The 56,286-nt window shown below is 66.2% G+C and carries 50 protein-coding genes and 3 tRNA genes (1 of these 53 only partly in view); 21 read left to right on the top strand and 32 right to left on the bottom strand.

All coding sequences use genetic code 11. The features are described from left to right. Window positions 1–584, bottom strand: partial view of a 23S rRNA (guanosine(2251)-2'-O)-methyltransferase RlmB gene (gene rlmB / locus ACH0CP_RS11940; protein WP_406889140.1) — the 5' portion only. 160 nt of this gene lie to the left of the window's left edge; the window shows 584 of its 744 coding nt (coding positions 1–584); it begins with the start codon at window positions 582–584; its stop codon lies beyond the left edge, outside the window. Further along, window positions 584–2,185, bottom strand: a complete 1,602-nt coding sequence (locus ACH0CP_RS11935; protein WP_406889138.1) for a M20/M25/M40 family metallo-hydrolase — start codon at window positions 2,183–2,185, stop codon at window positions 584–586. Before ACH0CP_RS11935 ends, rlmB begins: the two co-directional genes overlap by 1 nt. A 147-nt stretch (window positions 2,186–2,332) precedes the next feature. Here ACH0CP_RS11935 and ACH0CP_RS11930 point away from each other — a divergent pair. Both ACH0CP_RS11930 and ACH0CP_RS11925 read left to right on the top strand, forming a co-directional pair. Continuing rightward, window positions 2,333–2,418: transfer RNA gene (locus ACH0CP_RS11930), tRNA-Tyr, on the top strand. A gap of 269 nt (window positions 2,419–2,687) precedes the next feature. Beyond that, window positions 2,688–2,761 (top strand) — tRNA-Gly (locus tag ACH0CP_RS11925). Window positions 2,762–2,786: 25 nt separating this feature from the next. On the opposite strand, the gene ACH0CP_RS11920 is transcribed toward ACH0CP_RS11925, so the two are convergent. The 3 genes from ACH0CP_RS11920 to ACH0CP_RS11910 form a co-directional block, all read right to left on the bottom strand. Beyond that, the gene (locus ACH0CP_RS11920) at window positions 2,787–3,452 is read right to left on the bottom strand and encodes an O-methyltransferase (RefSeq protein ID WP_406889136.1); all 666 of its coding nucleotides are present in this window, start codon (window positions 3,450–3,452) and stop codon (window positions 2,787–2,789) included. A gap of 4 nt (window positions 3,453–3,456) precedes the next feature. After that, the gene (locus ACH0CP_RS11915; protein ID WP_406889134.1) at window positions 3,457–4,368 is read right to left on the bottom strand and encodes a fructose bisphosphate aldolase; all 912 of its coding nucleotides are present in this window, start codon (window positions 4,366–4,368) and stop codon (window positions 3,457–3,459) included. Window positions 4,369–4,445: 77 nt separating this feature from the next. Next, window positions 4,446–6,533 carry a glycoside hydrolase family 97 protein gene (locus tag ACH0CP_RS11910; protein ID WP_406889132.1) on the bottom strand — a complete coding sequence of 696 codons (2,088 nt, stop codon included), beginning with the start codon at window positions 6,531–6,533 and terminating at the stop codon, window positions 4,446–4,448. 131 nt (window positions 6,534–6,664) lie between these two features. Between ACH0CP_RS11910 and ACH0CP_RS11905 the strand changes: the two genes are divergently transcribed. The 3 genes from ACH0CP_RS11905 (at window position 6,665) to ACH0CP_RS11895 (ending at window position 11,033) form a co-directional block, all read left to right on the top strand. Further along, window positions 6,665–8,719 (top strand): NAD(+) synthase, encoded by a 2,055-nt coding sequence (locus tag ACH0CP_RS11905; protein WP_406889129.1) that lies wholly within the window; start codon window positions 6,665–6,667, stop codon window positions 8,717–8,719. 50 nt (window positions 8,720–8,769) lie between these two features. Continuing rightward, window positions 8,770–10,533: a sensor domain-containing diguanylate cyclase gene (locus ACH0CP_RS11900; RefSeq protein ID WP_294441604.1), complete on the top strand. Its 1,764-nt coding sequence runs from the start codon at window positions 8,770–8,772 to the stop codon at window positions 10,531–10,533. 68 nt (window positions 10,534–10,601) lie between these two features. Then, a complete protein-coding gene (locus tag ACH0CP_RS11895) occupies window positions 10,602–11,033 on the top strand; it encodes a PaaI family thioesterase (protein ID WP_406889127.1) in 432 nt (143 codons plus the stop codon). Window positions 11,034–11,051: 18 nt separating this feature from the next. On the opposite strand, the gene ACH0CP_RS11890 is transcribed toward ACH0CP_RS11895, so the two are convergent. The 7 genes from ACH0CP_RS11890 to ACH0CP_RS11860 form a co-directional block, all read right to left on the bottom strand. Continuing rightward, window positions 11,052–11,831 carry an SDR family NAD(P)-dependent oxidoreductase gene (locus ACH0CP_RS11890; protein WP_406889125.1) on the bottom strand — a complete coding sequence of 260 codons (780 nt, stop codon included), beginning with the start codon at window positions 11,829–11,831 and terminating at the stop codon, window positions 11,052–11,054. Between the two features lie 15 nt (window positions 11,832–11,846). Continuing rightward, window positions 11,847–13,664, bottom strand: coding sequence for a family 43 glycosylhydrolase (locus ACH0CP_RS11885; RefSeq protein ID WP_406889123.1), 1,818 nt, complete (start codon window positions 13,662–13,664; stop codon window positions 11,847–11,849). Between the two features lie 3 nt (window positions 13,665–13,667). Beyond that, window positions 13,668–14,345: a DUF6445 family protein gene (locus tag ACH0CP_RS11880; protein WP_406889121.1), complete on the bottom strand. Its 678-nt coding sequence runs from the start codon at window positions 14,343–14,345 to the stop codon at window positions 13,668–13,670. A 26-nt stretch (window positions 14,346–14,371) separates the two neighbouring features. Further along, entirely contained in the window at window positions 14,372–17,467 is a 3,096-nt protein-coding gene (locus ACH0CP_RS11875; protein ID WP_406889119.1) for a TonB-dependent receptor domain-containing protein, read from the bottom strand. Between the two features lie 118 nt (window positions 17,468–17,585). Then, entirely contained in the window at window positions 17,586–19,115 is a 1,530-nt protein-coding gene (locus ACH0CP_RS11870; RefSeq protein WP_406889116.1) for a tryptophan halogenase family protein, read from the bottom strand. After that, the gene (locus ACH0CP_RS11865; protein ID WP_406889114.1) at window positions 19,112–20,533 is read right to left on the bottom strand and encodes a glucoamylase family protein; all 1,422 of its coding nucleotides are present in this window, start codon (window positions 20,531–20,533) and stop codon (window positions 19,112–19,114) included. Before ACH0CP_RS11865 ends, ACH0CP_RS11870 begins: the two co-directional genes overlap by 4 nt. Further along, the gene (locus ACH0CP_RS11860; RefSeq protein WP_406889111.1) at window positions 20,530–21,531 is read right to left on the bottom strand and encodes a LacI family DNA-binding transcriptional regulator; all 1,002 of its coding nucleotides are present in this window, start codon (window positions 21,529–21,531) and stop codon (window positions 20,530–20,532) included. Before ACH0CP_RS11860 ends, ACH0CP_RS11865 begins: the two co-directional genes overlap by 4 nt. Window positions 21,532–21,683: 152 nt before the next feature. On the opposite strand from ACH0CP_RS11860, the gene ACH0CP_RS11855 reads away from it, so the two are divergent. Then, window positions 21,684–23,963, top strand: coding sequence for a glycoside hydrolase family 3 N-terminal domain-containing protein (locus tag ACH0CP_RS11855; protein ID WP_406889108.1), 2,280 nt, complete (start codon window positions 21,684–21,686; stop codon window positions 23,961–23,963). Between the two features lie 57 nt (window positions 23,964–24,020). Here the strand turns inward: ACH0CP_RS11855 and ACH0CP_RS11850 are convergent, their stop codons facing one another. Together ACH0CP_RS11850 and serB are read right to left on the bottom strand one after the other, a co-directional pair. Continuing rightward, window positions 24,021–25,349 (bottom strand): MFS transporter, encoded by a 1,329-nt coding sequence (locus ACH0CP_RS11850; RefSeq protein WP_406889106.1) that lies wholly within the window; start codon window positions 25,347–25,349, stop codon window positions 24,021–24,023. Between the two features lie 33 nt (window positions 25,350–25,382). Beyond that, window positions 25,383–26,264, bottom strand: coding sequence for a phosphoserine phosphatase SerB (gene serB, locus ACH0CP_RS11845; protein ID WP_406889104.1), 882 nt, complete (start codon window positions 26,262–26,264; stop codon window positions 25,383–25,385). Between serB and miaA the strand changes: the two genes are divergently transcribed. The 6 genes from miaA to ACH0CP_RS11815 all read left to right on the top strand — a co-directional run bounded on the left by miaA (window position 26,257) and on the right by ACH0CP_RS11815 (window position 32,326). Beyond that, the gene (gene miaA / locus ACH0CP_RS11840; protein WP_294441616.1) at window positions 26,257–27,183 is read left to right on the top strand and encodes a tRNA (adenosine(37)-N6)-dimethylallyltransferase MiaA; all 927 of its coding nucleotides are present in this window, start codon (window positions 26,257–26,259) and stop codon (window positions 27,181–27,183) included. The two genes, serB and miaA, sit on opposite strands and share 8 nt — an antisense overlap. A gap of 78 nt (window positions 27,184–27,261) precedes the next feature. Continuing rightward, a complete protein-coding gene (locus ACH0CP_RS11835) occupies window positions 27,262–29,007 on the top strand; it encodes an acetolactate synthase 3 large subunit (protein ID WP_406889101.1) in 1,746 nt (581 codons plus the stop codon). Window positions 29,008–29,136: 129 nt separating this feature from the next. Beyond that, window positions 29,137–29,652 (top strand): acetolactate synthase small subunit, encoded by a 516-nt coding sequence (gene ilvN, locus ACH0CP_RS11830; RefSeq protein WP_046410393.1) that lies wholly within the window; start codon window positions 29,137–29,139, stop codon window positions 29,650–29,652. Window positions 29,653–29,737: 85 nt separating this feature from the next. Next, window positions 29,738–30,757, top strand: coding sequence for a ketol-acid reductoisomerase (ilvC, locus tag ACH0CP_RS11825; RefSeq protein WP_406889100.1), 1,020 nt, complete (start codon window positions 29,738–29,740; stop codon window positions 30,755–30,757). 129 nt (window positions 30,758–30,886) lie between these two features. Next, window positions 30,887–31,600, top strand: coding sequence for a hypothetical protein (locus ACH0CP_RS11820; protein WP_406889098.1), 714 nt, complete (start codon window positions 30,887–30,889; stop codon window positions 31,598–31,600). A 90-nt stretch (window positions 31,601–31,690) separates the two neighbouring features. Then, window positions 31,691–32,326: a YceI family protein gene (locus tag ACH0CP_RS11815; protein WP_406889096.1), complete on the top strand. Its 636-nt coding sequence runs from the start codon at window positions 31,691–31,693 to the stop codon at window positions 32,324–32,326. Window positions 32,327–32,344: 18 nt separating this feature from the next. Here ACH0CP_RS11815 and ACH0CP_RS11810 read toward each other — a convergent pair whose 3' ends face one another. Then, window positions 32,345–32,740, bottom strand: a complete 396-nt coding sequence (locus ACH0CP_RS11810) for a BLUF domain-containing protein (protein WP_406889094.1) — start codon at window positions 32,738–32,740, stop codon at window positions 32,345–32,347. A 265-nt stretch (window positions 32,741–33,005) separates the two neighbouring features. On the opposite strand from ACH0CP_RS11810, the gene leuA reads away from it, so the two are divergent. Both leuA and ACH0CP_RS11800 read left to right on the top strand, forming a co-directional pair. Then, window positions 33,006–34,664, top strand: coding sequence for a 2-isopropylmalate synthase (gene leuA / locus ACH0CP_RS11805; RefSeq protein WP_294441623.1), 1,659 nt, complete (start codon window positions 33,006–33,008; stop codon window positions 34,662–34,664). A gap of 248 nt (window positions 34,665–34,912) precedes the next feature. Next, window positions 34,913–35,515: a hypothetical protein gene (locus ACH0CP_RS11800; protein WP_406889093.1), complete on the top strand. Its 603-nt coding sequence runs from the start codon at window positions 34,913–34,915 to the stop codon at window positions 35,513–35,515. 4 nt (window positions 35,516–35,519) lie between these two features. Here ACH0CP_RS11800 and ACH0CP_RS11795 read toward each other — a convergent pair whose 3' ends face one another. From ACH0CP_RS11795 to folE, 3 genes are read right to left on the bottom strand one after another with little or no spacing between them, the layout of a single operon-like run. After that, entirely contained in the window at window positions 35,520–35,870 is a 351-nt protein-coding gene (locus tag ACH0CP_RS11795; RefSeq protein ID WP_406889090.1) for a dihydroneopterin aldolase, read from the bottom strand. Continuing rightward, a complete protein-coding gene (locus ACH0CP_RS11790; protein WP_406889298.1) occupies window positions 35,863–36,609 on the bottom strand; it encodes an SDR family oxidoreductase in 747 nt (248 codons plus the stop codon). Before ACH0CP_RS11790 ends, ACH0CP_RS11795 begins: the two co-directional genes overlap by 8 nt. 41 nt (window positions 36,610–36,650) lie before the next feature. Next, window positions 36,651–37,280 (bottom strand): GTP cyclohydrolase I FolE, encoded by a 630-nt coding sequence (gene folE / locus ACH0CP_RS11785; protein ID WP_406889088.1) that lies wholly within the window; start codon window positions 37,278–37,280, stop codon window positions 36,651–36,653. 218 nt (window positions 37,281–37,498) lie between these two features. Here folE and ACH0CP_RS11780 point away from each other — a divergent pair, with 218 nt between their 5' ends. Further along, window positions 37,499–40,486, top strand: a complete 2,988-nt coding sequence (locus ACH0CP_RS11780; protein WP_406889087.1) for a TonB-dependent receptor — start codon at window positions 37,499–37,501, stop codon at window positions 40,484–40,486. A 91-nt stretch (window positions 40,487–40,577) separates the two neighbouring features. Here the strand turns inward: ACH0CP_RS11780 and fghA are convergent, their stop codons facing one another. After that, entirely contained in the window at window positions 40,578–41,411 is an 834-nt protein-coding gene (fghA, locus tag ACH0CP_RS11775; protein ID WP_406889085.1) for an S-formylglutathione hydrolase, read from the bottom strand. 179 nt (window positions 41,412–41,590) lie between these two features. On the opposite strand from fghA, the gene ACH0CP_RS11770 reads away from it, so the two are divergent. Continuing rightward, window positions 41,591–41,911, top strand: coding sequence for an SWIB/MDM2 domain-containing protein (locus ACH0CP_RS11770; RefSeq protein WP_294442708.1), 321 nt, complete (start codon window positions 41,591–41,593; stop codon window positions 41,909–41,911). Between the two features lie 192 nt (window positions 41,912–42,103). Then, entirely contained in the window at window positions 42,104–42,511 is a 408-nt protein-coding gene (locus tag ACH0CP_RS11765; RefSeq protein ID WP_406889083.1) for a PRC-barrel domain-containing protein, read from the top strand. A 157-nt stretch (window positions 42,512–42,668) separates the two neighbouring features. Here the strand turns inward: ACH0CP_RS11765 and ACH0CP_RS11760 are convergent. From ACH0CP_RS11760 to ACH0CP_RS11740, 5 genes are all read right to left on the bottom strand, one after another. Next, window positions 42,669–42,745, bottom strand: a tRNA-Arg gene (locus ACH0CP_RS11760). A 68-nt stretch (window positions 42,746–42,813) separates the two neighbouring features. Further along, entirely contained in the window at window positions 42,814–43,242 is a 429-nt protein-coding gene (locus ACH0CP_RS11755; RefSeq protein WP_406889081.1) for a DUF1178 family protein, read from the bottom strand. Next, window positions 43,239–44,063, bottom strand: coding sequence for a carbon-nitrogen hydrolase family protein (locus tag ACH0CP_RS11750; RefSeq protein WP_406889079.1), 825 nt, complete (start codon window positions 44,061–44,063; stop codon window positions 43,239–43,241). Before ACH0CP_RS11750 ends, ACH0CP_RS11755 begins: the two co-directional genes overlap by 4 nt. Next, window positions 44,060–44,320: a glutaredoxin 3 gene (gene grxC / locus ACH0CP_RS11745; RefSeq protein WP_294442712.1), complete on the bottom strand. Its 261-nt coding sequence runs from the start codon at window positions 44,318–44,320 to the stop codon at window positions 44,060–44,062. The genes ACH0CP_RS11750 and grxC overlap by 4 nt, the downstream gene beginning before the upstream one ends. Before the next feature lie 31 nt (window positions 44,321–44,351). Further along, window positions 44,352–45,080: a ComF family protein gene (locus ACH0CP_RS11740; RefSeq protein WP_406889077.1), complete on the bottom strand. Its 729-nt coding sequence runs from the start codon at window positions 45,078–45,080 to the stop codon at window positions 44,352–44,354. Window positions 45,081–45,124: 44 nt separating this feature from the next. Here ACH0CP_RS11740 and ACH0CP_RS11735 point away from each other — a divergent pair, with 44 nt between their 5' ends. Further along, entirely contained in the window at window positions 45,125–45,970 is an 846-nt protein-coding gene (locus tag ACH0CP_RS11735) for a class I SAM-dependent methyltransferase (RefSeq protein ID WP_406889075.1), read from the top strand. A gap of 3 nt (window positions 45,971–45,973) precedes the next feature. On the opposite strand, the gene ACH0CP_RS11730 is transcribed toward ACH0CP_RS11735, so the two are convergent. Further along, entirely contained in the window at window positions 45,974–46,363 is a 390-nt protein-coding gene (locus tag ACH0CP_RS11730; protein ID WP_406889073.1) for a MerC domain-containing protein, read from the bottom strand. Window positions 46,364–46,470: 107 nt separating this feature from the next. On the opposite strand from ACH0CP_RS11730, the gene ACH0CP_RS11725 reads away from it, so the two are divergent. After that, window positions 46,471–47,514 carry a COX15/CtaA family protein gene (locus ACH0CP_RS11725; protein WP_406889070.1) on the top strand — a complete coding sequence of 348 codons (1,044 nt, stop codon included), beginning with the start codon at window positions 46,471–46,473 and terminating at the stop codon, window positions 47,512–47,514. A gap of 27 nt (window positions 47,515–47,541) precedes the next feature. Here ACH0CP_RS11725 and ACH0CP_RS11720 read toward each other — a convergent pair whose 3' ends face one another. The 5 genes from ACH0CP_RS11720 to ACH0CP_RS11700 form a co-directional block, all read right to left on the bottom strand. Next, window positions 47,542–48,273 carry an HAD family hydrolase gene (locus ACH0CP_RS11720; protein ID WP_294442720.1) on the bottom strand — a complete coding sequence of 244 codons (732 nt, stop codon included), beginning with the start codon at window positions 48,271–48,273 and terminating at the stop codon, window positions 47,542–47,544. Then, window positions 48,270–49,190, bottom strand: a complete 921-nt coding sequence (locus ACH0CP_RS11715) for an aminotransferase class IV (RefSeq protein WP_294442721.1) — start codon at window positions 49,188–49,190, stop codon at window positions 48,270–48,272. The genes ACH0CP_RS11720 and ACH0CP_RS11715 overlap by 4 nt, the downstream gene beginning before the upstream one ends. A 149-nt stretch (window positions 49,191–49,339) precedes the next feature. Further along, on the bottom strand, window positions 49,340–50,740 hold the full coding sequence (gene lpdA / locus ACH0CP_RS11710) for a dihydrolipoyl dehydrogenase (protein WP_406889068.1): 1,401 nt from the start codon (window positions 50,738–50,740) through the stop codon (window positions 49,340–49,342). A gap of 3 nt (window positions 50,741–50,743) precedes the next feature. Further along, a complete protein-coding gene (locus ACH0CP_RS11705) occupies window positions 50,744–50,941 on the bottom strand; it encodes a hypothetical protein (RefSeq protein WP_294442723.1) in 198 nt (65 codons plus the stop codon). A 1-nt stretch (window position 50,942) separates the two neighbouring features. Then, on the bottom strand, window positions 50,943–52,304 hold the full coding sequence (locus ACH0CP_RS11700; protein ID WP_406889066.1) for a pyruvate dehydrogenase complex dihydrolipoamide acetyltransferase: 1,362 nt from the start codon (window positions 52,302–52,304) through the stop codon (window positions 50,943–50,945). 109 nt (window positions 52,305–52,413) lie between these two features. Between ACH0CP_RS11700 and ACH0CP_RS11695 the strand changes: the two genes are divergently transcribed. Further along, window positions 52,414–52,866 (top strand): universal stress protein, encoded by a 453-nt coding sequence (locus tag ACH0CP_RS11695; protein ID WP_294442725.1) that lies wholly within the window; start codon window positions 52,414–52,416, stop codon window positions 52,864–52,866. A gap of 54 nt (window positions 52,867–52,920) precedes the next feature. On the opposite strand, the gene ACH0CP_RS11690 is transcribed toward ACH0CP_RS11695, so the two are convergent. Then, a complete protein-coding gene (locus ACH0CP_RS11690; RefSeq protein ID WP_406889064.1) occupies window positions 52,921–53,718 on the bottom strand; it encodes a hypothetical protein in 798 nt (265 codons plus the stop codon). A gap of 130 nt (window positions 53,719–53,848) precedes the next feature. Between ACH0CP_RS11690 and ACH0CP_RS11685 the strand changes: the two genes are divergently transcribed. Continuing rightward, on the top strand, window positions 53,849–55,156 hold the full coding sequence (locus ACH0CP_RS11685) for a M20/M25/M40 family metallo-hydrolase (RefSeq protein ID WP_406889062.1): 1,308 nt from the start codon (window positions 53,849–53,851) through the stop codon (window positions 55,154–55,156). A 121-nt stretch (window positions 55,157–55,277) separates the two neighbouring features. Here the strand turns inward: ACH0CP_RS11685 and ACH0CP_RS11680 are convergent. After that, window positions 55,278–56,286 (bottom strand): RcnB family protein (locus tag ACH0CP_RS11680; protein WP_406893916.1); only part of this gene is annotated, 1,009 nt, incomplete at its 5' end.

Below are 56,286 nucleotides of genomic sequence, written 5' to 3'. Positions count from 1 at the left end.
GCGTCGCCGATCACCTCGCCCAACGTCTGGTTCGCATGGCCCGTGAGGCCGACGCGCCAGAAATCGGCTTCGGAAATCTCGTCGAGCGCGCGGGCAAGGTTCACCACGCGCACCCACGGCACGGTCTCCAGCGCGCCGGAGGCGGAGCGGGCGAGTGCCCCCGATTCGGGCGGGGCATGCCGATCCTGCGTGACGATGCCGAGCGCGTCGAACGCCGCCGCCGAGCGAAGCACGGCGCCGACATTATGCGGATCGGTGACCTGATCGAGGATCACCAGCGGGCGCCGGTCGTCACGACCTTGCTCGAGCAAGTCGCCGAGCCAAATCTCCTCCAGCGGATCGACCTCGATCACCAGACCCTGGTGCGGGGCATCCGCTGGCACCATGCGGCCGAGATCGGCGACATCGGCATAAACCACCGGGAGCAGCGACGGCAGCGACAGGCTGGCAAGCGCCTCCCGCGTGCCCCACAGCTTGCGCACGGTGCGCTCCGGATTGGCGAGCGCGGCGGTGACGGCGTGGCGCCCCCAGAAACGGGGGCGGCCGGCCGGGGCCTGGCTCGGGCGGTGACCACGGCGTGCCATCAATTATCGTCCTCGGGATCGGGATAAGCAAAGGGATCGGTGACTGCCGGCCTCGTCGGCATCGGCGGGCGCGGCAACGCCTTCTCGGCATTGGCGGCGTTGAGCAGGAACGCAGCGAGGATCGTCGATCCCTGACGAAGATCCTCTTCCTTCAGGTGATCGAAAGTGTCGGCCGAGGAATGGTGCACCCGGCTGTTATAATCGAGCGGATCCTGAATGAACTGGAAGCCCGGCGCGCCGACCGACTGCATGAACACGTGGTCCGTGCCGCCTGTGCGGCCAATCGCGACGGTCGTCATGCCGAGGCCGCTGAACGGTGCCATCCAGTCACGGAAGATCTCCGCGGCGGCGGGGTTGTTCTCGGCATAGATGCCGCGGAATCGGCCCGAGCCATTGTCGACGTTGAAATATGCCGCGAGATCGTTGAACCCGGGGCGCGGGTTGATCGGCCAGCGCTTGGACCATTCGAAGTACCGCCGCTCGCCGACCAGTGGCGGGTCGTTTGGGCCGCCGCGCGTCGCAAGGTTCTTCTCGACCCATGCCAGGCTGCCGAGCAATGCCTGCTCCTCGCCGTTCCACAGTGCAAAGCGGATGGTGCGCTTCGGCCGCACGCCCAGCTTCGAGAGGATGCGCGCCGCCTCCATGATGACGGCCGTCCCCGCCGCATTGTCACTCGCGCCATCCCCGGCGACCCAGCTGTCGAAATGCGCCCCGGCCATCACATAGCCGGCCTTGGGATCGGTGCCGGGGATCTCGGCGAAGATGTTGTACGCCTGAGTATCGCTATCGTCGTAGCGGACGTTGCTGACGATCTCGAGCGTTGGCGCAGCGCCGGTCTTGGCGAGGCGTGCGAGGCGGCGGTAATCCTCCGCCGCGATCTCGACGCCCGGCAGCGACGGGGACTTGCCGGCTTCGAACATATAGCCTTCGCCGTGGACGAGCTTGCCGTCGCGATACGAGATGGTGGCATAAGCAAGCGCCCCTTCCGCCTTCAGGAAGGCGTCGCGCTGCTTCTCGAAATCGGCCTCGCGCAGTTCCTTCGCGTCGGCGGCAGGATCATGGCGCGGGAACTTGTACTCGCCGAGCTTGCCCAGTTCCTCGTCGGTGTAACGGCGGAACGGCGGGCGGCTGCTTTCCGACCCGGTTCCCGGCGGCGATACGAGCACGATCTTGCCAGCCAGCTGCCCACGATACCGCGCGAAATCGCGGGCCGTCTTCATCGGTGCAACCACGATCGGCGCCGACAATGTTCCCTGCGTCGGCGGAGTCCAGGCGATCGGAATGGCGGTGAGCTGGATCGGGCGCGGCGTGACCATCCGCACGCTGGAGCCCTCGATCCACCAGCCGCGGCCGAAATCGAAACCTTCCTTGCGGACGTTCTTCAGCCCCCATTCGGCGAACTTCGCCTGCGTCCACGCTTCCGCGGCACGCATCTGCGGCGAATTCGTGAGGCGCGGGCCGATCACGTCGGTCAGGTGCTGGGCGGTGGTCATCACTTGCGAGTGCGCCAGCCCCTCATCCATGATTCGCGCGGTCGCGGCACGATCCTGCGCGACGGCAGGCGCCGCGATCATGGCCGTGGCGAGAAGAAGGTGGCGCATCAACGACGTAATCCCCTTAGGTTTCAGGGCGCCGTTGCTATTGCGTGCCCCTGCCAGGCGCAACCGTGATGAGAAGATGCGACAGGTGCGTTGACAGGGCGCATCGGCTTCGGCATTGGGCGCCCTCGCTTTGACGAGCGGCCCGGTGGAAGGGTGGCCGAGTGGTTAAAGGCAGCAGACTGTAAATCTGCCCACGCAAGTGTACACTGGTTCGAATCCAGTCCCTTCCACCAACTTACCGCGGCGCCGGTGACGAGGTGCCTGCCGGTCTCCGACAGCGATGATGACGAGGGCAAGATCGAACGCACGTGGCCGATCAGACGGCTGCTCTCGCGACGATCAGCCCCATCGGAATGCCCCGCAATAAGCGGGCGTCTCCTCCCCTCACCATACGATCGGCACGGATCCGATCGGATCGGCTCCACCGGCGACAATTCCCCTTCGATGGGCAGTTGACCGCCACCGATCGGTCGTGGCAGTGCGCACACGCTCGATGCGGCGCGCGGGTATAGCACAATGGTAGTGCAGCAGCCTTCCAAGCTGAATACACGGGTTCGATTCCCGTTACCCGCTCCAGCCGCCTCGAGCGGCTAGGCCCTGATCAGTCGACCAGCGCGATCAGGAAGCCGTCCCACTTCTTTCCGCCCACCGTCTGTATCGCCGTGGCGCTGAGCCGCGGTTCGGCAGCGACGGCATCGAAAAGGGCGCGCGTGCCGATGACGCGCGGATCGTCGCTGGCGGCGTCCAGCACGTCACCTTCGCGCACGACGTTGTCGACGATGATCACCGTGCCGGGGCGGGAGAGGCGAAGCGCAGCGGTCAGATAGGCGGCGTTCGACGGCTTGTCGGCATCGATGAAGACGAGGTCGAACGGGCCTTCCAGCCCTTGCAGGGTCTCCACGGCATCGCCGACGAGCACCGACACGCGCTCTGCGACGCCTGCGCGCTGCAGGTTCCCGACGGCGACCGCGGCGTGATGCGGATCGATCTCCAGGGAGATGACGCCGCCGCCCTCACCCGCCGCACGAGCCAGCCAGATGGTGGAATACCCGCCGAGCGTGCCCACTTCGAGTACGCGACGAGCGCCGATCGCGCGGGCGAGCAGATGGAGGAATTTCCCCTGTGGCACCGACACGTCGATGTCCGGCAGGCCTGCCGCGGCATTCGCCGCGCGCGTGGCAGGATGATCGTCGGGGATCAGGCGGTCGACGATGTATTCATCGACCGCCGTCAAGAGCGCATCGGGGTCTCCCTTGCGCTCGACCATCGGATCAGGCCGCGGCTACGGCCGGTGTCTTGCGGGCCGACGCTGCCCAGATCTCGTCGATTGCCGACCCGAGCGATTCGTTGAACTCCGCGTCGGTCATGCCGTAACGCAGGTCTTCGAGCAGCGCGCGGCTGAAGCTTGCGATCACGCCATGGTTCTTCGCGAGCTCGACGCAGGCCTCTGGGCGCTTGAACCCGCCCGACAAAGCGACGACGCGAAGTACGCGCGGATGCTCGACCAGCGGGAGGAACAGATCCGGCTTTGTCGGCAGCGAAAGCTTCAGCATCACCTTGTCGGTGCCCGGCATCGAATCGAGCGCCTTGGTAAGCTCGTCGAGCAGGATCGCATCTGCTTCAGCGCGCTCCGGGCTCTTGATGTTCACCTCGGGCTCGATGATCGGCACGAGGCCGTGGCTGAGCACCTGCTGCGCCACTTCGAACTGTTGTGCCACTACGGCAGCGATGCCCTCGCGGTTGGCGAGGTTGATGACCGAGCGCTCCTTGGTGCCGAAGATGCCGAGCTTGGCAGCACGATCGAGCAAAGCGTCGAGGCCGGGCATCGGCTTCATCAGCTGCACGCCGTTCGCCTCGTCCTCCAGGCCCTTGTCGATCTTCAGGAACGGCACGACGCCGCGGTCCTGCAGCGCCTGCGGAACGGGCTTGCCACCGGCCTCACCATCCATGGTGCGCTCGAACAGGATCGCGCCGATCACCTTGTCGCCGGTGAAGGCGGGCGAGGTAATGATGCGGCTGCGCATCTGGTGGATGAGGCCGAACATCTCTTCATCGTTCGACCACGCGCCTTCCTCGATCCCATAGCCCTTCAGTGCCTTGGGGGTGGATCCGCCCGACTGGTCGAGCGCAGCGATGAACCCTTCGCCGTCGGCGATCTTGGCGGTCATCTCGGCAGGCGTCATGTGTTCCCCTCTTCGTGCTTGACTATTCCCCGGCGTCGTAGGCGGCATCGTGCGATTCGGCTAGGCGCGGTGCACCATCACCGGCGGCGCTTCGCCGGATCGGATGCGATGAAGTGGATCGCCTGTCCGCCGCCCGGCGCAAGTTCGATCCTCAAGCGGTCACCCTTGCGTACCTCGCGGCGTTCGACGGTCATCGAGTGGCGCGATTTGGTGCGGAAGTCCGCGCCCGGACCATCGCGGAAGATCGCCGCGGTATAGGTGCGGCCCTGATCGAGGAAATCGAGCGTGACGGTTGTGCTGCGCGCCTGCTCGTCCCCCACGGCGCCGAGGAACCAGTCGTCCGATGCCTTCGCCTTGCGCGCGACGGTGACATAATCACCGACCTCACCGTTCAGGATGCGCGTATCGCTCCAGTCGGTCGGCACGGCGCGGATGAAGGGCAGCGTTTCGGGGTAGCGGGCGTACGCCTCCGGCGTGTCGGCGACCATCACGACGGGCGAATAGATCACCACGTAATTGGCAAGCTGCTTGGCGAGCGTCGAGGGAATGTCGCTGTCGTTCGACCCCTTCAGGCTGACGATGCCGGGGGTGAAATCCATCGGCCCGCCTAGCAGCTGGGTGAAAACCAGGTTCGCCTCATGCTCCGGCGGGTTCTTCACCTCCCAGCTCATATATTCCATGCCGCGGCCACCTTCGCGCGAGATCCAGTTCGGATAGGTGCGGCGAAGCCCGGTGTCCTTCACCGGCTCATGCGTGTCGATCGACACCTTGTACTTGGCCGCGGTGGTGACGACGCGCAGGTAGTGGTTCACCATCCACTGACCTTCGTGCCACTCGCGATGCTGCGAGCCATCGGGATCGATCCGCTCCGCCTCGCCGGCATCGGTGACATAGCCAGTCTTCACCGCCGGAATGCCGTGCGCTTGAGCATAAGCGAAGGCGCGTTCGAGCTGGCCGTCGTAATGGCTGGCCGAGCCGCCGGTCTCGTTATGGCCGATCAGGTACACGCCTTTGGCGGCGGCGTAGCGCTGCAGCTCGGCAGCATCGAAGTCCTCGGTCGGCTGGTCGAACTGCATGTCCTTGCCGTTGCCGAACCAGTCACCGTCCCAGCCGACGTTCCAGCCCTCCACCAGCACGCCCGGGATATTGTTGGCCGCCGCGAAATTGATGTAGCGCTTCACGTTCGCTGTCGTGGCGCCGTGCTTGGGCCCGCGTGCCCAGGTCCAATGGCCGGTGATCATGTTCCACCAGACGCCCGCGAACTTGCCCGGTTTGACCCAGGATACGTCGCCCAGCTTGTTCGGCTCGTTGAGGTTGAGGCCGATGCGGCTGGCATAATAGAGGCCGGGCGCGTCATCGGCGATGGCGATCGTCCGCCACGGCGTCGAGAAGCCGGCATCGCGCGAGACGGATGGTGCGCCCGAGCCAGGTGTCAGATCAGCGATGAAGGCATTTGGCCGGTCGCTGCGCCGCAGATTCATGCCGGCATAATCGATCAGGGCCGCCTCGTGGATCGCGACATGCGTGCCGCTGTCGAGCTTCACCGTCATCACCGTCTGCGCGGTGCCGACACCATCCAGCGGCGTTTTCTTGTAGAGATATTCCTCGCGGTTCCAGAGATACGCCGGCTTCCACCAGGCCGTCCCGCCCTCCGCAAAGGCGAACTCGGTCAGCTCGCCCGCGATGTTGACGCGGCGCATGTTCGGTTGCTGCGGCAGGGTGTAGCGGAAGCCGACCCCGTCATCGAACAGGCGGAAGGTGACGCCGATCTCGCGGCGCAGGTTCTTCGCCTCGCGCAGCCGGACGGTGAGTTCGTTGTGATGATCGCGGATCGTCGCCCATTCGCCCCACGGCTGGCGCCATGTGGTGTCGACCGTATCCGTCGCGGTGCCCGCAAGCGTCATCGCCCGGTCGATTTTTGGCGCGTCGGTGAAGAGGAAGCCGAGGCGGCTGTCGTTCAGCAGCGGCTTGCCGTCCCGCTGGACGGCGTAGCTTGCCCGGCCTTCCCCATCCAGGCTGACCGTCACGGTAATCCGGCCGTTGGGGGACGCGGCCTTGGCGACGACATTGGCGGTCGCCTTGTTCGACAGATCGTCCTGCGCCGCTGCGGGAGCCGCGATCGTCAATCCGCTCAACGTCAATGCGAGCGGCGCCAGCAATCTCATCTTTCTCTCCGACACTTAAGCGCCGCCCGTTCGTTGGCGTCTCGGCGGCACCACCTGCCTACCGCGATCATTCGACGTGGCAAGGCGGGAGCGGTGGCACAGCACGGGCAAGATAAGGTAACGACCGCAGAATGAACGCACGTTTCGGCTCGATCCACCATCACCGCATGCTTCGCGTCGCCGCGGCCACCCCAATGGCGAGCGTTGGCGACACGATCGCCAATGCCGAGGCGACGATTGCGCTTGCCCGCCGCGCCCACGAGGAAGCGGTCGACCTGGTGGTCTTCCCCGAACTCAACATCACGTCGTACGCGATCGACGATCTGCACCTGCAATCGGCGCAACAAAGCGCGACGATGGATGCTCTTCGCGCGGTAGCCGCCGCGACCAGCGACCTTCGTCCGGTGCTGCTGGTCGGCGCGGCGCTGCTGCGCAACGGGCGGCTGTACAATTGCGCGGTCGCGGTCGGACACGGCCGGATCCTGGGCGTCGTACCGAAGACCTTCCTACCCAATTACCGCGAATATTATGAGAAGCGCTGGTTCTCGAGCGGTGCTGGCCTCACCGGGCTCAGCATCGAGATCGGCGAGGAAACGGTTCCGTTTGGGACCGACCTGGTCTTTGCCGCGCGGGACCTGCCGCACTTCATCTTCCACGCCGAGATCTGCGAAGATTACTGGTCCCCCACCCCCCCGTCGACCATGGGAGCGCTGGCCGGGGCGCTGGTCTGTTGCAACCTATCCGCCTCAAACGTGGTGATCGGCAAGTCGCGCGAGCGGACGATGCTGTCGAGCGCGCAGTCGGCACGCGCGGTGTGCGCCTACGTCTATTCCGCAGCTGGCCCGGGCGAGAGCACGACCGACCTGGCCTGGGACGGCCAGGGAACGGTGCATGAGCTGGGCGAGCTGCTGGCGGAATCGACCCGCTTCGCGCTGGACCCTGAGTTGGTGATCGCTGACGTAGATTGCGAGCGGCTGACGCAGGAGCGGCTCCGTGTCGGCACCTTCGGCGATGCGGCGACCTTCGCCGGGCACCCCGAGACCAGGTTCCGTCGCGTGCATTTCGAGCATCAGCCCGACTTCGCGGATGTCGGGCTGAAACGCGCGATCCGACGCTTCCCCTTCGTGCCGGACACGCCTGAGCGGCTTGACGAGGATTGCTACGAAGCGTTCAACATCCAGGTCGAAGGCCTGCTGAAGCGCGTGCAATCGACCGGCGTCGAGAAGCTAGTGATCGGCGTGTCGGGCGGGCTTGATTCGACCCACGCGTTGATCGTCGCGGCCAAGGCGCTCGACCGCCTCGGCCGGCCGCGATCCGACATCCTCGGCATCACGATGCCCGGCTTCGCGACGAGCGAAGGGACAAAGGGCAACGCCTGGAAGCTGATGCGCGCGCTTGGCGTCACGGCGGAGGAAATCGACATCCGCCCGGCGGCGCGCACCCTTCTGGAAGGACTTGGCCACCCGTTCGCCAAGGGCGAGCCGGTGTACGACATCACGTTCGAGAACGTGCAGGCAGGCCTGCGCACCGACTATCTGTTCCGCATCGCCAACCAGCGAAACGGCTTCGTCGTCGGCACGGGTGATCTCAGCGAGCTCGCGCTCGGCTGGTGCACCTTCGGCGTCGGCGATCACATGAGCCACTACGGCGTCAATGCCGGCGTACCAAAGACGCTGATCCAGTTCCTGATCCGCTGGTGCATTGCGGCGGATCAATATGACCGCGAGACGGACGCCGTGCTGGACGCGATCCTCTCCACCGAGATTTCGCCCGAACTGGTGCCGGCGGATGCAAGCGGCGCGCTGCAAAGCACCGAGAGCAAGATTGGGCCCTATCCGCTGAATGACTTCTTCGCGCACTACGTGCTTCGCCACGGCCTTGCGCCGTCGAAGATCGCTTTCCTCGCCTGGCATGCGTGGCGCGATGCCGAGGCCGGTCGCTGGCCGATCGGCTATCCGGAGGAAGGTCGAACCGCCTACGAGCTTACCACGATCAAGCACTGGTTGGAGAAGTTCCTCTTCCGCTTCTTCCAGTTGAGCCAGTTCAAGCGCTCGACCTTGCCTAACTCGCCAAAGGTGTCGGCGGGCGGTGCGGTCTCCCCACGCGGAGACTGGCGTGCGCCGTCGGACGGCACCGCGAAGATCTGGCTTCAGGAGCTCGACGCGAACGGGCCCGGAAACATGTAAGTTTTTCTCTTGGAAACGTGATATTTACTCCCGCGCGCTAGCACGGGGGGATGGTGAAGGGACGTGAACGGAGGGCAGCCGCTACGGCTGGACTTGGCATCGCGTACTTTATTGCCGTCGCGGGAACGGTTGGACTTACCCGTTTCGACGGCGGCGTCGCGTTCCTCTGGATCGCCAATGCGATCCTGACGGCGCGATTGATCACGCTGTCACGACGTAACTGGCCACTTCCGATCGCAGTCTGCTTCGTCGCCAATGCGGTCGTGACCGCCACGATCGGGCTTGGCCCGGCGATGGCAGTGCCGCTCGGCATCGCGAACATGGGCGAGAGCATCATCGGGGCATTGCTGATGCATCGTTTTGCGGCGCGCCGCTCCTCTCTGGGCGCGCACCGCAATCTCGTCGTCTTCGTCCTGTCCGGCGGCCTTGCGGCCCCTCTCGCAGGAGCGATCATGGCTGGCACGTCGAGCGCGCTGATCCTCGGCAGCTCGTTCTCCACCCCCGCGCTGCACTGGTTCACGGGCCATGCACTCGGCACGTTGGCCTTCATGCCGATGGCAATGATGGTGATGCGCGGCGAAGCACGGCGGCTGATCGCCCGCATGGGCAGCGCAAAGGTGATCGAGCTGTGCGGCCTGCTGGTGTTTGTCACCGTCGTGACGCTCGCGACCTTCACCCAGGACGAGTTCCCGCTGCTCTACCTCCCGATGCTCCCGATCATCCTCGCGACGTTTCGGGGTGGGCCGGTCTCCACGGCGCTGTCGATCCTCATTCTCGCCATCATCGGCGGGTGGCTGACGATGCAGGGCCATGGCCCGATCGCGCTGATGAACGCGCCGGTTGGTACCCGAGTGCTGTTCCTCCAGCTCTATGTCGCCTGTGCGATGCTGACGGTGCTGCCGGCCAACGCTGAACTGGAACGGCGGGCCGATCTGTTCCGCCGCCTTCGCGAAAGCGAGGCGCGATATCGCCTGATCACCGAGCATTCGACTGATATCGTGCTGAACGCCGATTCCGAAGGGCGCCTTCGCTTCGTATCCTCCTCGATCCGCCAGATCTTCGGCCAGGAACCGGCTGATCTCATCGGACGGCCATTCACCATCCTCCTCCACCCTGACGACGCCGTGCGGGCGATGGCGTCGTTCCGTCGTACGATCGAGGAGCAGGAAGGAACCACGATCAGCGAATACCGTGCTCTCTCGCCGGACGGGGAGGTCCGCTGGTTCGAAACGCACAGCCGCGCCGTGATCGATGACGAGGGCGGCGTCGCGGGGGTGGTCAGCGCAATCCGGGACGTCACTCACCGGCGCGCCCACGAGGAACGGCTGGCCCGTGCCGCGCTCACCGATCCACTGACAGGCATCATGAACCGCCGTGGCCTGGACGAGGAGCTTGGCGCGCGGCTCGCCTCGGGTGCTGGCGGATGCGTCGCCTTGTTCGACCTCGATCATTTCAAGCAGGTCAACGACACGTTCGGGCACGCGGTTGGCGACGATGTGCTTCGCCGGTTTGCGTCGATTGCCCGGTCCAGCGTGCGTGATCAGGATATCGTCGCGCGATTGGGCGGTGAGGAATTCGCCGTGGTGTTGCCGGAGGCAACGATTGAGCAGGCGCGCCTCGTCTGCGATCGCCTGCGGCGTGCGATCGGCGAGGCACGGCTGCGCATCGACGACCAGATCGTCGCGGTTACCGTGAGCGGCGGCGTCACCCGCTATGCCGAGGGCAATTCGGTGAGCGAAGTGCTGCGAGCCGCAGACCGTGCCCTCTATCAAGCCAAAAGGTCGGGCCGCGACCAGCTGACGCTCGCGGCCTGATCCGGACTGCGCGCTTGCAGCCGCCTACGGCGCGCGACACTGTCGCCTTTCAGAACAAGGAGAGGCGAATGAGTGACCGCGATCCGGCAGCCCACGAACTGAGCCGAACCCTAGGGCTTGAACGCATCGTCGAAATGGATTCCGCCGGCCGCGCCGTGCTGGAGTATCGCGCCGGCACGCACATGTGCCATTCCGGCGGCGTTGTTCAGGGCGGGTTCGTCACTGGCTGGATCGATGCGGCGATGGCCCATGCGGCGATCGCGATGAGCGGGCCCGACGTGGTGCCGATGTCGCTTGAACTGAAGGTCAGCTTCTTCGCGCCCGCGCGCCCCGGGCTTGTCGTAGCCGAAGGCTGGGTCGAGCGGCGCGGACGAAGCACCTGCTTCTTCGAGGGCCGCCTGCTCGATACGAACGGCAAGGTACTGGCCAAGGCAAGCTCGACGCTGATGCTCGCCGCGCGCGACCGGGTGGAACAGGCATCGAAGGCCGCCGCTCAGTAAGCCGGTGCCCCGCTCCCGTCAGGCATTGCGGGCCATCAGCCCGCCGTCGACCGGGATGATCGCACCAGTGACGAAGCTCGCGGCAGGTGCGCACAGGCTGACCGTCATGAAGGCCACTTCCTCCGGCAGGCCGTAGCGGCGGAGCGCCGTGCGGCGGGCGGCATAGGTCTGCTTCGCCTCATCCGGGATGCCCTGCGTCATCCCCGTCTCGATTGGACCGGGGCAGATGCAATTGACCGTGATGCTCGACTTGCCGAGCTCCACCGCCAGGCTGCGGGTGAGGCCGATCACCCCCGCCTTGGCCGCCGCATAGGCGCTGAAGCCAGCTGTCGCGCCCAGCCCCTCGGTCGAGGCGATGTTGACGATGCGCGGAGCCTTCGAACGGCGCAGGTGCGGCAACGCCGCACGGATCAGCCGCTGGTGCGAGGTGAGCAGGATCGCAAGATGCCGGTCCCATTGCGCGTCGTAACCAGCATCGTCGATCGGCAGATTGGCGGAGATGCCGGCGTTGTTGACGATCACCGACAGATCACCGAACGCTTGGGCGACCTCTTGCGCGACCCGGTTGATCGCCACGTGATCGGCGACGTCGAGCGCCCAGGCACGGGCGGACAGCCCCTCGCCGGCGATCTCATCCGCCACCGCTTGCGCCGCCTCCTGGCTGACGTCGGTGACGGCGACCTGCGCGCCGGCGCGTGCGAGCAGGATGGCGGTTGCGCGCCCCATGCCGCTCGCCGCACCGGTTACGATCGCTCCTGAACCATCGAGACGCGACTCTATCTTGGGGATCGGCCGCATCTCTCACTCTCCTGTTCAGCGAATCATTGTTACAGGAGCGATAGGCGAAACCCCGCTTTCGTTGAAAGCCTCGACGGTCGCCCAATAGGGCTGGCCGACGTTCAGCGAACGGATCTCCTTGGCGCCCGCGCCCGGCTCGTCGGCGAAAACCTGATAGGTGAAGGTCAGGCGATCCCGTTTGACGCCCCAGCGCACGTTGTAGCCGGTCGCCCCCTTGGCGGGGCGCCAGCTGATATGCGCGTTGCGCTGATCGGCATCGCGGCGCGCAGTGAGACCTGCCGGTGCGGCCGGCGGCTTCCCGTTCGCGCTGCCGAAGACGCGGATGTCGGCAATGGCGAGGTTAGCCGCACCGACATGGCCGTGCACGTAGCGGATGAACCGGGTCGTGACCGGGCGGGCGAGCTCGAAATAGGCATTCGGTCGATCGCGCCGCGGTGCTTCTGTTTCGGCGATCTTCTGCCAGTTCCGGCCGTCGGGCGATGCCTCGATGGTGAACTCGGTGTAGATATCCGGTGCGTCCCCGAACCGGCCGGACTTGTAATCCGCGAAATTCACCTGCACCGCCCGCACCGTCTTTGCGGCGCCAAGATCCAGCGTCAGCGTCTCACCCGCGCGGTTTGCCGCGGCCACCCAAAAGGTGCGCGGGTTCTCGTCTGTCACCGTCGCCGCGCCGAAGCCGGGCAGGGTCGAGGAAGCAGTGACGGGCTTGCGATACGAAAGGAGCATCCAGCCGGTGAACAGGCTGGTCGGATCATTGACCTTCGCGTTTGGCACCCAGTGCGGGAAATCGCCGAAGCGAGTGGACGACCACATTTGGCCGTCCGCTTCGAACTTGGTCGGGAAGATCGCAATGCGCCGCTCGAAGGTCCAATTGTAGCCGAGCCATGGCGTTCCCGAGTTCCACCAATTGCCATGCGCATCGTCGAAGGTGGAGCCGTGCCCGGCCCCCTCGACGAATCCACTGGGCTTGTAGGCTACCGGGTTCCAGTTTGGATAGGTGAAGGGGCCGAGCGGCTTGTCCGACACGTATGTGCCGTTGGCGTAGACATTATATTCGGTGCCCGGCGCGCCATATTGCAGGTAGTAGCGGCCGTTCACCTTCGTCATCCACGCACCCTCCATGAAGGGCTTGATCGGGGTGCCATCGGGCAGACCGCCGGAATGATCCTGGCCGAACCGCTCCCAGCCGTGGCGCGCCGGATCGAGCTTGAAGAGCTCGGTTGCCTTGCCGACGTAAGACAGGCGGTTCCTGGGATCGAGTTCGATACCGTAGAGCGGGAAGACGTTGGATGACCCCCAGTAAAGATACCAGCGGCCGTCATCGTCCTTGAACAGGCCGGGATCCCACGGACCCGGCGCGATCTGACCCGGCTTCATGTAATCCTCGACACCCGGCCGCACTGCGTTGGGCAGTTCGGGTGACCGGCGGGTGAGATAGTCGAGCTTCCCCGTCTCCGGCGTGTCGCTGACCAGGATCACCCCGCCTTCCATGCGGGAGGGCATGATGTACAGCCGCTCACCATCGGAAAGCACGGCGGGCGCGACGATAGAGCGCATCGGCCACATGCTGGGCTTGATGAAGGTCCACTTCACCAGATCGGTCGAGCGCCAGTACCCGTCGGCCAGCGTCTGGACCATGTAATAGGCGCCCTTGTGGCGCACGATCGCCGGGTCGGCACCGGTGCGATACGATATGCCTTCGCTCGTCTGCTCCCAATTGTAGCGATAATCGAGGTCGATCGGGTTGATGTACGTTCGCTTGGCGGGCTCGGCACCTGCAGTGGCGGCCGGGGCAATAGCGAACAGGGCCGCGGCGGCGGCAGCGATGCGCATGAACTAGCGAGTCCTGACGAAGATGTTGGTGGTCAGCCGGCCCCGTCGTGGATCGGGATCGAGGGGCATGGTGGCGGGAATGATCCCCGAATGGAGCAGCGCACCCTGGTAGATGACGACACGGTCGCGGTTTCCGTCCACCCGGCCGATCTCCTCGAAGGCCGCATTGCTTCCGGAGACATAGCCTTCGAAAGCGGCCGCATGACGTTGCGCATCCGCAAGGAAGGCGGCTGCATTGTCGTCAGTAACAACCTCGATCGCGGTCGATCTCTGATGGTAGAAAGCCGTGCCGCTGCCGGCGACATCGCCGAGATAGTGCATCACGGCGAGGTAGCGCGGATCGGTGGAATCGAAATGCGGCATGCGCTGGCCGGGCCGAAGCACCGCGGGCGGCGTGGTCACAATCGAGAAGCTGGCTTCCAGGAGATCGAAGCCACCGCAGTCGAACCCGCCGGCAATGAACGGCGTCAGTGCCTCGAGCAGCCCGGTGACATAGCCAAAGGCTGCTGCGTCGGCCTCCTCGATCACTCGCCGAACGCCCGGGTAGTTGGGGTTCGGCCCTCGTGGAAAGGGCGCAAGCGCGGCAGCGATCGCCACCGCCGCGTCAGGCGCGCCAGTCGCAGTGTCGACCACGACGACCGGGTGCGCGCCCGCACCGATGCGGAGCAGGTGCGGGGTCATCCTCCGTTCCTGCCCCGCCCCATGCATCAGAACCGGTACTTGACGCCGGCCTGGAAGCTGCGCGCGTTGCCCACGGTGCCATTCTCCTCCAGCGTCGGGTTCTGGCCCGAGCCGGCACCCCAGGCGGTGTAGTTGCGGTTCACCGTGTCGAACACGTTGAACGCGGCAAAGCTCACCTCGAAGTCATGACCCCACGGCAGTTCGAAGTTCTTCGCCAGGCGAAGATCGAGGTTGGCGTAAGCGAACGTCTCCTTAGGGAAGAAGCGGCCACCCAGATTGCCGTAGCAGCACGCCTCCTGCGGCTGGTTCGGCAGGCCGAAGATGATGTTGCCGAACGCCGGGCCCGAGCCGAGCGTCAGCGTGCCGGAGAACCTCACGTCCAGCGGCAGGCGAACGATGCCGGTGCCGACGAAGCGATACTTCTCCGTCCCCGGCACATATTGCCAGCCATAGGCGGTCTGGTCAGGCCCGTTGAAGAACTCGTCCGAACCAAGCTCCTGCGCCACATTGGTGCGCGGGCGCTGCAGCGTCAGCGAGGTGGTGAAGCCCCAGCCGGAGCTTTCCGAATAGGGCTTCTCGGCCGTGATATAGACGGCGTTGTACACCGACTTGCCGTTGTTCTGGCCGATGTTCAACTTGCCGTTGAAGCCCGGCAGATCGCCCTGCGTCGCCGGGCAGGCGGCGAAGTCGACGTCCGGCATCTGATCCTGGATCCAGGTGTTGCCGCCGTTGGTGCAGCCGATCACGTTGCCCGCCGCATCCCGCTGCAGCAGGCGCGTGTACCAGCCGTTCGAATAGCGGTTGCCGCGCACGAACTGGAACACGTTGTGGCCGCGGATGTGGCTGAACGAGAGCGACGTCTGCACCTGGCCAAAGCGCTTGCGGATGCCGACGTTGAACTGGTCCGAGAACGGCAGCTTCGTCTTGTTGTTGAGCAGCCAGACGTCACCGCCCTGCCCCTGCGCGATCGCAGCAGCGCGCAGGTTGTCGACATCGCGCAGCGCCGGGTTCCAGGTGGTAAAGGTCCGCGGCAGCTGGCCGTTGTTCTGCGCGCGCACGTCCGCGCAGCTGGCGATGCCGGGGCCGTCACAGAAGTTGAGCGTCGAGACCGACTGGTAAAGTGCCTTCAGCGTCTCGATGCCCGAGGTGATGAACAGCGGCCGATCGTAGTAACGGCCGGCACCAGCAAACAGGATCAGATCACGGTCACCGTTGACGTCATAGGAAACACCGACGCGCGGCTGGAACGCCTTCCAGTACGGGCGGCGGCGATCGCCGTTGTTGATATAGTCCTCAGGATTGATCCCGGCCGCCTTCCAGCCGGCATAATTGCGCAGTGCGTTGGCGATATTGTCCGGCGTGACGAAGTCTTCGTTCTTCGCGTCGGTTTCGAAATCCCAGCGGATGCCGGCATTGATCGTCCAATGCTCGTCGGGCGTCCAATCGTCCTGGATGAACACCCCGACCTGCGTATTGTTGGTGCGCGCCGGCTGCACCGGGATGGTCGAGATCGAGGCACCGTAGGGCGTCGAAGCGTCGAACGACGTGAAGGTCGGCCCGTTAAAGAAGTACGTGCCGTTGGTACGATTGTCCTCTTCGCGCGACAGCTTGTTGAACGCGAGGCGCACGCCGCCCTTGATGACGTGCGTGTCGCCAGTGACGGTGATGTTGTTCTTGATCGTCAGCGTGCGCTGGCGGTCATATTGTTCGAACGCGTTGGCACCGAGCGCCGCGATCGTATCGAAGTTGGGCGACAGCGCGGGCGGCGCGACGGGGGCGCTGAGGATGATCTCCGGCCCCTGGCTCACGCGCGGCGTGCCGTTGAACACCTTCTGATAGGCAACGGTGAATTCGTTCAGGACGTTATCGCCGCGGCGCGTCCACTCGAACTGGTAGAGATCGTTGTTGCTCTCCAGGAAGTGGCCGTGCTCGGGCACGGAAGTGCCACCGAAATCGCTGAGGTTGCTCTCGCGGCGCAGGAACGCGCTGAGGTTTACGGTATCGACGTCGGTTGCGAAGAAGGTCAGCTTGCCGAAATACAGCCGCTGGCTGAACTCCTTGGGCGCGCTGCCGTTGTAGCGGCTCGCGATGGCCTCCGGCACGCCCTGCGAGGTCTGCAGGTTGATCGTGTCGGACGCGAGCCGCTGATCGGTCGCCTCGAAGGCGGCGAAGAAGTGAAGCACGTCCTTGATGATCGGGCCGCCGAGGTCCGCGCCATATTGCCAGCGATTGTAATCGGGCTTCGGAATGGTGCCGTTCGGGTTGTTCGCCTTGCCCGGGCGATCGAAATAGGGGCGGCCGATGAATGCCTTGGGCTGCCACTCGCCGAAGGCGCCGCCGTGGAATTCGGTACCGCCGGTCTTGGTCACCGCGGTGATGATGGCGGAGCCAGCCTGTTCGTATTCCGCCTTGAAGTTCTGGGTGTCGACCTTGAACTCCTGGATGGCCGACTGCGGGAAGGGATTGCCCAGCGAGAAGTTCTGGCCCGCGACGCCGCCGTGATTGACCGGGTTCTTGAGGCTGAGGCCGTCGATGAACACGTTGATGTTGTCGGCGCTCGTTGCACCCGCCTGCACGCGGCGCGCGCCGGCGGAGGGCGACACGTTCACGCCCGGCGCCAGCGCGGCGAAGTTCAGGAAGTTGCGGTCGTTCTGCGGCAGGTTCTCGATCTGAGTCTGGCTGACGCTGGTGGAAATCGTGGCGCTGCGGACTTCCTGCTGGCGCGTGCCGGTGACGACGATGTCCGCCCCCGAGACCGCCTCGCCGGAAGGCGCGCCATTCTCCGGTTGCGCTGCCGTGAAGGCCGGCACGTCATAGGTGATGGTGAGGCCGACCGGCAGCACCACGTTCTGCGTCTGGCGGCCTTCCACTTCGACCCGGTACGTGCCCGGACGCAGCCCGCTGATGACGTAGACGCCGTTCGCCCCCGTACGGCCGGCAACACGCTGGCCGGTGTTGGTGTCAGTCACCGTCACGACCGTGCCGGCCGGCGCACCCGCGACCGTGCCGCGGATCGACGCCGCCGCCTGCGCAAGCGCCGGCGGTGCAACAAGCAATGCGGCGACAGCGATCGGCGAGATGCCGAGCGTCAGCCCCAGGCGCGAGTGCAGATGAGAACGCATTTCCGAAATCCTCCCCAACCGATCCCTGTAACCGGTTACACACCGCGCGAAACAAGAACTGCACGCGGGGCGGCTCTCAAGCGCCAGTACTTACGGGCTGTCAAGCGAGTCGCGACATTCAGTTTAGCGGTGTTGCCGGCGCGCGACAGTGCTTTGCGATGAACGCGGCATGATCTGGCATCGCCTGCGCAACATCTGCGATCACCTCCTCGATATCACGCAAGAAACCGAGTGCCTGCTCATCGGGGATGAGATCAACCATCGGATCATGCTGCGCCTGCAGCCCCTGCCCCAGCAGCACCTGAACCCAGCTTTCCTCCCGGAACAGCTCCGCCTTCTGCTGGCCAAAGAAGCGGGCGGAGGTGCGGAACAGCTCAAGCCGCGCGCTGAGCGAATCCGGGATGTCCATGTTGCGGACATAGGCCCAGAACGGTGTGTCCTCGCGCTCCGTCACCTTATAGTGCGCGATGATGAAGTCGCGCACATCCTCGAATTCGAATGAAGTCTGGCGATTATATTCGGCGACGTCGGCCGCATTGATGCCCGCACCCGGAAACAGCGCGACGAGGCGCAGAATGGCGGTCTGGATCAGGTGGATGCTGGTTGATTCCAGCGGCTCGAGAAAGCCGCTCGACAGGCCGATCGCGACGACATTGCGTTCCCACGATTTGTCGCGCCGGCCGGGCGTGAAACGCACCGGTCGCGGATCGGCGAGCGCTGGCCCGTCAAGGTTCGCGAGCAGGACGTCGGCTGCCTCATCGTCGCTGATATGCGCGCTGGAATAGACATGGCCGTTGCCGATCCGGTGCTGCAACGGGATCCGCCACTGCCAGCCTGCGGCACGTGCGGTCGAACGCGTATACGGCGTCAGCGGTGCGACGCTTTCGCACGGCACCGCGAGCGCGCGGTCGCAAGGCAGCCAGTGCGACCATTCCTCATAGCCGACGCCAAGCGTCTGCCCGAGCAGCAGCGCGCGCATGCCGGAGCAGTCGATGAAGAGCTCCCCGTCCACGCGGCGCCCGTCGCTGAGCAGCACGTGATCGACATGCCCATCCTCAGGCCGCAACTCGGCCGAGACGATCCGCCCCTCGATTCGGGTGACACCGCGCTGCTCGGCATGGGCGCGCAGGAACCGCGCGAACAGCGAGGCGTCGAAGTGATAGGCGTAATCAAGATCGGCGAGCGGCGATCCGGGGTTGCGCGGATCGGGCAGGCAGAAGCGGTTCTGGCGCGCGGCGAGGCAATTCAGCGCATAATGATCGAAATGCTTGGCCTGGCCGCGCGCAGCATATTTCAGCCAGAACTGATGCGGGTGCAGCCAGAGCAGATCCTGGCCGATCTTGCCGAAGCCATGGATGTAGCTGTGCCCCAGCGCGCGCCAGTCAACGAACTCGATGCCCAGCTTGAACGTGGCCTGTGTCGCCCGGATCATCGCCACCTGATCCAGTCCGGCCAGCGCGTGATAGTTGCGGATCGCGGGGATGGTCGCCTCGCCCACCCCGATCGTGCCGATCTCGTCCGACTCGATCAGCTTGATGTCGAATCCGCCGTCATTGAACAGTTGCGATAGCAGCGCCGCGGTCATCCACCCCGCGGTGCCACCGCCGACGATGGTGATCTTGCGGATCTTCGTCTCGGGCGCGTTCATCCCAGCCATCCTCCCGTGAACCCGGCGCGCTCCAGCCCGCGCCGGATCACCGGCGACTGGCGCATCACCTTCCACACCGTATCATGGCGATAGTTCGCCGCCATGATCACGATCGGCCCCTGATCGATGCCCAGATGGTCCCGCGCGACCCAGCCGGTCTTGGGATCGACGCTGCCCGTCTCGATCTTCGCGTCGATGTAGCGGAAGCTTGGGTTGAACGAATCGGCAAAGCCATATTCGCGGTAGAGCCCCGGCACCTTCAGCAGCGCGCGAGCGGCGGGCACCACGATCTCGGGCGCAAACGGCAGGCTGCCAAGCGCGGCGGTTGGCGCCATCGTGCCGTCGTCCCGCTCGTCCGGCTGCCCCAGCGGCCCACGCGCGGCATAGCCGTAGAACGTCGCGGTTCGCCCCTTGAACGGCAGCTCGAAATTGCCGGGGCCGTCGCATGCCGTGAGCCCCCACAGGTCGCTCGAGTAGCCGTCCCATTGCTGCGGGTTGGTGATGCAATAGGCGCGGTTGGCATAGGTCGCGCGGCGGCTGTTCTCGAAGTAATCGAACCCCGCCTCGCGCATCGCTGCGTCGCGGATGCCGCGAAAGTCGATCCACATCTGGCTGTACTGGTGGCCGAACAGCGGCGCGAAGGCGAGGTGCCGCGTCTCGCCCTCGCCCCGCCAGCAACTGGGATAGGGCGCGCACCACGCTTCCCACGCGCCGTCCTTCACCGGGTGCCGGCCGGAACCGAGCGCCAGGATGACGGTCATCATCCCCTCATTGTACCCCTGCCACACCGCATCGAGGAAACCGCGTCCCGGATGCCAGCCCATCGACACGACGGGGCGGCCGTTCTGGAACCATGCCCAGTCCGCACGATCGACGATATTGGTGGCGAGCCGCCGGATTTCCGCCTCCGCGGGATCATTCCCGGTCCACCAGCCGGCAGCGAAGAGCATGCCGAGGAACAATAGCGTGGAGTCCACGCTCGACAGCTCATTATCGCGGTACCGGAGCCCGGTTTCCATATCGAGGAAGTGGTAGAAGAAGCCCCGATGGCCCGCGGTGTCGGTCGGGGCATCACCTTGGGGCGCCTTGTCGAAGAAGCGCAGCGCAGCAAGCGTCAGGTCCCGCGCCTCTGGCCGCGAGATCCAGCCGCGCTCGACACCGATCGGCCAGACGGTGAGCGCGGAGCCGACCGCTGCGATGCTGGAGAAGCTGGGCGTCGGCCAGCGATCAGGCACGAGGCCGTTGGCGGGGTTCACCGTCTTGCGGAACCAGTTGAAGGTGCGCCGCTCGATATCTTCGTAAAAGGCCGGCAGCGTTGGCCGGGAAGCGGCGCGCGCCTGGGCCGCAGGGGCAGCAGCCATGGTCGCCGCGCCAGCCGCCGCGCCTTGCGCCAGGAAAGTTCGACGTCCGATCTTCATGGATTGTTCCGTATATCTTGAGGTGCCGCCGTGGTGGCGCGGACGACCAGTTCGGGCTGAATCAATTCGGTGGAGGGGTCTGACGGACGCCCGTCGAGTGCGTCGATCAGCCGCGCCGCTGCGCGGGCACCGATCTCCGCCATGTGAACGCGGATCGTGGTGAGTGAGAGGTAGCGGGCGAGCGGTACGTCATCGAAGCCGGCGACCGCCACTGCTTGCGGCACCACGACGCCGGCAGCCCGCAGCGCCTGCAGTGCGCCGAGCGCCATCATGTCGTTGCCGGCGAAGATCGCGTCGAAAGTGGCGCCTTCCTCGATCAGCCCGGCGATGGCCCGCTCACCCGACGCTTCGGTAAAGTCACCGGTCTCCACGCGCACCGTCACGTCGCCCGATACCGCCGCAAGGAACCCCTCCCGCCGCTCGTGCGCGTCGGTATTGCCCTCCGGCCCAGCGATATGGACGATGTTGCGCCGGCCAAGCGCCACCAGATGATTCGCCATCGCCTGCGCGCCGGTGCGATTATCGATGCGCAGCGAATGACGACCAGAGCCGCCAGCGCTGTTGATCATTACCGTCGGCAGGCTCTGCGGCAGCATCGCGGCGAGCGCGGCGTCATCGATGTGCGGCGCCATCACGACAAGGCCGTCGACCCGCCCGCGCATCGCGCGCAGGGCCTGGCCGGCATGCCCCGCATCGTCGTGCATGTTCGACAAGAGCAGGTGATAGCCATGGGCGCTGGCCTCACGATCCAGGCCGCGCACGACTTCGGAGAAGAACTCGCCGTGCAGATCGGGAAGCACGACGCCGATTGCGTGGGTGCGCGCCAGGCTGAGGCTGCGGGCGCCGGCGTGCGGCACGTAACCAAGGTCCTGAGCCGCGGAGAGAACGCGTGCGCGGGTATCGGGATGAACGTTGGCCAGCCCATTCAGCGCGCGAGACACCGACGCAACCGACACGGCCGCACGGCGCGCGACATCGCGGATCGTTGCTTCCCCCATCGCTCTCCCCCCTTCTTTATCGATTGCAATTCACTCGCCCCGCCGTCTACGTAACCGGTTACAGGGGCGTCAACGGCAATTCCGCGACGCAAGTTATTGAGAACGTTATCATGGTCGCGGACGCCTGGTTCGACGGCTGAAGAAGGAGGGTTATGTCTGATCTTCGCATCTCGCGGCGTGCCGCACTGGCTGGCGCAAGCGCGATCATGGCCTGGGCGGCAAGCCCGGCGCGAGCACTGCTGCAGGCAGCCGAGCTGGACGTGCCGGCATCGGTCGATGCGCTGATTGCGAAGATGACGCTGGAGGAAAAGGCGGGCCAGCTCAATCTGATGGCCGCTGCGTGGAGTGGCGGTGTCGCGACCACCCTGAATCCCCCGTCCTCCGGCCCCAGCTTCGATGGCCAATTGGCAGACGCGGTCGCCGGCAAGCTGACGGGCGTGTTCAACGGCAATGGCGCCGCCATGGCGCGCCGGATGCAAAGCGCCGTGATGCGCGAATCGCGCCTCAAGATCCCGCTGATCTTCGCGGCCGACGTGATTCACGGCCATCGCACGATCTTCCCTGTGCCGGTGGGCGAAGCGGCGAGCTTTGAGCCTGACCTGGCCGAGCGGACGGCGCGCGTCGCCGCATCCGAAGCTGCGGGCGCCGGCATCGACTGGACGTTCTTCCCGATGGTGGACGTCGCTCGCGACCAGCGCTGGGGCCGGACGATGGAGGGCGCTGGCGAGGACGTGCGCCTGGGTGAACTCTTCGCCGCCGCGCGCGTCCGCGGCTTCCAGGGGCGGGACCTGAAGGCGAACAACGCGATGATGGCCTGCGTCAAGCATTTCGCTGCTTATGGCGCGGCGGAAGGCGGCCTCGACTACAACACGGTCGACGTTTCAGAGCGCACGCTGCGCGAGGTATATCTGCCGCCGTACAAGGCCGGGTTCGATGCTGGCGCGCTTTCCGCGATGGCATCGTTCAACGAGATTTCGGGGGTGCCGGCGCACGGCAATCCGTGGCTGCTCGACACGCTGCTGCGCGGCGAGTGGGGCTTCAAGGGCTTCGTCGTGGGCGACTACACCGGCGATGAGGAAATGATCGCGCACGGCTTTGCCAAGGATTCGCGTGACGCGACGCGTATCGCCTTCCTCGCCGGCGTCGACATGTCGATGCAGAGCAACAATTACTTCCTGCATCTCCCCGCGCTCGTTCGTGATGGCGACGTGCCGGAGGAGCGGCTCGACCGTTCCGTCCGCCGCGTGCTCGCCGTGAAGCACGCGCTCGGCCTGTTCGATGACCCGTTCCGCCGCATCGATCCGAAGCGCGAAAAGGCGCGCACCCGCACCAAAGCGAATCTCGCCGTTTCGCGAGAAGCTGCGCGCAAGTCGATCGTGCTGTTGAAGAACGACGGCGATCTGCTGCCCCTGCCCCGCACCGGCCGCAAGATCGCGATCATCGGCCCGTTCGCGGAAGGCAAGCATGACCTGAACGGTCCGTGGGTGGTCTATGGCGACAATGCCCAGGCAGTCGACCTCGCCGAGGGTGTGCGCGCGGCCGCTGGTACGAGCAACGTGACGGTAACGCTCGGCTCCAAGGTGGAAGAGCCGCTGCCCGGCGGGATCGAGGCCGCCGTCGCCGCCGCGAATGCCGCTGACGTCGTGCTGCTCGCGATCGGCGAATCCGAGAACATGTCGGGCGAGGCACAGTCACGCACCGAGATCGTCGTGCCGGCACCGCAACAGGCGCTGGCCGAGGCCGTGGCGAAGACCGGCAAGCCGATGGTCGTGGTGCTGAAAAACGGCCGTGGGCTTGCACTGGAGGGTGCCGTCAAGGACGCGCCGGCGATCCTCGTCACCTGGTTCCTCGGTTCGGAATCGGGCAACGGCATCGCCGACGTCCTGTTCGGGGCATACAGCCCGTCGGGCCGCCTGCCGGTCAGCTTCCCGCATGATTCGGGGCAGTCGCCTTATTACTACGACCACAAGGCGACCGGGCGGCCGGCGCCGAATCTGACCGAGCCGTATCGCGCGCGGTATCGCACGACCACCAACACCGCGCTTTACCCCTTCGGCCACGGCCTCACCTATGGCGTGATCGAGTATCGCGGGCTCGAGCTGCCGCAGTCGATGGGCTGGGACGGCACGCTCACCGTCTCCGCCACCGTTGCCAACACGGGCAAGCGTGCGGCGGAAGAGGTGGTGCAGCTCTACATCCGCGACCGGGTGGGCAGCGTCACGCGACCGGTGCGTGAGCTGAAGGCGTTCCGCAAGATCGCACTGGCACCGGGTGCGAGTAAAAAGGTTACGTTCACGCTGCGCCGCGCGGACCTCGAGTTTATCGGGCTGGACCTGAAGCCGACCGTGGAGCCGGGCACCTTTGATCTGTGGATCGCACCTTCCGCCCAGGCCGACGGGGTCCATGGCACGTTCGATCTGGTGAAGGCCTGATCTGATCCCCTGACCTGAACATCGTCACCCCGGGCGCGTTCCCGGGGTGACAAGAAGCTAATTCGCCAGCTCGCGTACGATCCGGTCATGCGCCCCACGCGACAGCGGGTTCAGCCACATCAGCCACGCCGACAGGCAGAAGAAGGCGAGCGGGATCAGCGCGATCGACAGGCGCATGCCCGCCAGCGTGGCTTCGCTCTGCGCCACATTGGGGATGTAGCCCGCCCCCTCGAAGCTCCAGCCCAGGATCGCGGTCGCCATGCCGATCGCGATCCGCTGGAGCAGCGCAGCGACGCCAAACACCGTCCCCTCGACGCGGACGCCAGTGACGCGCTGGCCATATTCCACCGTGTCCGGCAGCAGCGCCCAAAAAGCGAAATGCAGTCCGACGATCGACGCCTGCAGCGCCACGAGCAACGCCTGCGTCAGCCCGGCGCGCGCCACGTCAGTCGCGGCGAAAAGCGCCAACAGCACCGCGCACAGGCCGGTGGCGACAAACCATAAGGCGCGCGAGCCCGTGTGCCGGGCGACGAGCATCCACACCGGCACCGCCGCCCCGCTCACCGTCATCATCGCGGCTAGCGTCAATTGCCCGGCGGCTTCGTCCCCGCCGACATATTTGAAGTAATACAGCACCGATTTGTTGAGGATCGTCGCGGCGACGATCATCGCCATCATCGCCGCGCTTAGCGTGACGAAGGCGCGGTTGCGCACGAGGCTGGCGACACAGGCGGAAACCGAAAGCCGCTCCACCGGCGCGGGCGGCGCCGCGTCGCGGAAGGTGGCGCCCACCGCGATCAGGATCACGGTGGCGATGAACGCGAACAGCAGCGCCGCGTCGAGGAACGCGCGCGGCCCCTCAGCGCCGTTCAGCCAGCCACCGATCGGCACCGTGCCCATTGCGACCACCACTGCCGCCGCCGTGCCCGCCAGCATTCGCAAACCGGCGACGAGCGAGCGGTCCGCGCTGTCGGCGCTCACCCGCGCTGACATGGCAAGATAGGGCACGTTGACCAGCGCGTAAGCGGTACGGAACAGGATGTGGCCGACGAGTATGAAGGCGAACCCGGTAACGCCCGCCACCGGCGGCGGCATGTACGCGATGGCAAACGCCAGCCCCAGCGGCACGGCCCCGATCGTCAGCGCCAGTCGAAAGCGCCGCGCGGAGCCGCGCCGGTCGGCCGCGATCCCGACCAGGAAGCTCACCACCCCGTCCCACACCGACGCCGCCAGATAGACGGTCGCGGCCAGCCCGATGTCGAGCTGAAGCGCGTCGGTATAATAGAACAGCAGGTAGAGCATGACGCTCTGCCAGTAGAGATTGAACGCGAAGTCCCCGCCGGCGAAGGCGGCGAGGCGGAGGAAAGAAGGGCGAGGCGCGCTCATCGCTGATCGCGACCGGATGCGCTCGGTGCCTGATCAGGCGCCGAGCCAGTCCTTGCGCGCAATGCCCTGCGCCCAGAGCAATGCGGTGAGATCATTATGATCGATCCGCGCCGCTGCGGCCTGCGCCACGATCGGCTTCGCGCGATATGCCACGCCAAGGCCGGCGATGTTGATCATGGCGAGGTCGTTCGCCCCGTCGCCCACCGCCAGTGTCGCATCGTCCGCCAACAGCAGTTCGGCGCGCGCTTCGCGCAAGGTGCGCTCCTTGGTCGAGGAATCGACGATCGGCTTGCCAACGGTGCCGGTCAGCCGGCCGTCGGCGAGTTCCAGCCGGTTGGCGATGGCGCGGTGGAAGCCGATCTCCTGGGCCACCGGCTCGGCAAAGGCCGTGAACCCGCCCGACACCAGGATCGCGGTGGCGCCGCGACCGCGCATGGTGCGCACCAGCGTCACCGCGCCCGGCATCAGCCGCACCCGCTCGTTCCGGCATCGATCGATCGCTCCGGCATCGAGATCCTTCAGCAGCGCCACGCGCGCGTCCAGAGCGGCCGCGAAATCCAGCTCGCCGCGCATCGCCGCTTCGGTGATCGCTGCGATCTGCGGCTTGATCCCGGCATAGTCCGCCAGTTCGTCGATACACTCGACGGTGATCATGGTGGAGTCCATGTCGGCCACCAGCAGGCGCTTCTCGCGCCCCGCCATCGGCTGCACCACGACATCGACGCCGTCGTAGGTGCATTCCAGCGTCTGCCGCGCGACATCCGGGGCGAAGCCGAACACGATGTCGGCCGCGTCCCCCTCGTCGAGCCAGCCCGTCGTGGTGGGCGCACACCCAGTTGCGGCGAGCCGATCGCGCGCGTCCGACAAGGTCTGGGGCGACAAGCGCCCGGCTGCTATCAGCGTTGCGGTGAACAAGACTGGTCCCTTTCCGAAGCTGGCGCTCATCGCAGGGCCGACCGCCAGCGGCAAGTCGTCGCTGGCGCTCGAACTGGCGGAGCGGACGAATGGCGTGATCGTCAACGCCGACGCGAGCCAGGTCTACCGTGATCTTCGGGTGATCAGCGCGCGGCCGAGCGCGGCGGACGAGGCCCGCGCCGAACACCGGCTCTACGGCTATGTCGATGGCGCGGTCGCCTGTTCCGCCGCCAGCTGGGCAGCCGATGCGCGCGCCGCAATCTGCGCCATCATCACGGAAGGCCGACTGCCGATCCTCACCGGCGGCACGGGGCTCTACATCCGTACCCTCATCGAAGGGATCGCGCCTGTGCCCCCGATCGATCCCGCGATCCGGGAAGACGTGCGCGCCATGCCGGTTGCCGAGGCGCATGCCGCGCTGGCGCTCGCCGATCCGCCCGCGGCACAGCGATTGGCGCCGGCCGACACCAGCCGCGTCGCGCGCGCGCTTGAGGTGATCCGGTCGACCGGGCGCCCGCTCAGCGCATGGCAGGATGCGCGCGCCGGCGGGATCGGCGACCAGGTCGACCTGTCACCGCTCATCGTGCTGCCGGAGCGCGAGACGCTGAACGAGCGGGTCGATGCGCGGCTTGCGGAGATGTTCGATGGCGGCGCGGTCGAGGAAGTCGAGGCGCTGCTCGCGCGCGGTGACGTGCCGGCCGACGCGCCGATCCGGCGCGCGATCGGGGTGCCGGAGATCGCCGCCATGCTCGAGGGGGCGATCGATCGCGCCACCGCGTTGGAGCAGGCGCGCGCCGCCACGCGGCGCTACGCCAAGCGCCAATATACCTGGTTTCGGCACCAGCCGCCGCGTGGTTGGCCACGTATTACAGAGTTGCCGATGCAAAGATTGGAATATTATTTCAAACTTTGGCGTTGACACGTAATTTTTGGTGCCGTAGCCGGCCCTGCCGCGGACGGCTAAACACCGTCCTGTAACGACAGAAGGGAATTGGACGTGACTGAGAAGAGCGGAGCAGACATCCTGGTCGAGGCGCTGTGCGATCTCGGCGTGGACGTCATCTTCGGCTATCCTGGCGGTGCCGTCCTTCCGATTTACGACGCCCTCTTCCGTTCGAAGCGTATTCGCCACATCCTGGTACGGCACGAGCAGGCAGCGACCCATGCGGCGGAAGGCTATGCCCGCTCCACCGGCAAGCCGGGCGTGGTGCTCGTCACCTCCGGCCCCGGGGCGACGAACGCCGTCACGGGCATCACCGATGCGCTGCTCGATTCGATCCCGATGGTCGTCATCACCGGTCAGGTGCCGACGACGCTGATCGGCTCTGACGCTTTCCAAGAGGCCGATACCGTCGGCATCACGCGCCACTGTACGAAGCACAATTATCTGGTGAAGGATCCCGCGCGCCTAGGCGACGTGATCCATGAGGCGTTCCATATCGCCACCTCTGGCCGCCCGGGCCCGGTCGTCGTCGATATCCCGAAGGACGTCCAGGTCGCGACCGCGCGCTACACCAGGCCCGGTCCGATCCAGCACAAGACGTACCGTCCGGCGGTGAAGGCAGAGCGCAGCGAGATCGAGCAGGTCGTCGACATGCTCGCCGCGGCCGAGCGCCCGATCCTCTATACCGGCGGCGGCGTCATCAACTCCGGGCCCGGCGCGTCGCAGCTGCTCAAGGAGCTCGCGCGGATCACCGGCGCGCCCGTCACCTCGACGCTGATGGGCCTCGGCGCCTACCCCGCCACCTCGCCGCAGTTCCTGGGCATGCTGGGCATGCACGGCACCTATGAGGCGAACATGGCGATGAACCAGGCGGACCTGATCGTCGCGATCGGGGCGCGGTTTGACGACCGCGTCACCGGGCGTCTCGATGCCTTCTCGCCCAACAGCCGCAAGGTGCACATCGACGTCGACCGGTCGAGCATCAACAAGACGGTACGGATCGATCTCGGCATCGTCGCGGATGCTGGCCACGCGATGGAGGACATGGTCCGCATCTGGAAGGCGCGGCAGCACCCGAAGCCCGACACGGGCGAATGGTGGCGCCGCATCGAGGGCTGGCGCGCGGTTCAGTGCCTCAACTTCCCGAAGGACGATGAGGTCATCATGCCGCAGCGCGCGATCCGCGCATTGTGGGAGGCAACCCATGCGCGCGATCCGATCGTCACCACCGAGGTCGGCCAGCATCAGATGTGGGCTGCGCAGCATTTCGGGTTCGAAAAGCCGAACAAGTGGCTGACGTCCGGCGGCCTCGGCACGATGGGCTATGGCCTGCCGGCCGCGATCGGTGCGCAGCTCGGCAATCCCAACGCGCTCGTCATTGACATCGCCGGCGAGGCCTCGATCCAGATGAACATCCAGGAACTGGCGACAGCGACGCAATACCGTTTGCCGGTGAAGATCTTCATCCTCAACAACGAATATATGGGGATGGTCCGCCAGTGGCAGGAACTCACCTATGAGAGCCGCTACGCCGAAAGCTATTCGGATTCGCTGCCCGATTTCGTGAAGCTTGCCGAGGCTTATGGCTGGAAGGGGATCCGCATCGAGCATCCAGACCAACTCGATCGGGGCATTGCAGACATGCTCGCACATGACGGCCCGGTGATGGTGGATTGCATGGTGGCGAAGCTCGCCAACTGCTTCCCCATGATCCCGAGCGGCGCCGCCCATACGGACATGATCCTGCAGGCGAACGAAGTGTCGGGCACCATGGACGACGAGGCCAAGGCGCTGGTCTGAGCCACAGGAAGGTCCTCCCCGCGGGCACCTTCACCACCCGAAGACATCCCTCCCCCGCCCCCTCCCATCGGGCTCCCATCAAAGTAGTGCTTTGATGGGACCCAAGCGGGAGGGGAGAAGGAAGAAGCAGTGCACATCAAATCCGAAACTGCGGAGCGCCATACGCTCGCCGTCATCGTCGACAACGAACCGGGCATCCTGGCGCGGATCGCCGGCCTCTTCACCGCACGCGGCTATAATATCGAAAGCCTGACGGTGAGCGAGATCACCGCCGACAAGGCGGTCAGTCGCATCACCATCGTCACCTCGGCCAGCAAGCCGATGCTGGAGCAGATCGTGGCGCAGCTCGACCGGCTGGTGCCGGTCCACAAGGTGCGCGATCTCACCGCCGAGGGCGCGCATGTCGAACGCGAGCTGGCGCTGGTGAAGGTACGCGGCGTGGGCGACCACCGGATCGAGGCGCTTCGCCTCGCCGACGTCTATCGCGCGCGCGTGGTCGATGCGACCACCTCCAGCTTCGTGTTCGAAGTGACCGGCGGGATCGAGAAGATCGACAAGTTCGTCGAGCTGATGAGCGAGGTCGGCCTGATCGAGGTCGCCCGCACCGGCATCGTCGCGATCGGCCGCGGCAACGAGGCCGCCTGACTTTTCACCAACCAACCGTTTCGCCCGGCCGCCCGCCGGGCCCCGGACCTGACGCCGGGACGCACGAGCAAAGGAGTATCTATAAATGCGTGTCTATTACGATCGCGACGCTGACCTGAACCTGATCTCTTCCAAGAAGATCGCCATCGTCGGCTATGGCTCGCAGGGCCATGCCCATGCGCAGAACCTGCGCGACAGCGGGGTCAAGGACGTGGCGATCGCGCTCCGTGAAGGCTCCGCGACCGCGAAGAAGGTCGAGGCCGCCGGTTTCAAGGTGCTGTCGAACAAGGAAGCCGCCGGCTGGGCCGACATCCTCATGATCCTGGCGCCGGACGAGCATCAGGCGGCGATCTGGGAGAATGACCTGAAGGGCAATATGAAGCCCGGCAGCGCGCTCGCCTTCGCGCACGGCCTCAACATCCACTTCGGCCTGATCGAGGCACCCGCCGACATCGACGTCATCATGATCGCGCCCAAGGGCCCGGGCCACACGGTGCGCAGCGAATACGTCAAGGGCGGCGGCGTCCCCTGCCTCATCGCGATCCATCAGGACGCGAGCGGCAACGCGCACGACATCGCGCTCGCTTATGCCAGCGGCGTCGGCGGCGGCCGCTCGGGCATCATCGAGACGAACTTCAAGGAAGAGTGCGAGACCGACCTGTTCGGCGAGCAGGCCGTGCTGTGCGGCGGCATCACCCACCTGATCCAGGCCGGGTTCGAAACGCTGGTCGAGGCCGGCTACGCCCCCGAAATGGCCTATTTCGAGTGCCTCCACGAGACCAAGCTGATCGTCGACCTGCTGTACGAGGGCGGCATCGCCAACATGCGCTATTCGATCAGCAACACGGCCGAATATGGCGACATCACCACCGGCCCGCGGATCATCACGGACGAGACGAAGAAGGAAATGAAGCGCGTCCTCGCCGACATCCAGTCGGGCCGCTTCGTGAAGAACTTCGTGCTCGACAACCGCGCCGGCCAGCCGGAACTGAAGGCGGCGCGCAAGGCGGCCGCCGCGCATCCGATCGAACAGGTCGGCAGCAACCTGCGCGCGATGATGCCTTGGATCGGCGCGAACAAGCTGGTCGACAAGGAAAAGAACTAATCCTTTCGGCGCCCGGGAGGCTCGGTCGCTTCCCGGGCGCGTTGCATTACCTTCGGCAATTGTCGGCGCGCCACTGAACGGCTAGGCGCGCCTTCGATGCGGCCGGCGTCTCACACTCATGCGACGTATTTGGCCCGCCCGTCCTGGCGCAGCCGGCTCGCGTCCTCGGCCATCGCGCTCGGCCTCGCCGCATTGCTCATCCTCGTCCTGCTGCGGATGGGCGCGATGAGCTTCCCCCCGCCAGGCGGCGGGCGCGCGCTATCCACCTTTGATGTCGCCCCGCCCGGGCCAAAGGCCCCTCCCGCCCAGCGCCAAGAAGCGCGGGCTGCAACCACGCCGCGCCGCTCGGAACCGCAGCGCACCGCGCCGCCTCCCCCGCCCCTGCCGCCACCCCCGATCGAACTGCCCGGCGTGATCAACCTCTCCCGCGCAGACTTCGCCGCGTCCAATATCGGCCGCTTCCCCAAGGCAAGTGCGGAGCCGGGCGCTGGGACGGAGACCGCGCGCGCCGAACCAGGGGGCGGCGGAGGCGGTGGCGGCGGGCCGAACGGCGAGACGCTCTACAACGCGGAATGGGTGCGCGAACCGACCCGCGCGGAGCTCGTCACCTATCTGCCGCAGCGCGCGCAGACCGGCTGGGGCATGATTGCCTGCCGCACAATTGAGCGCAATCACGTGGAGGATTGCCGCGAGATCGGCGAGAGCCCCGGTTCCGGCATCGCGCGCGGCTTGCGCCAGGCCTCGTGGCAGTTCCTGGTCCGCCCGCCGCGCGTCAACGGCCGCCCGATGATCGGCGCCTGGGTGCGCATCAAGTTCGATCTTGTGGTCGGCGTCACAGAATAGATGAAATCGATCGTTTCGGACGCGGACCTTTCTGCGTTCGAAGCGTTGTGGTTGATTGTCGCGTAACGATCACCTCGGGGAGTCCTTCACATGCGCATCGCCCATGCTTTCCTTCTGTCCGCCCTGTTCACCGGCGCCGTCGTCGCGCAGCAGGCGCCGATGTCGGCACCCGGCTCCAAGAACGTTGCCGCGGTCACCGGGGGCACCTACACCGCCGACGCTGGACACACTCTGGTGGAATGGACCGTCGATCACCTCGGCTTCACGCCGTACTTCGGGCTGTTCGGCAACATCACCGGCGCGCTGACGCTCGATCCGAAGAACCTCGGCGCGTCCAAGGTCGAAGTCTCGATTCCGGTGGCGGAAGTCACGACTGCCAGCGCCGGGCTCACCAAGCATCTGCTGAAGCCTGCTGACGCCGGCAAGTCGGCGGACTTCTTCGGCGCCTCGCCCGCCCCGGCGCGCTTCGTGTCGACTCGCGTCACGCCCAGCGGCCAGAACGCGAAGATCGACGGCAATCTGACGCTGAACGGCGTCACCAAGCCGGTGACGCTCGACGCGCAATTCTATGGCGCGGGAAAGATGCCGGCGCAGATGGGCGGCAAGGAAACCGTCGGCTTCACCGCCAACACCACGATCCGCCGCAGCGAGTTCAACATCGGCTACGGCATCCCGATGGTATCGGACGAGGTGAAGCTGAAGATCACCGCCGCGTTCGAGAAGTAAGCGGCGGCGCTCCCTCCGTTACGTGGCACTTCGGGCGGCGATCAGCCCTTCGAACGTGCCGCGGACGGAGGCGGAGGCCGATTCCAGGTGCCGGTTCATCCGCGCATCGAAATCGTCGGCCGTGTCGGTCGGCCCACGGCGCGCCATCTCCCACGCGCCGAACTCGCGCGCCTCGATCGGCCGGTCGTGCAGCACCACGATGGCGCGGTGACGCGGATCAGCGCGGATCCGGTCGAACACGCCCTGAACCGCCCCATCACCGCCTTCCAGAACCTGGAGGAAGCGGTAACCGTCGGTCCACAACAGCCCGGTGACCCCGTCGCGGCGATTGTTGCGCTGCGACGTTGCGAGGATCGTTCCGACCTCGATCGACGCGCCGGTGGAGGCAGTGCTGATATAGAGAAGCTGGCGCAACTTGGGTCCCTTGGCTGAACACGCCCCCCGGCGCGGACCAGCGCTAACCGCCAACTTCTTACGTAAACGTCAAAATTCCTGAAGGCTGGACATGCGCTCGATTATGCGGCAACCGCCGTGTCGATGATCCGCACGGGCGCCGTTCTTCTCCTTCGACTTACGCGCCCTTAGGCGCGACCAGCGACGTGCGCCCAGCGGGCGGCACGCGATCCGCCTAAGGGCCAGACGAGACGAAAAGACGCCCCTCCAGCGAAGCGGACCAACCATGCTGCGCGATCCATCGACCAAGTACCGCCCCTTCCCGACCATCAACATGCCGGACCGGACCTGGCCGTCCAAGGTGATCACCCGCGCCCCGCGCTGGCTGTCGACCGACCTTCGCGACGGCAACCAGGCGCTGATCGACCCGATGGACGCCGAGAAGAAGACCCGCTTCTTCGATCTGCTGGTGAAGGTCGGCCTGAAGGAGATCGAGGTCGGCTTCCCGTCTGCCGGCGCGACCGAATTCGATTTCATCTCCGGCCTGATCAAGCAGGATCGCATCCCCGAGGACGTGAAGATCCAGGTGCTGACACAGTCGCGCCGCGACCTGATCGAAACGAGCTTCCAGAGCCTGCAGGGCGCGCATTCCGCGATCGTCCACCTCTACAATGCGGTCAGCCCCGCATGGCGCCGCATCGTGTTCGGCATGAGCCGCGAAGAAGTGAAGGCGATCGCGATCGAGGGCGCGAAGGTGCTGCGGGACGAGGCGGCCAAGCAGCCTAACGTCGACTGGCATTTCGAATACAGCCCCGAGACGTTCTCCACCGCCGAGGTGGATTTCAGCATCGAAGTGTGCGCCGCGGTGATGGACGTGCTTCAGCCGACCGCCGAGCGCCCGATCATCCTCAACCTGCCGGCGACGGTCGAATGCGCGACGCCCAACGTCTACGCCGATCAGATCGAATATTTCGGCCGCCACATCCCGAACCGCGAGGCGGTGGTGATCAGCCTCCACACCCACAATGATCGCGGCACCGGCGTCGCCGCGGCGGAGCTGGGCCTGATGGCCGGCGCCGACCGCGTCGAGGGCTGTCTGCTCGGCAATGGCGAGCGCACCGGCAATTGCGATCTCGTGACAGTGGCGCTCAACATGTACACCCAGGGCGTCGATCCGCGGCTGGATCTCAGCGATATCGACGGGATCGTGAAGACGGTGGAATATGCCACCAACATCCCGGTTCACCCGCGTACGCCTTACGCCGGCGATCTCGTGTTCACCGCCTTTTCCGGCAGCCACCAGGACGCGATCAAGAAAGGCTTTGCGGCACAACAGGCGCGCAACGACGATTTCTGGGAAGTCCCTTATCTGCCGATCGACCCGGCCGACCTCGGCCGCAGCTATGAGGCAGTGATCCGCGTCAACTCGCAGTCGGGCAAGGGCGGCGTCGCCTGGGTGATCGAGCAGGACAAGGGACTGAAACTGCCCAAGCGCCTGCAGGCCGATTTCAGCCGCCACGTCCAGGCGCTGGCCGACGAGACGAGCCGCGAATTGAATGCCGCCGACATTTGGGGCGCATTCGAGCGCACGTACCTGCCGGGCGACAAGGATCGCTTCGTGTTGCGCGATTATGACGAGACGGGCAGCGTCGGCGATCGCCGCTTCGTCGGTCGGGTCGCGATCGACGGCGAAGAACGCTCGCTCTCCGGCCGCGGCAACGGCCTCATCTCGGGCGTGATCGCTGCGCTCGCCGAATCGACCGGGCCGACGCTCGACGTGGTCGATTATGCCGAGCACGCGATCGGCCACGGCGCTGGCGCACAGGCGGCCGCTTACGTCGAATGCCGCACTGCGGACGGCCGCACCGTCTGGGGCGTCGGCATCGATACCGATGTCGCCACCGCCAGCGTGCGCGCCGTGCTCAGCGCCGCCAATCGCGCGTAACCTTCGGAGGCAGCGTCATCATGGCGCTGCCCTCCAGTCACTGGAGCCTAATTCTCGCAGCCCGACTCCGAAACGCCTCACATCGGCACAATATCGAGCTACGCCGGGCTGACTCAGGCGTTCGCTATATTGATCCTGATCCCTGCCCTTCAAATAATCGCGGCCTGACATCGCGATAATCTTAGCGGCCCAGCGCTGAGCATTACGCGTGACCCTCAGCCATCCGGCGCCGCGAAAGATCACCGACGATGAGCCCATTCGAGCTGGTCTTTGCGGTTTACGGCCTGCTGCTCGGCCTCGCCATTTCCGAAGTGCTCGGCGGCTTCTCCCGCGCGCTGAAGTTGAAGCGCGGCACGGCGGCCGTCCGCATCGGCTGGCTTTCACCATTGCTCGGCTGCGTTGCGATGCTTGACCTGTCGAGCTTCTGGCTTCTCGCCTGGTACTCACGTGAGCAGATCGACGCCAATTACATCACGTTGGTCTCGGTGCTGGTGATGGTCGGCATCTATTATCTCGCCGCCACGCTCATATTCCCAGACACCCCGGAAGAATGGCCCGACTTCGACGATTGGTACGACCGGCAGAAGCGGATGGTGGTCGGCGGCCTCCTCACCGCGAATGTCTGCAGCTGGATCGGTATCATCGCGCTGAGCGAACTTCATCCAGCGCCCGCATCCGAAGCGGAGGCCACCAGCAGCCTGGCCGAGATGGTCTACGATCTAGGCGGGATCTTCGCGCTCATTCTGTTCGCGCTTCTGATGATCGTCCGTTCGCGCCGCTGGAACGTGCTGTTCCTCGCATTGCTCTGCGTAACGCTCGTCACCGTCGGCGCGGCGGAGCAATATGTCTGATGGCTCAGCGGCTGCGCACGATCTCGCAACCAACTCGCGCGTCTGGATAAACGTCGAGCTTCATCGATCGCACCCGAACCTGGCGCACCCGCGCGTCGGAGAGGCAAAGCGCGGCCACCGCTTCGACCAGCGTCTCCTGCAACGCAAAGCCGGGCCCACGCGCCAGATCGTGGATACCCGTGCGGACAAAATCATAGTCCAGCACTTCCTCGATCGCATCGGCAGTGGGCGAGCTCGCGTAGCTGACCGCCATCTCCACCGACAGGCGAACACGCTGCGGTTTCGCCTCGTGCGGATGGATGCCGAGCCGCATCGGCACGTCCAGGCGATCAAGGATGATGGTATAATCAGCCATCGCGCCGCTCCGGCCGCCGCGTCTCGAACATCACGTCGCCGGTCCGCTTCAGGAAGCGCTGGCCGCTATCAACATGGATCGTCTGGCCGGTGACGCTCGACGCCCCGAGGAGGTAGACGACCGCCGCCGCCACCTGATCGGGCCCTACAGGCCGCCGCAACAGGTTCTCGCGCGCGACCCGATCGAATTCGTCTTCGGTCTGGTCGCCGCTCGGCAGCGTCAGGCCGGGCGCAACGGCATTCACCCGTACCCGCGGCGCAAAGGCCATCGCCATCATCTCGGTCGCGCCGGCAAGTGCGTACTTGGTCAGGCTGTAAGAGAAAAAATCGGGATTGGGATTGGCAAGCTTCTGATCGAGCAGGTTGACGATCGCACCCTGCTCCAGCCCCGGTTGGGCCGCGAGCGCGGCACCCAGCATCGCGGGCGCCGTGCAATTGATCGCATAGAGGCGCGCGGCAAGCTGCGGATCGATCGCCTCGGGCCGATCCTCCTCGAACAGCGAGGCGCTATTGACCAGCCCGTTGATCGGGCCTTCCGCTGCGGCAATGGCGCGGTCGAACAGCGCACCGATCTCGTCGGTCCGCGACAGGTCTCCTCCAACGGCGACGCCGCCGATCTCAGCCGCCAGCGCTTCCGCCTCCGCCGCTGACGTGCCGTAGTGCACCACGACCAGCGCACCGGCCGCCGCGCAGGCCCGCGCGATCGCCGCGCCGAGCCGCTTGGCGCCGCCGGTAACCATCACAGTGTCCAGCCCAGCCGTCCCGTCGCTGCCGGCCCGCGTCACGCGCGGCCCTGCATATCCATCAGCGCCAGCACTTCCCTGCGGCTGCGCTCGTCATCGCGGAACACGCCCATCATCCGGCTGGTGACCATCGAGACACCCGGCGTGCGCACGCCGCGCGCCGTCATGCACGCATGGCTCGCCTCGATCACCACCGCGACACCCTGCGGCTTCAGGCCGTTCCAGATGCAGTCGGCGACCTCCGCAGTAAGCCGCTCCTGCACCTGCAGCCGCCGCGCATAGGCGTGCAGCACGCGCGCCAGCTTCGAAATGCCCACGACATGGTCCTTCGGCAGATAGGCGATGTGTGCCCGGCCGATGATCGGCGCCATGTGATGCTCGCAGTGCGACTGGAACGGAATGTCCCTCAACAGGACGATCTCGTCGTAACCGCCCACTTCCTCGAAGACTCTCGACAGGTGGTGCGACGGATCATCGGCGTAGCCCGCACAATATTCCTTCCACGCCCGCGCCACGCGCCTCGGCGTGTCGATCAGGCCCTCCCGCTCGGGATCGTCGCCAGCCCATTTGATCAGCGTCTTTATTGCATCGGCAACGTGATCGGGCACGACGATCTTTCCGTCGCTGCCTATAAGGTCCCCATCCTCGGGCGATCCGTTTGCAGTCATTTCCGAGACAAACCCTCTATTCTACAAAGCGATCCCGCGCGCCGACAGGATCGGTTCGGTTTCGCTACTGTTTCATTTCAGTCACTGCTCTGTGCACCCCGAACGCTTCTCGCGCAAATTCATTTGACGGGCGAAAATTTCGCGCGCTACGTTCCATACCGCACAGTGGAACTACCGCAGACCGGCAGAAGCCGGCGCGGCTCTAGGAGGGGATGCCAATGCGCAAGATGGATCTGTTTGCCGCGACCGCGCTCGCGCTGATCGCAACGTTGCCGAGCTATGCTGCCGCTCAGGCGGCGACCGGAACGCAGGATACCGCACCTACGAATACCGCGCCGACAGGTGCCTCGGCGAGCCCACAGGATGCCGGTGGCTATGGCGCGGACATCGTGGTTACCGCGCAGCGCCAGGCGCAGACGCTGCAGGAAGTGCCGATCGCGGTCACTGCATTCTCGGCCGCGGCCCTCGAAGCGCAGCAGATCGACAATGCGTCGGATCTGCAGCTGACGCTTCCCAACGTCACCTTCTCCAAGGGCAATTTCACCGGGTCCAGCTTCACCATCCGCGGCGTTGGTGACTTGTGCGTCGGCATCTCGTGCGACGCGGCGACCGCGATCCACCTCAATGGCTCCCCGCTGCTCGGCACCCGCATCTTCGAAACCGAGTATTTCGATCTCGAGCGCGTCGAAGTGCTGCGTGGCCCGCAAGGCACGCTCTTCGGCCGCAGCGCCTCGTCGGGCGTGGTGAACTTCATCACCGCCAAGCCGCGCACGGATCGCTTCGCTGCCGCGGCCGAGGCAGAATACGGCAACTACGATTCGATCCGCGCCAAGGCGATGATCAACGTGCCGCTCGGCGAAACGCTGGCCGTTCGCCTAGCCGGCTTCTACCTCAACCGCGACGGCTATACGAAGAACCTGTACAACGACACGCGGATCGACGGCCGAGACATGTACTCGGTCCGCGGCTCGATCCGGTGGGAGCCATCGGTCGATACGACCGTCGACATCCTCGCGTCGTACTTCAAGGAAGACGATAACCGCCTGCGCATCCAGAAGCAGCTGTGCCAGACGGATCCGACCGGCGTTCTGGGCTGTCTCAACAACCGCCGCGATTTCGGCCGCACCAATACCAACTCGGGCTTCACAGGTACGCTGGGCAGCCGCGAATTCCTGACGATCGCGTTCGGCAGCCCGGTGCTCGGCCAGGCGCTCGGCCTCGGCAGCGTGTACGGGCCGGACGCCTATGCCGGCAACCCGATCCTGCCCGATCCGCGCGAAGTCTACACCGCTTTCAATCCCACCTATAAGACGGACGAGACGACGTTCCAGGCGCGGATCGATCACAATTTCGGTCCGGTCCGCCTCCAGTTGACCGGCCTCTATCATGAGACGTCGGTCGATTCCTCGCAGGACTATAACCTTGGCGTTGCCAATCGCTCGCTGATCCAGCCGTCGCTCAACAACGTGGCGTTTGCGGCGGCGAATGGCCTCGGCCCGATCCCGGCGGCTTACTTTGCGCCGATCGCGCGCGCGCTGTTCCCGAACGGCCCGACCGGTGATCTGTGCACCTCGGCACCGCGCGGCACCGGCCTCGGCGTGTACGGCGGGTTCAGCAACTGCGGCCCCGTTCCGAACGCCTATGATCGCTCGACCCAGAAGACGAAGGACTGGTCGGTCGAAGGTATCATCACCTCCGATTTCGACGGCATGTTCAACTTCCTGCTCGGCGGCATCTATGTCGACGGCAAGGTCCGCAACGGCGACTATTACGTCAACGCCTTCGCCATTGACTACGTGACGGGCATTCTCGGCACCGTGCAGGCCGCGGGCGCGGGCCGCGCGCCGTCCTTCTCCGCCACGCCATACTTCTGGAACGCGACGCCTGAGTTCCGCTTGAAGTCCTACGGCATCTTCGGTGAGACCTATTTCGACTTCACCGACAAGCTGAAGCTAACGCTCGGCCTGCGCTACAACAACGACCGCAAGTTCGTCCGCTCGCGCTCAACGCTGGCAAGCTTCCCGGTTCCCTTCACGCAGACGGGCAGCGCCTTCGATGCGCCGGGCGCAGCAGGTTATGATGCCGACCCCGTCACGCCGGGGATTCAGCAGTTCGCGATCCGTCGCCGTACGTTCGACGAATTCACCGGCCGCGCCGTCGTCGATTACAAGATCACCGACGACAATCTGATCTATGCGTCCTACTCGCGCGGCTACAAGTCGGGCGGCTTCAACCCGCCGGTCCAGGTGCCGAACCTGGTGATCCCGGACTCCTTCCGTCCGGAAATCATCAACGCCTTCGAAATCGGCTCGAAGAACACCTTCGACAACGGCCGCTTCACCCTGAACCTCACGGGCTTCTATTATAAGTACAAGGGCCTGCAGCTCAGCCGCATCGTGGCCCGCTCGTCGATCAACGACAATATCGATGCCGACATCTACGGCGTCGAGGCGGACGCCTTCTTCCGGCCAGCGCCGGACTGGGCGATCAACATCGGTGCCAGCTACCTGAAGACGAAGGTCACGACGGACGATCCGTTCATTAACCAGCGAGACGTGTCGGGCGGAAACCCCAACACCGTCATCATCAAGGACCTTCAGGCCGCCTTCAACTGCGTCGTCCGTGGCAACAACGCGGCGGTCGCCCAGGCCTTCGTGACCGCGGTGAACACGGGGCTGGGCCTGCGTGGGCCCACGCCGTTCCCGGCTGATGCGAACGTCGGCGCGGCGACCGGCGCCTTCAGCCTCTGCGACGTGCTGGCCGCCCAGTCGGCGAACCCGGCCGTGCTCGGCCTGCTGCCCGCCGGCTCCACAATCAGCGTCTCGGAAGGCGTCGGCGTCAGCATCAAGGGCAATTCGCTGCCGCAGGCGCCGGTCGTGAAGTTCTCGGCCGGCGTGCAGAAGACGTTCGACTTCTCGAACGGCATGTCGCTCGTCCCGCGCTTCGACCTTACCTACACGGGCGAGAGCTACGGCAACATCTTCAACGGGCGCATCAATCGTATCGAAGGCTATGAGCAGGCGAACGCCCAGATCCAGCTGAACGGCGTGGACGATCGCTGGTTCGTTCGCGGGTTCATCCAGAACATCTTCGATAACAACGCCACCACGGGCCTCTACCTGACCGACCAGTCGTCGGGCCTGTTCACCAACATCTTCACCCTCGAACCGCGCCGCTACGGCGTGGCCGCGGGCTTCAAGTTCTAAGATGGAGCCTGCCCCGCACTCCCGGGGCAGTGTTTCCGAACGGCAAACTGGGGCGGCGCCTTCGCGGGGCCGCCCATCTTTGTTGCGCGCGTCAGCGCAGGCGCGCCGCCGCCCAGGCGACGTGATCGGCCATGAAGGTCGAAATGAAATGGTAGCTGTGGTCGTAGCCCGGCTGTCGCCGCAGCGTCAGACCAATGCCCGCCGCCGCGCATGCCGCTTCCAGCAATTCAGGCTTCAATTGCTCGGCCAGGAACCCATCAGCCTCGCCCTGGTCGACCAGGATCTCCGGCACCCGCGCGCCGTCCTCGATCAGCGCGCAGGCGTCATAGGGCCGCCACAGCGCGCGGTCCGGCCCCAGATATCCACCCAGCGCCTTCTCGCCCCACGGGCAATGCAGCGGCGACGTGATCGGCGCGAAGGCGGATATGCTGCGGAAGCGGCCGGGATTACGCAGCGCGATGGTCAGCGCCCCATGCCCGCCCATCGAATGGCCGGTGATCGACTGGCGCGCCAGGTCAGCCATCGAGAATTCGGTCGCGATCAGGCCGGGCAGTTCGTCCTCGATGTAGCTGCGCATGCGGAAGTTCGCCGCCCACGGCTCCTCGATGGCATCGACATAGAAGCCCGCGCCCTGGCCGAAGTCCCAGCTGTCGTCGTCCGGCACGCCCCCGCCACGCGGGCTGGTGTCGGGCGCGATGAAGATGATGCCGTGCTCGGCGCAGGCGCGGCGATACTCGCCCTTGTCGGTAACATTGGCGTGCGTGCACGTGAGGCCGGAGAGGTACCACAGCACGGGGAGCCGCTCGCCTTCCTCATGCGCCGGCACATAGACCGAGAACGTCATGTCCGTCCCCGTCGTCGCGGCGCGATGGCGGTACACACCTTGGGTGCCGCCAATCGCCTTGCTCTCGCTGACCGTTTCCATTTGCGTCTCCATCTACTAGCGCGCGACCTAGCGCGGTGTTCGTGCGTTAGCGAGACGATCAACGCTGGACGGTGCTGCAAGGGCGTGACAAGCGCGCCCGACCGGCGCAGAACAACGATCGCGCTTCGCAAGCGTGATTCCGCGGATGCCGAATAACCGGCGCAACAGGAAGGAATGCAATGGCTACCAAGACCAAGACCGGAGAGGCGACCAAGGCGAAGGCCGGCGCTGCGAAGAGTGGAGACGCCAAGCCGAAGACTGGTGGCATCCACGCCCCGGTTCAGCCCTCGCCCGAACTCGGCGCCGTTGTCGGCAATGATCGCCTGCCGCGCAGCGAAGTGATCAGCAAGGTCTGGGAATACATCAAGTCCAAGAACTTGCAGAACCCGGAAAACAAGCGCGAAATCCTCGCCGACGACAACCTCAAGAAGGTTTTCGGCAAGGACAAGGTGACGATGTTCGAGATGAACAAGTACATCTCCGCGCACGTAAAGGCCTGATCGAGACGACATCGTCTCCCCGGGGGCGCGGCCGCGGCAGCGCCCCCGGTCGGCTGCGCGTTCGATCCACTGCACCCACGGCGGTATGGCTCGCCACGCGCGCCGGCGTACCTACTCCAGCCGGTTGGCTTCCCCACCGGAACGTCTCGCTCCACCACGGCGTTTCCCCACCTCTGGTGAGAGGAACGACCGATGAAAAAACCGCTGCTTACCGCCGCCTTTGCCACCGTTCTGCTTGCTGGATGTAACAGCGAGAGCCGTGCGGCCGAAGAGAAGAGGGAGCGCGACGCCCAGCAAGCCGCTGCCATCGCCGGCGCAGAGGCCGTCGCCCTCGGCCTCACCGAGGCTCAGCTGCTCGACGCTGATCTGATCGGCCCGGATGGAGCGGAAATCGGCGAAGTCGAAGAGGTCGTTCGCGGCCCCTCGGGCAAAGTCGAACGCCTGCTGGTCGAGGTCGAAGACACGACCCCCGATCGCTACGTTCATGTGCCGATCGAAAGCCTGACCCCGGTCAAGCGGGGCGATGACACCGATCTGTCCACCACCATGACGAAGCAGCAGCTCCAAGCTCTGCCCGAGGTGAAACGGCAGCCACGCTGAACCGCCGGCCCCGCCGCCTCAGCGCATCGGGGTGGATTAAGCAACCCGACTGTCGCGACGGGTCGCGTCGCGGCGCGCACGACGCGATCGCTCTATTCGCATTAGCTCCGGGTCGTCACCGGACCACTGTACCTGCCAGCTGCCGGCAGCGGCAGCATGGTGCCCCCGGCGAGATTCGAACTCACGACCTGCGGTTTAGGAAACCGTCGCTCTATCCTGCTGAGCTACGGGGGCACGGGCGCCTAGCTACGGTGTGCGCGGGGGGCGGTCAATCGGCCGCGCCGCACGCCACATCGCGCGGCTCAGTTCGCCTTTTCCGGCGGCACGATCGGAAGCGGCAACGGCGCAACGGGCACGCCTTCGTCGACCAGCGCCTTCGCCTCGGCGAGCGTGGCCTGGCCGTGGATCGTCTCGTGCGGCTGGTCACCGGCATGCATCGCGCGCGCCTGTGTTGCGAACTCTCCGCCGACCCAGCGCGACCCCTCAAGCACCTTGCGTTGTGCGGCCGCCAGTGCCTGCAGCGCCGCCTTCACCTCGGCCGGCGGGCTGGGCGACCGCGCATTGCCTTTCGGCGCGACGTTCGGCGCCATCACTGCCTTCTCGACCGCCGTGTCGCCGCACATCGGGCAGGCGACCAGCGCGCGCTCGCGCTGCTCTTCAAAGGCACTGGAGGAGCCGAACCACGCTTCGAACACGTGGCCGCTGGCGCATCGCAGATCGAAGACGATCATTCCGCCACCGTCGCCGGCGGAACCGGGCGGCGATGCGCGATCACCGGGATACGCGCACGCACGTCCGCCACGCGATCCGGAGCGATCTCGACGAACTCGAGCCCGGGCGCATCATCCATGTCGCACAGCACCTCACCCCAGGGGTCGATCGCGAGCGAATGGCCGTAGGTCGCTCGGCCGTCCTCATGCTCGCCCGTCTGCGCCGCCGCGATCACGAAGGCGGCCGACTCGATGGCACGTGCGCGAAGCAGCACGTGCCAATGTGCCGCACCGGTCGGTCGCGTGAAGGCCGCAGGCACCGCGATGATCGTTGCGCCCGCGTCGCTCAACACCTGGAACAGGGCCGGAAAGCGCAGATCGTAGCAGATCGTCAGCCCAAGTCGGCCGAGCGGCGTTTCGACCACCACGGCCCCCTCGCCTGGCGCATAGGCAGCCGATTCGCGCCAGCTTTCCCCGGTCGGCAAATCGACGTCGAACAGGTGGATCTTGTCGTAGCGCGCCCGGATCGCCCCGGCGCCGTCGATCACGAAGCCGCGATTGGCCAGCCGGCCGTCGTCGCGCCGCAACGCCAGGCTGCCGAGATGTACCCAGATCCCGGCGCGCGCCGCCGCCTCGCGCACCGCCGCCAGAACGCGATCGTCGTCCTCTGCTACGATCGACGCAGCCGCGCGCTGCCGATCACGATCCAGCAGGCCCGACATTTCAGGCGTGAAGAGCATCGCTGCACCCTCATCGGCGGCGGCGCGGATCGCATTGGTGATCGTAACGGCATTGGCTGCGGGATCGATCCCGCTCGTCATCTGGAGGATCCCTGCCCTCATGGCGGGCTGAGCATCGCATCAAGCTGCCCGGCACGCTCCAGCGCGGCCAGATCGTCCGATCCGCCGACATGCTTACCGTCGATGAAGATCTGCGGCACGGTGGTGCGCCCGCCGGCACGATCGATCATCTCGACGCGCTTCGGCCCGCCAAGCGTGATGTCATATTCGGTCGGCTCGACGCCCTTCGACGCCAAGAGCTGCATCGCACGGGTGCAATAAGGGCACCACGCCTTCGTGTAGATTTCTACCTGGGCCATATCCGCGAGTTGTGGACGCGACGGGCGATTGTCAATCCGCCGCGGCGTCGTCCAGCACCCGTGCCCAGCACAGGATCGATACCTGCGCCGCGCCGCCGCGCAGCAGGGCGGCAACGCATGCGCTCGCTGTCGCGCCGCTGGTATGCACGTCATCGACCAGCACGATCCGCTTGCCATTGATCGGCCCGGCGGCACGCGGCGTCAGGGCAAAGGCCCCCTGCACTGCCTTGCGCCGATCCTTCGCGCCCAACCCGCGCAACACCGGCGTAGCTTTCGTGCGGTTGAGAAGTGCCCCGTTTGCAGCCACGCCGCTCGCTCGTGAAAGTGCGCCGGCGATCAGCCCGGCCTGATTGTAGCCGCGGGACCACAATCGCCAGCGATGAAGCGGCACCGGCACGATCAGATCGGCATCCGCCGACAGATGGCGCAGCATCAGCCGCGCCGCCGTCTCGGCAAAGGCGGCCCGCCCGCCGTATTTCAGGCGCAGCGCCACCGTCCGCGCGATATCGCCATAGACGACCGCCGCATCTAGCCCCGCGTGGCGCGGCGGATCGGCGATGCAATCAGCACACCGGCTGTCCGCGCCACGATCATAAGCGAACGGCGCGTGGCAACTCGCGCACCACGGCGGCGCCAGGAAACGAAGCGCGCTCCAGCAGGTCACGCAAAAGCGATGGTCTGCGGTGGTGACGATCCCGCAGCCGGGGCAGCGCGGCGGCAGCGCCAGCGAAATCACCGGCTCGATCAGCGGGATGGGCATCGCAACCCTTGTTCCCCCTCGCCCGCGCGCGCACAAGCCGCCGCATGAGCACGCCCGAGATTTTCGATCGATCCGCCCGCCGCCAGCGCCGCGACCGTGCCGCGTCAGGCTTTGCCGCACATGATTTCCTGCGCGCGGCGATGCTGGACGGGATCGAGGAGCGCCTCGCGAGCGTCCGCCGCAGCTTCACAGACGTGCTCGATCTCGGCTGTTTCGATGGCAGCTTCCAGCCGCCGGCCGGCGCACGGGTGGCGCGGCTCGATGCCGGCCACGCCTTCGCGCGCATGGCTGGCGGCGTGCAGGGTGACGAGGATCGCCTGCCTTTCGCCGACGCTTCGTTCGATCTCGTCGTCTCCGCCGGTGTGCTGGACCAGGTCAACGACGTCCCCGGCGCGCTCAGCCTCATACGGCGCGTGCTCCGCCCCGACGGCTTGTTCCTCGGCGCGATGCTCGGCGCCGGTTCACTGACCGCGCTCCGCGCTGGCTTCCGTGTGGCCGAGGCCGAGCGCCCGGCGGCCCGCCTCCATCCGCAGATCGAGGTGCGCTCCGCCGGCGATCTCCTCATGCGCGCCAGCTTCGCGCTGCCGGTGGCGGACGTCGAAACACTGCGCGTCCGCTATGGGGGGCTGGGCCGGCTGATCGAGGATCTGCGCGGCATGGCGGGGACGAACCTGCTGGTCGAACGTCAGCCGCTCAGCCGCATGGCGCTCGCCCGCGCCGCCAATGCTTTTGCCGAAGCCGCCGATCCCGACGGGCGCACGTCGGAGCGATTCGAGATCATCTTCCTCACCGGCTGGGCACCCTCGCCCGATCAGCCGCAGCCGGCACGGCGCGGCAGCGCCACGGCATCGCTCGCCGCGGCGCTGAAGCGCGATCAGACGGGAGGCTGAAGCCTAATTCTCGGCGCGGCGGTTGAGGTCGTGGCCGAAAGCCAGGATGCCGACGCCGATGATGGTCCACAGCGCCTCGCCGCCTTCCAGGAAGGCCGTGTCATGCGGCAGCGTCATCGCGCCGGCCATGATGCCGAGCCCCAGCGAGCCGGTGGCAAGCGGCAGCAGGTAACCGTGCTGCATCGCGCCCCGGCCCAGGCCGATCGCGCCAAGCACGATGGCGATGCCCAGCCCCACCTCGTGGAAGATCGGGTTGCCGAGAAGCCCGCCGACCGTGGAGAGCATCGCGAAGAACACCGCGCTCGCCACGCAATGAACGATGCACAGGCCCGACACGTACATCGCGATCCGGTCGAGGCCGATCGGACGAGAAAGGCGGGTCATCGTTGTCATCGATCGACCATGTAGCGCGGTTATAGGCGGGTTACAATATCACATTAACTCGGCTCACCGACCCCGCGCGCCATTGCCCGCGCGATGCCATGTGCTTAGAGGGCTTCATGCTCCACCCCAGCCCCGGTTTTCGCGTTTCGGCCCAGCCGCAAGCCCTCGTCAGATGGCTTTACTTCGTCGCCTTCCTAATCGTGGCGATGGTGGCAGTCGGCGGCATTACGCGGCTGACCGAATCGGGCCTGTCGATCACGCAGTGGAAGCCGATCAGCGGCATCATCCCGCCCTTGAACGAGGCGCAGTGGATGGCCGAGTTCGCCAATTACCAGCGCATCCCGGAATATCAGCAGATCAACCGCGGCATGACGCTGGATGGCTTCAAGCAGATCTTCTTCTGGGAATATGTCCACCGCCTGCTGGGCCGCGTGATCGGCCTCGCCTTTGCGCTGCCGCTGTTGTGGTTCGCGGTCCGCCGCGCCATTCCGCGCGGTTACGGCCCGCGGCTCCTGGTGCTGCTGGCGCTCGGCGGCCTGCAGGGCGCGATCGGCTGGTGGATGGTGGCATCCGGCCTGTCGGAGCGAACCGACGTCAGCCACATCCGCCTCGCGGTGCACCTAACGGCCGCGCTCGTGATCCTGGGCGGCGTCGTCTGGACGGCGCTTGATCTGCGCGATCTCGCCCGTGATCCCTCCGCGCGCCCCGCGGGCCTGCGGCCGCTCGCCGCCGTCGCCCTGCTGCTGCTTACGGCGCAGATCGTGCTCGGCGCCTTCACCGCCGGCCTCAACGCCGGCTATGCCTTCAGCAGCTGGCCTTTGATGGGCGACAGCTTCTTCCCCGCCGATGTGCCGATGATGCAGCCGGCGTGGATCAACGTCGTCGACAATCCGGTGGTGGTGCAGTTCGTCCACCGCTGGTTCGCCTTCGTCAGCGCCGGTGCGCTGGTGGCGCTCGCCTTCGCTGCCCGCCGCCGCGGCGCGGTGAACGCCTGGGCGGCGGTGATCCTGCTCGTCGGGCTTCAGATCGTGCTTGGCATCGCGACCCTGCTCACCGGGGTCCAGATCGCGATCGCGGTCGCGCACCAGGTCAACGCCGCCATCCTGCTGATCGCCGCCGTCGCCGCGGCGCACGCGATCAGCCGCTCGGCGGCCCGCTAACCGCCACTACCGGGGCGCTGCGGCGGCTCAACCGGCGTGAAGTCGATAGCGCGCCAGCGCCTCGTAATCGGCCTGGCACGCGTCGGCGATCCGGGCGAGCGCCTCGGGCAACCCTCCGGCCTCGCCTTCCGGCGAACCGAAGCCCGTGGACGCTTCGACCCGGCCGTACCAGTGCGACGCCCAGATGCCGTCTGCCGCATGCCGGCCCGCCGGCCACGCCAGCATCGCCTTGGTCCAGGCGATCCCCAAAGCCGCACACAGCAACGCCAGCGTGCCGGCCGGATCGCGCAGCACGTCCGCCGCATCCACCACCGGCGGCGCCCGCCCGATCCGCTCCGCCTCGCGCTCGAAGAACGCCCGCTGCGCCGCGACACCCAGATCCTCGGCCGTCACCGCCTCGCGCTTCGCCGCATAGGAAGCGACCATCCGCGCGGGATCGCGGATCAGGAACGCATGGGTCACGCCCGTCAGGTCGTCCGGCGCGATCGGCCCCACCATGTGGTGCGGCATGTGCTTCTGGTACCAGACCGGCTCGCCGCCCGGTGCCGGCCCCGCCAGCGTCGCGGCAACCGAGTGCCAGTCGCAATCCATGTCGGCGATCACCACCTCGCGCATCGGATGGTCGGCGCCGGTCGCCTTCAGGAAGCAGCCGTAGAACGGCTCGTCGCTGACGGCGCAGTCCGGCCGGCTGGAGAAGCTGCGCATCATCGCGGTGGAGATGTTGCGCGGGCCGGACCACATGGCGATGCGAACCGTCACGCGAGTTCGCGCTCCACGGCCTGGCGATACAGGCCCTGCAACCGCTCGACCATCGGCCCCCGCCCGGTGCCGATCACCCGCCCGTCGATCGTCCCCACGGGCGCCAGGCCCGCAAATGTGCCGGTAGTGAACGCCTCGTCCGCGCCATAGACATCGGTCAGCGAGAAGTTGCGCTCATAGGTCGGGATGCCCGCCGCCTTCGCGGTCTCGACGACGATCCGCCGCGTGATCCCGTCGAGGCAATAATCCCCGGTGGAGGTCCATACCTCGCCATTGCGCACGATGAAGAAGTGCGTCGAATTGCATGTCGCGACGAAGCCGTGCGGATCCAGCATCAGCGCCTCGTCCGCGCCGGCCTGCGCCGCCTGGATGCAGGCGGTGATGCAGTTCAGCTTGGAATGCGAATTGAGCTTCGGGTCCTGCACGTCCGGATAGCCGCGGCGCACATGGACGGTGAACAGGTTCAGCATCCGCGTCGCGGTGCCGGGCGCCGGCGCTTTCCACTCGGGGATGAGGACGATCGTCGCCGGCGAAATCACGACCCGGGGGTCTTGATACGGCGTCGACCGGATGCCGCGCGTCACCATCAGGCGGATGTGGACGCCGTCGCCGGTCATCTCGTTCGCCTCGAGCACCCGCCGCAGCCGCCCGACCAGTTCGTCGCGCGAGATGCCGATGTCCAGCATGATCGCCTTCGCGCCCTGCCACAGCCGATCGAGATGCCGGTCGAGGAAGGCGATCCTGCCGCCATAGACGCGCAGCCCCTCCCACACGCCATCGCCAAGCATGAAGCCCGAATCGAACACCGAAACCTTCGCCTCGGGCCGCGGAAACAGCTCCCCATTCACGTCGATCAGCACGTTGTCGTTGCGCGGATCGGGGGTGAACACATGCGTGCCGGTGGCGTGTTCGGTCATGGTGGTTCCTTGCTAAGACGGTCCCCCTATCCGGTTCGTGCCGAGCTTGTCGAAGCACGGGCCGCAGGCGGATCGCTCAATGGCCGCACTTCGACAGGCTCAGTGCGAACAGTCGGGCGGGGGAGGCCCGCCCCCCCCCTTTTGCCCACTCAGATATGCAGGGGCCGCCCGTAGGCGGACAGCACCGCCTCGTGCATCGTCTCGCTGATCGTCGGGTGCGGGAACACCGTGTTCATCAGCTCCGCCTCCGTCGTCTCCAGCGTCTTGCCGATCGTGTACCCCTGGATCAGCTCGGTCACCTCGGCGCCGATCATGTGCGCGCCCAGCAGCTCGCCGGTCTTCGCGTCGAACACCGTCTTCACGAAGCCTTCCGGCTCGCCGAGCGCAATCGCCTTGCCGTTGCCGATGAAGGGGAAGTTGCCGACCTTCACCTCGTAGCCCGCTTCCTTCGCCTTCGCTTCGGTCAGCCCGACGCTGGCGATCTGCGGCCGGCAATACGTGCAGCCCGGGATGTTGCGCGGGTCCATCGCATGCGGGTGGCCGCCGGCGATCGCCTCCGCGGCAATCACGCCCTCGTGCATCGCCTTGTGCGCCAGCCACGGCGGCGCGGTGATGTCGCCGATCGCCCATACCCCATCCACGTTGGTGCGGCAGGCCGTGTCCGTCTTTACGAAGCCGCGATCGTCGGTCGCGACGCCAAGCTCCTTCAGCCCGATGTTCTCGGTGTTCGGTACGATGCCCACCGCGACGATCACATGGCTGAACTCCGCCGTCGTCTCCTTGCCGGCCTTGTCCTTCAGCTTCGCGGTCACGCCCTTGTCGCTGACCTGAAGCGCGCTCACCCCGGCGGAGGTCATGATCGTCATGCCCTGCTTCTTCAGCGCCTTTTCCAGGTGCGCCGAAACGTCGGCATCCTCCACCGGCACCAGCCGGTCGAGCATTTCCACAACCGTCACGTCCGCGCCCATGTCGTTGTAGAAGCTGGCGAACTCGATGCCGATCGCGCCCGATCCGATGACCAGAAGCGTCGTCGGCATCTCGCTCGGCGTCATCGCGTGGCGGTAAGTCCAGATGCGCTTCCCATCGGCCTTGGCGAACGGCAGGTCGCGGGCCCGCGCGCCGGTCGCGACGATGATGTTCTTGTACTGAAGCTCGCTCGCCTTGCCGTCCTTGTCAGTCACGGTCAGCTTGCCCTTACCGGTGAGCTTCCCCTCGCCCATGTGGACGGTGATCTTGTGCTTCTTCATCAGGTGCGCGACGCCCTGATTGAGCTGCTTGGCCACCCCTCGCGAGCGCTTCACCACAGCATCGAGATCCGCGGCGAAGCCTTCGACCGTCAGGCCGAAATCCTTCGCATGGCTCATGTAATGGAACACCTCGGCCGATCGCAGCAGCGCCTTCGTCGGTATGCAGCCCCAGTTGAGGCAGATGCCGCCCAGCAATTCGCGCTCAACGATCGCGGTCTTCAGCCCAAGCTGCGCCGCACGGATCGCCGCGACATAGCCGCCCGGCCCGGAGCCGAGGACGACGAGATCGTAAGTGTCTGCCACAATTCAGTTCCTTGGTTTGCGCGCGGCCTTCACGAGTTCCGGCACGCTCATCACGAACACGGCCAGCATCGTTGCCCAACCCACCGGATCGAGCGAATCTTCGCCCTGCGGATAGGCCCAGACGCCGGCACGGAAGATCGCCAGCGTCAGCGCCAGTCCGGCGGCGAGATGCAACAACTCAACCGCAAGCGCGCGGTTCATGTCAGGCGAGCATCCCCAGCGGGTTCTCGCACAGCTGCTTGAACGCCTGCATCAGCTGCGCCCCGTCGGCGCCGTCGATCGCGCGGTGGTCGAAACTGCCGGTCACGCTCATCACCGTCGCCACACCCAGTGCATCATCGACGATATAGGGGCGCTTCTCACCGGCGCCCACCGCCAGGATCATGCCCTGCGGCGGGTTGATGACCGCTTCGAACTGCTTGATGCCATACATGCCCATGTTGCTGAGCGAGGCGGTGCCGCCGGTGAATTCCTCCGGCTTGAGCTTCCGGTCGCGCGCGCGAGCGGCAAGATCCTTCATCCGCGTCGAGATCGACGAGAGCGACGCCGTATCCGCTTCGGCGATCACCGGCGTGATCAGGCCCTCGGCGGTCGACACCGCGACCGAAATGTCCGCACGCTGGAAGGTGATCAGCTCGCCCGGCGTGTACATGACGTTGCACTTGGGCACCTGCACCAGTGCGACGCCCAGCGCCTTGATGAGAAGGTCGTTGACGGAGAGCTTCACGCCGCGCGCTTCCAGGCTCGCGTTGAGCTCGCTGCGCAGCTTCAGCAGCTTGTCGAGCTGCACGTCCACCGTGAGGTAGATATGCGGCACCTGCTGCTTCGATTCGGTCAGGCGGCGCGCAATCGTCTTGCGCATGTTGCTGAGCTTGGTCTTCTCGTGCGGCACGTCCGGGATCTGCGCCGGCGCCGTGGGCGCAGCAGCGGCGGCAGTCGGCGCGGCAGCGGCCGCCTCGGCGGCAGGCGCAGCGGTGCCCGGCTGCGCGCCTTCCACATCGGCCTTCACGATCCGCCCGTTCGGGCCCGATCCGGTAAGCGCCGCCAGATCGACGCCCTTCTCGGCGGCGATGCGGCGCGCCAGCGGGCTTGCCTTTACGCGCTCGCCATCGGCACGCGGCGTTTCAGCACGCGCCTGCGCCTGCGTCTGCGGCTGCGCTTGCGCCGCGGGCTGCGGCTTCGCTTCCGGCTGCTTCGTCTCGGGGTTCTGCGGCGAAACCGGCTCGCCCGTCTCACGATCTACCGGGGCGTCGACCTGCTTCTTCGGCTCTTCCTTAGCAGCAGCCGGCGCGGCGGCTGGCGCGCTTTCGGCCACGCTCTCGCCTTCCTCGGCCAGCACCATGATGACCTCGCCGACCTTCACGCCGTCGGTGCCCTCGGCCACGGTCAGCTTCGACACAACGCCTTCGTCGACCGCCTCGAACTCCATCGTTGCCTTGTCGGTCTCGATCTCGGCCAGCAGATCGCCCGATCTGACGGTGTCACCTTCCTTGACCAGCCATTTGGCCAGCGTGCCTTCCTCCATCGTCGGAGAAAGAGCAGGCATCTTGATCTCGATCGGCATGAAGGTCCTCGAACTTGTCCCGGGGGGAGGGTCCCTGTCTCTCGCGCCGTGCCCTTGCGCGGTCAACCCCGCAGGCGGATAAGCTGGCGCCAACGAGGGGCCGACAGCAATGCGTATTTACCTAACCGTGATCGACGACACGCCCGAGGCGGAGATCGCGCTGCGCTTCGCCGCGCGCCGCGCGGTGAAGACGGGCGGCGGGGTCGAGATCCTCGCGCTTGTCGAACCGCAGGAGTTCATCGCCTTCGGCGGCGTGCAGGCAACGATCGAGGAAGATGCGTTGCGCTATGCCGAGGCGCTGGTCGCCCGCGCCGCCGGTACGCTGATCGAGGAATCGGGCCTTCGCCCCGCCATCACCGTGCGCCAGGGCGAAGGGCCAAAGATCATCAGGGAGCTGATCGCCGGCAACCCGCAGATCGCAGCGCTCGTGCTTGGCGCCGCGGCGGACGGTGCGCCCGGCCCGCTCGTCACGCACTTTGCGGGTGAGGTCGGCGCCCTCCCCGTGCCGCTGATGATCATCCCGGGCAGCCTCGACCGGGAGGCGATCGATCGGCTGAGCTGAACGGCGGCGGCACCCTCCCCGGCCGGATCACCGACCGGGAAGGGCACGCGCACGTCACTCCTTGGTGGCGACCAACGTGCCCTTTGACCCGTCCCGCGGATCGGTCCACGCCACGTTCAGCGTCTTGCCGTCCGCTGACACGTCATAGGTCGTCACCTGCGTGACCTTGCCGTTCTGCATGTCGGTAAGTTGCAGCCGGTTCGGCGCCAACAGCGCGGCCTTGGTCATCGTCTTGCCCGGATCACCGACGACCGGCGCATAATCGCCGCCCAGCTTCGCTTCCAGCGTCTCGCCCATCGGAGACGTCATCCGCAACGTATCACCGTCGACGTTGAACGTCGCGCGCAAGGCGTTGTCGGTCACGTTGATCGAAGCAGGATCGGTCTTCCAGGCACCGGAGATCAGATGTGCCCCCGTCACCGGCGCCCCGACCCGGGTCTGGACCGTCTTCTGCTCCACCTGGGCGCCCGCGGCGTTGTTGGTGTTCATCGCCGTCACCACGGTTGACATTCCGTCAGCGGAAACGACGCGGCGGTTCTCCCCTACCACCTTGCCATCCTTGCGGAACTGGAACGTCACCGTCTGCGGGTCGACCGCCTTGATCGCGAGCTCGTCCCAGTAAGGACGATCCGGCACCGCATGGAACGCGCCGTCCGCCTTCACAGTATAGGCGCTCGGCATGCAGGATTTGCACGAATAGCTACCACCTTTCAGCGTGAATTCATCCGGCTTCACGTCCATCACGGATGATTTCGGGTTGAGCTTCCACGTTCCGTTGAACGCGCTATCAGCAAAAGCCGGCGTGGCAGCCAGCAACGCACTGCCAAGCAGCGCCGCAAACATCTTCTTCATCATACTTCCCCCCAGTATAATAAATGACAACGCGCACTGGCGACCATTCATTATTTGCCTACGATACGGTAATCGGCCACCGCGTCAAATGAACCTTGTCTGATCACGCAATTGCCGCCACCAAGCCGGCATGATCCGCATTTCGCCCGCCGCCATTCCCTTCGCCACCCTGCTCCTCGCCACCCCTGCTGCAGCACGCGACACGCCCTCGCCCGATCGGCTGCGCGGCTCGGTGGAGAAGCTCGTCTCGTTCGGCACCCGCCACTCGCTTTCTTCGGCGACCGATCCGAGGCGCGGCATCGGCGCCGCGCGCAACTGGGTGGCGTCCGAATTCGAGCGCATCGGCGCGGCCTGCGGCGGTTGCATCACGGTCGAGCGCCTGCAGCGCCGCTTCGTCAATGCCCGCGCGCCCAACGGCGTCGTGATCGAGGACGTGCTCGGCATCCAGCGCGGCACCGATCCCAACCGCTTCATCATCGTCGGCGGCCATATCGACAGCCGCGTCAGCGACGTGATGGACGTGACCTCCGACGCCCCCGGCGCGAATGACGACGCCAGCGGCGTTGCGCTGGTGCTGGAGGCCGCGCGCATCCTGTCGAAGGAGAAGTTCGCCGCCAACATCGTCTACGTCGCCTTTTCGGGCGAGGAGCAGGGCCTGCTCGGCGCCACCTTGCTGGCCGAGACCGCCAAGGCGCGCGGCTGGCAGGTCGATGCGATGCTCAACAACGATATCGTCGGCAATTCGATCGGCCAGAACGGCCTGCGAGTCGCCGATCGCGTGCGCGTCTTCTCCGAAGGTGTCCGCGCCAGCGAGAGCCTGGCCGAGGCGATGGAGCGCCGCGCCATCGGCGGCGAGGACGATGGCCCCAGCCGCGCGCTGGCCAAGGCGATCGACGGCATCGCCGATACGCTGCCCGGCAAGTTCGACGTCTTCGTCGATCGCCGCCCCGATCGCTTCGGCCGCGGCGGCGATCATGAACCGTTCCTGCGCCAGGGCTATCCCGCCGTCCGCTTCACCGTGGGTGCCGAGAATTGGGATCGCCAGCACCAGGATCTGCGTACCGAGAACGGCCGCGTCTATGGTGACACGATCGAAGGGATGGACTTCCCCTATCTCGCGCGCGTCACGGCCATCAACGTCGCCACGATCGCGCAGCTCGCCGCCGCCCCCGCCGCGCCGGCGGGCGTCAGCGTCGCCGGAGAGCTGACCCGCGACACCAATGTCGCCTGGCAGCCGGTGCCCGGCGCCACGCGCTACAAGATCCACTGGCGGCGCAACGACAAGCCGGCCTGGACGGACGATCGCGAGGTTGCCGGCGCGACTCAGCTGGTGCTGAAGGAAGTCTCGGTCGACGATCACTTCTTCGGCGTCTCGGCGATCGGCCCCAACGGCGCGGAGAGCATCGTCACCTTCGCCGGCCGCGCGCCTCGCCGCTGAGTAAATAGGAAAGGCGCCGTACCGCAGATCGCGGAACGACGCCCCCTTGCCCCCCGACAAGCTCGTTTCCGGGATCAGCCGCGGCTCAGCCGCCGCGACATCGCCCGTCTAATCGTCGCGCCTAACGCGCGCCCCGGCGCGAGCGCGTGTACGTCACGGCATCGTCCCAGGTTTCGGTCGTGGTGGTCGTCACCGTCGGCTGGCTCTGCACCGTCACCGTCGTCACGCTGGTGCCCGGATAATAATAACCGTTGGCATAATAGCCCGGCGTCGCCTGCGGTCCGCTGGTGGTCGTCGTGGTGACGACGGTTGTCCCCGGGCCGGCCGTCACGATCGGCGCGGGGGCGGAGGGCGCCCGCGTGCCGATTGCCGGCATGGGTGCCGATCCCGGCCCATAAGCCGGCGGCGGTGACGGCGCACGCGTGCCCACCGCAGGCATCGGATATCCCGCACCATACGCCGGTGGCGGCGGCGGCGGCGGCGCACGCCGGCCTCGGTCCGCCGACTTGTCCACCGCATATCCGGTCAGCGCGCCCACGCCGCCGCCGATCAGCGCGCCGCCCAGCCGGTCACCCCGGCCCGCGATCGCTGCGCCCGCGACGCCGCCAATCGCCGCGCCCACTGCTGCGCCGGCAACGCCATTGCTCTCGCGCGGATAATCGTAAGGCGCACCGGCGCGTGCCGGCGGCGGCGGAGAAGAGGTATAGCCACTATAGCCGGGCAGATTGCCGTCATCGTAGAAGGTGTAGTCCACGCCTTCCGGATCATATTGATCCCAGTCGATCCCGCCGATCGTGTCGTACACGGCGCCGCGATCATCGATCAGCACCGCGTCATTGTAATAGCGGGACCAGGTATAGCCGACGGGCGGCTGCGGCAGGCCATATCCCGCCCAGTCGTTCACATACCAGCGCGGCGCGATCCAATAGCTCGGCAGCGTCCAGCCGCGCACCGGCCGGTGATAGGCGCCCCAGCCGCCAGGCGCGCGCGCCCCGCCCCACCAGCGGCCCTGGATGCGCCCGCCCCAGCGCGGGCCGTTGGCGCCGGGCCGGCCATTGTTCCACCCCGCCGGGCGCTGCGGTCGCTGCCAGTTGCCCGCGCTCGGCGTTGCAGTCGTCGTGGTCCAGGTG

The organism is Sphingomonas sp. 179-I 2A4 NHS (genome assembly GCF_045369135.1).
Taxonomy (GTDB): domain Bacteria; phylum Pseudomonadota; class Alphaproteobacteria; order Sphingomonadales; family Sphingomonadaceae; genus Sphingomonas.
This window is presented reverse-complemented; position numbering and strand designations above follow the sequence as displayed.

Coding starts and splice junctions, on each gene's coding strand:
- ACH0CP_RS11935 (WP_406889138.1), bottom strand. CDS start 2,185: ATGCGCCACCTTCTTCTCGCCACGGCCATGATCGCGGCGCCTGCCGTC.
- ACH0CP_RS11920 (WP_406889136.1), bottom strand. CDS start 3,452: ATGGTCGAGCGCAAGGGAGACCCCGATGCGCTCTTGACGGCGGTCGAT.
- ACH0CP_RS11915 (WP_406889134.1), bottom strand. CDS start 4,368: ATGACGCCTGCCGAGATGACCGCCAAGATCGCCGACGGCGAAGGGTTC.
- ACH0CP_RS11910 (WP_406889132.1), bottom strand. CDS start 6,533: ATGAGATTGCTGGCGCCGCTCGCATTGACGTTGAGCGGATTGACGATC.
- ACH0CP_RS11905 (WP_406889129.1), top strand. CDS start 6,665: ATGAACGCACGTTTCGGCTCGATCCACCATCACCGCATGCTTCGCGTC.
- ACH0CP_RS11900 (WP_294441604.1), top strand. CDS start 8,770: ATGGTGAAGGGACGTGAACGGAGGGCAGCCGCTACGGCTGGACTTGGC.
- ACH0CP_RS11895 (WP_406889127.1), top strand. CDS start 10,602: ATGAGTGACCGCGATCCGGCAGCCCACGAACTGAGCCGAACCCTAGGG.
- ACH0CP_RS11890 (WP_406889125.1), bottom strand. CDS start 11,831: ATGCGGCCGATCCCCAAGATAGAGTCGCGTCTCGATGGTTCAGGAGCG.
- ACH0CP_RS11885 (WP_406889123.1), bottom strand. CDS start 13,664: ATGCGCATCGCTGCCGCCGCCGCGGCCCTGTTCGCTATTGCCCCGGCC.
- ACH0CP_RS11880 (WP_406889121.1), bottom strand. CDS start 14,345: ATGACCCCGCACCTGCTCCGCATCGGTGCGGGCGCGCACCCGGTCGTC.
- ACH0CP_RS11875 (WP_406889119.1), bottom strand. CDS start 17,467: ATGCGTTCTCATCTGCACTCGCGCCTGGGGCTGACGCTCGGCATCTCG.
- ACH0CP_RS11870 (WP_406889116.1), bottom strand. CDS start 19,115: ATGAACGCGCCCGAGACGAAGATCCGCAAGATCACCATCGTCGGCGGT.
- ACH0CP_RS11865 (WP_406889114.1), bottom strand. CDS start 20,533: ATGAAGATCGGACGTCGAACTTTCCTGGCGCAAGGCGCGGCGGCTGGC.
- ACH0CP_RS11860 (WP_406889111.1), bottom strand. CDS start 21,531: ATGGGGGAAGCAACGATCCGCGATGTCGCGCGCCGTGCGGCCGTGTCG.
- ACH0CP_RS11855 (WP_406889108.1), top strand. CDS start 21,684: ATGTCTGATCTTCGCATCTCGCGGCGTGCCGCACTGGCTGGCGCAAGC.
- ACH0CP_RS11850 (WP_406889106.1), bottom strand. CDS start 25,349: ATGAGCGCGCCTCGCCCTTCTTTCCTCCGCCTCGCCGCCTTCGCCGGC.
- ilvC (WP_406889100.1), top strand. CDS start 29,738: ATGCGTGTCTATTACGATCGCGACGCTGACCTGAACCTGATCTCTTCC.
- ACH0CP_RS11815 (WP_406889096.1), top strand. CDS start 31,691: ATGCGCATCGCCCATGCTTTCCTTCTGTCCGCCCTGTTCACCGGCGCC.
- leuA (WP_294441623.1), top strand. CDS start 33,006: ATGCTGCGCGATCCATCGACCAAGTACCGCCCCTTCCCGACCATCAAC.
- ACH0CP_RS11800 (WP_406889093.1), top strand. CDS start 34,913: ATGAGCCCATTCGAGCTGGTCTTTGCGGTTTACGGCCTGCTGCTCGGC.
- ACH0CP_RS11795 (WP_406889090.1), bottom strand. CDS start 35,870: ATGGCTGATTATACCATCATCCTTGATCGCCTGGACGTGCCGATGCGG.
- ACH0CP_RS11790 (WP_406889298.1), bottom strand. CDS start 36,609: ATGGTTACCGGCGGCGCCAAGCGGCTCGGCGCGGCGATCGCGCGGGCC.
- folE (WP_406889088.1), bottom strand. CDS start 37,280: ATGACTGCAAACGGATCGCCCGAGGATGGGGACCTTATAGGCAGCGAC.
- ACH0CP_RS11780 (WP_406889087.1), top strand. CDS start 37,499: ATGCGCAAGATGGATCTGTTTGCCGCGACCGCGCTCGCGCTGATCGCA.
- fghA (WP_406889085.1), bottom strand. CDS start 41,411: ATGGAAACGGTCAGCGAGAGCAAGGCGATTGGCGGCACCCAAGGTGTG.
- ACH0CP_RS11770 (WP_294442708.1), top strand. CDS start 41,591: ATGGCTACCAAGACCAAGACCGGAGAGGCGACCAAGGCGAAGGCCGGC.
- ACH0CP_RS11765 (WP_406889083.1), top strand. CDS start 42,104: ATGAAAAAACCGCTGCTTACCGCCGCCTTTGCCACCGTTCTGCTTGCT.
- ACH0CP_RS11755 (WP_406889081.1), bottom strand. CDS start 43,242: ATGATCGTCTTCGATCTGCGATGCGCCAGCGGCCACGTGTTCGAAGCG.
- ACH0CP_RS11750 (WP_406889079.1), bottom strand. CDS start 44,063: ATGAGGGCAGGGATCCTCCAGATGACGAGCGGGATCGATCCCGCAGCC.
- grxC (WP_294442712.1), bottom strand. CDS start 44,320: ATGGCCCAGGTAGAAATCTACACGAAGGCGTGGTGCCCTTATTGCACC.
- ACH0CP_RS11740 (WP_406889077.1), bottom strand. CDS start 45,080: ATGCCCATCCCGCTGATCGAGCCGGTGATTTCGCTGGCGCTGCCGCCG.
- ACH0CP_RS11735 (WP_406889075.1), top strand. CDS start 45,125: ATGAGCACGCCCGAGATTTTCGATCGATCCGCCCGCCGCCAGCGCCGC.
- ACH0CP_RS11730 (WP_406889073.1), bottom strand. CDS start 46,363: ATGACAACGATGACCCGCCTTTCTCGTCCGATCGGCCTCGACCGGATC.
- ACH0CP_RS11725 (WP_406889070.1), top strand. CDS start 46,471: ATGCTCCACCCCAGCCCCGGTTTTCGCGTTTCGGCCCAGCCGCAAGCC.
- ACH0CP_RS11715 (WP_294442721.1), bottom strand. CDS start 49,190: ATGACCGAACACGCCACCGGCACGCATGTGTTCACCCCCGATCCGCGC.
- ACH0CP_RS11705 (WP_294442723.1), bottom strand. CDS start 50,941: ATGAACCGCGCGCTTGCGGTTGAGTTGTTGCATCTCGCCGCCGGACTG.
- ACH0CP_RS11700 (WP_406889066.1), bottom strand. CDS start 52,304: ATGCCGATCGAGATCAAGATGCCTGCTCTTTCTCCGACGATGGAGGAA.
- ACH0CP_RS11695 (WP_294442725.1), top strand. CDS start 52,414: ATGCGTATTTACCTAACCGTGATCGACGACACGCCCGAGGCGGAGATC.
- ACH0CP_RS11690 (WP_406889064.1), bottom strand. CDS start 53,718: ATGAAGAAGATGTTTGCGGCGCTGCTTGGCAGTGCGTTGCTGGCTGCC.
- ACH0CP_RS11685 (WP_406889062.1), top strand. CDS start 53,849: ATGATCCGCATTTCGCCCGCCGCCATTCCCTTCGCCACCCTGCTCCTC.